Here is a 57,421-nt window from a genome sequence, read left to right as displayed (position 1 = left end):
AATTAAATCTTTGTTCCGTTAATTTATCTCTACTATCAATAACTGGATTAATAGATATATAACCGCTAACATGATCGGCGGAGCAAATTTTAACTGCACAGTCTAAAATGAACGATTTTTCCACTTTGATATTCCAATGTTAATTAAATGATTTTTTTGCATATTTCAATAATGCTTTCAGATAAATTTTTCATACGCCAGAATATCTGACCAATAGGCTCATCTTTTTCCGTTATCGCCATCAAGCACAATATATGCTTAGCAACGATAATCCGGTTAAAGAGGATCATACTGTCGTCACTCTCCATAAAGACCGTGTTCTGCTCCCCTGAACCGACTTCTTTTAGCATCGCTGAGCTGATTCCAAGCAACGAACTTGCTAAAGCAGATACTTTTCTCACGTGAAGTTCATTACCTGCAGTGAGCAGTGAAGCCACTTCAAATCCATCCTCTGTTGATACTATAATATTTTGTAGTAAAGTATTTTGTTTATAGAACTCTTTTAACTCGATATTTAATGCAGCAATCAATGCTTCTGGCACCTCACGTATTTCAACACCTTCAATCCCAGCATCTTCAATCCCAGCATCTTCAATCCCAGCATCTTCAATCTCAGCACCTTCAATCTCAGCACCTTCAATCTCAGCACCTTCAATCTCAGCACCTTCAATCTCAGCACCTTCAATCTCAGCACCTTCAACCTCAGCACCTTTAGTCGCTATACAAGGTTCATTCCGAGTCTCTAAAGATGGCTTCATCAACGGTTCATCTTCATCTGATTTTGTGGCATATATATCGAAAGGTAACTTATGTAGACCCATCACAATTCTCCAAAATAAGCTAGTGATATTAATCATTAATTCTTACCGCTAAAAGAAAACCCTCTATATTTTATAGCCGCACAGGAACACTCAAATGAATAGATAAACACTCATTTAACTTCAATCTAATCAAAGCTATATTTGAATTTTTAGCGATACCGATGTAAAGAAAACAATTGTTCATGCAAGTAAAAGGCGTTAATAAATGAATTTCATTATCGTAAGAAATTAATATATCCTCAAAACAACTCTTTAACGATGACAACCGTGTGTATTTTATGTTAGTTCTAACAATATCGCTCATAGCCTGAACTAAAGGCCCACTGTTATCATCGATATTAAACCCACACTCAATCTCTTTTTTTATCATATTAAGTAGTGCTACTTTTTCAATTCCATTTATTTTTAATAACTCAAGTAACAATTCCTCGAAATTGATATCCATTAACAACTCCAAAATGTAATTCTATCTCAATGTATTTAAATTAAGCCAGAAGAATACATTTTGATGCAAATTATTATTGCACAAAATTAATAAAACTAACGCTAAAAATAAATACAATCATTAATATGTGAAATCTATTAGTATTTTTTCTTTAATCCTTCCAGTTGCAGTCGATCTTTTTATCAACTTCGATTTGACACAGCGCGTTGTAACAACTCTTAAAATAGTGTTCCCATCACCTTTATTAATAAACTCAACTTTTTTAACATTAGGATGTTTATTAATTATGGCTAACTGAGCGTTGAATAGTGATTTTAGTGGTTGTGCACCAAATAATTCTAACTCAATCTGATTGTCATATAACTTCGGCAACAGCATAAAATTAATAGGATATGAAGAATATAATGCCAACCGGTCACCATTGGTGATATGTGCCGATGTTAACATTGATATAGATTTTGCGTTAGCAATTCGCCCCTTGAACGGCAATACTTTTTCATTCGGATTGTCAACAAACTCACATTTATCTGATAATGGCGTTGCTTCCTTCTTAATTACTGGAGCATCTGAAGTTGGTTTGGTGATATTAACTGGCAATGAGGTTTTCTGTTTTATATCTTTTCCTTTATTTATAAAGTTATCTTTTTGTGCCAGAGTAGAACCAGGACTATTTTGAATATTTATTTGGACTTGCTCACGCGGTGATAATTTCGCTAGTGAATTGATAAGTTCTTCTGAATCGGTCGTGATCATTTTTTCACTAGCAATAATTTTCCTTGCGCTGTTATAGTCCCCGATTTTAATAAGTGAATAAACAAGATTATATACCGTCTGTGAGCGATATTTTTTCCTCACATACAGCGATAGCAGATGATCACGAGCTTTTACATAATCCTGCTGTAAGATCTCCATCATCGCGATATTATTAATGACAATTTCTTCATTATAAAACAGGCCCCTGGCCTTCTCAAATGAGTGCAATGCGTCGGTGTAGTACCCCTGTTGAGCTAACATAATACCGCGTAAATTCCACAATTCACCATTTGCCCCCTCTTTTAAAATTAGTTTGTCAATAATGACTCTCGCGTCATTTTCCTGCCCTAGTTCAATAAGGTTCTTAGCTTGCAGTAAAAAATACTTGCTGTCGCCATTACCATCCGCCAATGGCTTGAGGTATATATTTGATGAGTTGTAATCGCCAATTTTGTTATAGAGTAATGAGAGATGATAACGATCCTCAGCATTATCCTTAAGACTTAGTTTTTTCCGGTATATCTCTATCAAACCCTGATAGTCATTCAACTGTGTTAATATATATTCCTTTTGATCATCTTCTGATGCATTTGATAAACCACCTGAACAACCACTAAGAACCGCAAGCATTAATATAGGTAATAATTTTTTTACCATGTTGAGCTCATCTTAATCAGACCCGGACCAGCAACCAGTGCTATTAGGGGAAAAAGAATAAAAGCAATCATTGGGAATGTCATTTTCGCGGAAAGCGCGGCCACTTTTTCTTCCATACTCAATAACTGCATTTGTCTAATGTCTTTAGATAATTCAATTAATACATTATAAATAGACGAACCAAATTTTGTACTTTGTAATAAAGTTGAACAAAGCATCCGTACTTCTTCGTTATTTACTTCATTAGAAAGTTGCTCCAGAGCGGTGTTAATACCACTAACTTCAGATCTCAGCACCGTACGAACAAGTAAAGCAGACAAATCTTTATTGATACTTTCGATTTTATAAGCAATATAAGATAACGCAGCTTCAACCGTCATACCTGATTGGATACAAACCGCTAAAAGGTCAATAAGGTAAGGGATATCATTGGAAATTCGGTTAAATCTTCTCTGCGTTACTGATTTTTGAATACGAGCCGGAACAATGATAATAAAAGAAAGAATACCAAGAACCACAATCATAAACGTCTGCGAATCTAATTCCCACCAACCTGCATACTTCATCAAGGTAACAGGCAGCGCCATTACTATAAATAAAACAGCCTTTATTTTTATGTTTTGGTCCAATGCCGAAGAGGCAGAAATGATTTTACTATTCTTTTTAAATGTTTTATCTAATTGCGATTCAATTAAATTGCTACCATAGGAAAGAATATTTTTCGGGTCATCTTTTCTAGCGGAAAAGTTAATTAACTTTTCTACTTTTTTCATCCTCCGCTGCCGATAGATAAGTAACAATATACTTCTCATTCCAATTGCAAATAAAACACAGAAAAAAGCATATATCATTAGTTTATCCCACCTTATTCATCATCATCCATACCAACCATATTCCGGTTAATATACTACCTACAGCGTAATACAGTATGAATCGTCCTGAATCTGTCCCTATTAATATGTCAAAGTTATCTGGTGAAACAAATTTTATAAAGAAGAAAAAGAAGACTGGTATAATCACAAGCACTTTTACCGACATCCTGGCCTCAGACGTCATGGCGATTTTTTTTCTTTCCAAGGCTTTGCTTGCAGAGATCAACATAGTTAATCGAGTCATCACTTCGCTAACTTGCCCACCACCTTTTAAATTTATTAATACCGTTATTACAAATGAAAAGTACTCACTGTAGGGGTAGCGATAATAGGAGTCCATAAATACACGTTCTGGTTCATCGCCAATATCAAGTCTCATTAATACTCGCTTAAATTCCTGTCCAAAATCGCTATTGATTACTCGTGCACATTCTTCGAACCCTTGTAATACCGGTCGCCCTACTCTCACGGAACTATTAATAATATTTAATGCCTCTGCAAAATCACGTTCAAATTCAGTTCGACTTTTTTTTACCTGCTTAACATAGGGAATATACGGTATGATAATCATCACGATTATTGCAATAGTAAGGTTACCAAACTGTAAGAACTCGGCATTGATATATAAAGCTCCCGTCACACCCGCAAATGTAATAGCTGCAGTTTTAACAAGTAGCTCGCTATTTTTACCAATAAGGTTCCTACGAACTTTTCCTAAAACCAATTTTGCATTGTTAGCTAGATTGGAAATTATGATGTTTTTCTGTGTATCCTCGTGGCTGGCAATGATATTCGTTGATAATATTTTACTCTTTATATTTTTTGAGTTTTTTGCAGAAAAGTATATTTGTGCAATACCTATTAAGAGAAAAATGGTTGAAACAAATACTATAATCATGACACTTTGCTCCCGAATAGTTGCCGTAAAGGTTCAAGATAGCCATGTACTAACGCTTGCCTATAAACTGCAGAACGTTGAAGAAGACCATTGCAGGTGAATGTACCTGTAATCATTCCATTAGCATCTCTTTCAGGATTGGCAGTGAAATTAAAGATATCCTGTAGAATAATATTTTCGCCTTCCATCCCCATTAATTCAGATATATTTGTTACCTTTCTTGAACCATCGGGTAAACGTGATGCCTGCACGACAATATTTACCGCCGTCGAGATATTACGACGAATAGCGATTAGTGGAAGCGCGGCATTAGCCATCATGACCATACTCTCTAATCGAGCTATCGCATCCCTTGGATTGTTTGCGTGCAGCGTTGACATGGAACCATCGTGCCCAGTATTCATCGCCTGCAGCATTTCAAAAGCTTCCGCACCGCGGCACTCACCGATGATAATGCGATCGGGCCGCATACGCAGGGAGTTAATTACCAGATTTCTCATATTAATCTGACCCTGATTTTCTGACCCAGCAAGCCTTGTCTCTAGCCTCAACACGTGTGTTTGTTGCAGTCTTAATTCTGCCGCATCCTCAAGCGTTAATACACGTTCACTTTCTTCAATATATTGTGACATCGCGTTCAACAAGGTTGTTTTTCCTGATCCTGTCCCTCCCGATACAATAATATTGACCCGGCAACGGCTGGCAATAACCAAAAAATTTGCCATTATTTCATTCATGCTTCCGAACTTTATTAACTCTCCCAGCGTTATATTTCCTTTACCGAATTTTCGTATCGACATTGACGTGCCATCAATAGATATCGGTGAAATAACAACGTTCAAGCGACTTCCATCAGGCATACGCGCATCAACCAATGGTTGTGAATCATCGATGCGCCGCCCCACCTTACCGACAAGTCTCCTTGCGATATCTGTTAACTGTTCATTATTGATAAACTGTTTTTCAGATAACTCCAGACGCCCCTTTTTTTCAACGAAAATACGGTTAGGTCCATTGACGAGAATATCACTGATCGAATCATCTTCCATCAGTTCTCGTAACGGTCCATATCCCGTTATTTCATCAACGACCAGTTCACACAACTCTTGCCGCTCAGGGGCAGAGAGATAATTTTCTGTACGGTTGCCATTAATCACCGAGCGAATAACAGAATTCACTTCATTAAGAAGTTCTGATCTATTTTCTTTTATACTGTCAATCTGCTCAAGATCAATACTTTTAAGAACTTCCTGTCTAAAATAGACAAATGAACTCGATTTATTCATAAGAAATCATCCATGAGTGATTTTCTGAACTAATACTAAAATGTCATTTTTTCTTAAAGAGGGACAAAAATCGTAGGCCACTCTTTTTGCTACCAGAATTATCTCTATCATTGATACCAAGCATTTTTACCGCAAAGTTTTGAATTGCGTTATTTTTATTTGTTTGTTTCATGTCTTTGAGATACGAATGAATAATATCGATTTTTTTACCAAGATAGTTTTCAATATCCTCATTTGATAACTCATCCGGCCTTGCAAGATGGTTTTCATTCAATATAATAATATTTTTTGACAACTCCTTCACATTTTCTGGAGTAGGTGAAATACGCTCGAACTCATCAATAATCAGACGTGCATTACGTACCGAAGCTAGCTCTCTGGTAACTACAATAAACATAAAATCCGAGCCAGGGACAATTACTGTTAATTTATCCCTGACCTGGGTCGTAACATTATGATCAAAAATAACAATATTATAATTTCGATAATCAGGAGCATCGAATTGCCATAACTCCTCTTCTGTGGCGATTTTAATTCCCTGATGATTGTTAAGATGAGTGATAACACCATCGCGTGCTAACGATGTATCTGCGATTAAATCCAGATCTGGCGTTCCAGTGTGGCCCTGAACCAAAAGTATGGGGAAATTACTCAGCTCACTAAAAGCTTTAAATAGCTTCCAGGCCAACAGTGAAGTACCACTCCCTCCCTTACACCCAATGACGCTAATTTTTTGCGTATAGCTCGAAGTTTCAGAAACCTCATTGACCTTTTTTAGCGCATTCCCAACCATCAGTATTTGTGATTCAAGGTGTAAATAGACAGTACCAATACGCGTCATTTCATCACAGAAACGAATAGAATCAGTATCACCGACAAATATTTTTTTGGTTGTTATTGGAAATAAAAATTTCATTTTTTGTTCAATAATTGATATGTCATTAAAACCTTCAAGGTCTATAACAATATAATTACATGATGGTATAATCTTCCCATCAGTTATATCACAGAAATAAGCATTAACGCGTGTTACTTCCATCCCTGTACTCATTCTTATTTGAGTTGCCAGGCCTGATGCTATATTTTCCCGCGTTGTAATAATTGCAATATTTTCCGTTCCTGATGAGCCGGCACTGCTTTCGACATTTTTCTTATTAATTTTAGTTAAATCTAACATAGCGGTAACCTACCTATCTAATAAATCCACCGTGTGAAATAAACCCTCGGCCATCATTATTCTCCAGCCTATCTTTGTGTTCTTCAGCAACACCAACGTTAAAGAAAAGCTTATCAACAGAGGTTCTATGGAATTGAGGGACTGGCAGTTTATAGCTTTCGGATGCAGATACAGGTTTAACTAATTTTACGGTGGCAAAAACGACTAATTCACTTTTTTCCCGCTCGGATTGACTGCTGCGAGCAAACGCGCCCAAAATAGGAATATCGCCAACATAAGGAACTTTGGATAAAGATTCTCGGTCGGTTTCACTTAATAAACCGCCGATGACAAAACTATCGCCGTCAGCAAGTTCTATCGTTGACTGTGTTCTTCGCGTATTGATTGTTGGAATGGAATAAGAGTTATAGGTATAGCTTCCCGTAACGTTACTAAGTTCATTAGAAATAAATAGGCGGATTTTGTCGCTACGATTTACCTTTGCACCAATGTTAAGTCGGATACCGTATTCTTTATACTCCACAGAAGTAGAACTATCGCCACCGCTATCCACTACAATTGGAATTTCGCCACCAACCAGGAAGCTAGCGTATTCTCCCGAAAGTACGGTTAAATTTGGCTGTGCGAGTACCCTAGCGATACTATCATTTTTAACGGCATTGATTACTGTACTAATGTTTCCAGCATCAAAGCCACCTTTAAAACCAATCAAACTGAAAACACCTGCGGCATTTGCCGCACTACCACCATTGATAATACTATCAAGCGTCAAGCTGCTCCACTCGATACCCAGTGCATCCGTAAAGTTCTTCGTGACCTCAACCACAGTCAGTTTTACGTTAACCTGTTGCGACGTTGAGAGCACGGTCATGCGATCGATAACATTTCCCCACTGTCTTTTAGTCAGGTGGTCAATCTTATTATCCCCTCCATCCTGTGAACTCCAACTGACCTCTCTATCTTTTTTATCATCACCAACCAAACTTCCGACGGTATAATATATCTCATCCCTGATTTCTTCAGTCGCGACATCACCTTTTATGATATATGTCAGTTTTTCCCCGCTCATATATCTTTCAATTTTTATATTTGTTCCTGGATACTGTTTATTTATCCTCGCCGTTAACGTTCCCCCAACAGAATCTACAGTTACGGTGATAAACCTTAAAACCTTACCTTTTGCGCCATAAATCGTAAGGTCGGTATTTCCTGATTTTTTAGCATATAGAACAACTTTTTTACCATCAATGACTTTGTAATCTGCAATATCTGGGTTAGATATAAATACCGTATCGATTTTTTGCCCTGATGTGATATTTTTTGCTTGCCCTTCCTTCAAAATCATATCTTCTGCAAATGATGAGCTAATCGCGAAGGGTAATAACAGCTAAAGTATAAATACTTTAAGTATTTTAAACATACTACATCCTCTCGTTATTGTATGGGTTTAAAATCCATTTAGATATGCCTTTAATCTACGTAAGAGTAATACTCCGGGATGCTACCTATAGATTTAATTATTTCATTTTTTATTTTCAATCTCGGTGCTAGCAGCACTAGTCCCGCGATATTCTCTTATAGAATCTATTGTATTCTGAGGTTCTTGTACTATATTTTCTACCACTATAGGAGCCGGTGCTGGTGAATTTGTAAATAGAATATCCCGGTTATCGACCGGCCACTGCCCCTCACTTCCAACTAATACTGAATGTTCAAGACTCATATCGCCGCGATTTTTGTTCGTAGGGAACAGATAGATAGACTTATTTTCAAGACCTTTTAAAGTCATGACTTCAGCTGGTGACAATTCGACTAAAATATATCCCTCATTATCTATAGGACTGCTTTGGTCAACGATCTTCGTCATTTTTGACGCCTGCGACGTAATCGATAGTATTTTTTTATCTTTCATTATTAACTTAAAATGTTTATTATTGATACTATCCGTCGTATCGGCAGTTGGTATCGATTCTTTCTGCCCATCATCCTCCCTACTTTCTCTCAATATGTAGGCAAGATAGATATCGACTCCTTCTCCAGCACGAACATTAGTAAAAAGATAGCTGTCTGATTTTTGAATAGCAAAACCATAAACAATAGTTCCAGGTTTAGCCGACATTTGAATATATTCATCACTTCCCGGTGCGACTAATACTGCGGTTGGTATTTTCCCCCCCGTTGCAACATCATTCTTAACCATCCAGTTATCAATATCGTTAACCGAAAGTTTCTTTACCTCTTCGCTATCTTTCTCTACCTGCACCGTCTCTAACCTGAAATCCTCAGAGGTTAAACGCATCCCTTTTTTTAGCTCTTTCCGGGCTACGGCAACCGTTATACTTTCCTTTGGTTTTTCATTTGCTTTAACCAGCGCTGATTCATCAGTGTTAGGTTGCACTGCTTTATTGTTATTTGCGGTATAATAAACAACCATTCCAATAATGCCGATGATTACCATGGCAATATTAATTATTAATTTGTATTTTTTGCTCATTGATATCCTCAGAATTAACGTTTGTAACAATTCATTCCCTAGTTAATGAATCTGGAATCATGAATAACTACTGGTTATTAAATTTATAGTTTGAAATAATAGATAGAAGTGGATAACTTGCGAGCGCATATTCACTATGTGAATAATAAATATAGCGATGCATAGCTACCGCACGAACTGTACTGTGATACAGCCCCTTTGGCATATGTATAAAACTTATGTTTAAAAGTATAATTCCATTGTAAAAATACAGACGGCATATGACGCCGCCTGTATTTTTACTTGCAGCAACTTAGCGTTTAAACACCATGCTTACTTGATATTAGTACTCACCACAGTTGTTGCTTTGGTGAATAAGCTATTTATCATCGTTTGAACCTGACCATTGCTACCAAACACAACGGCTACAACTGCAGCTACACCCGCCAGCACAATGGCGTATTCAACCGCAGTAACACCATTTTGGTCTTTACAAAAATCACGCATTTTCTTCAGGCCAGCATTACCCAGAAGATAGGTTTTGATCATTAAATCATTCATTTCATTTATTCCTTTATTAAACATCCCAATAATATTTATTGATTCTATTGTTCCAGCCACATATATAAGGCATGTCTGGAACGTCAAATATTATATTCTTACACTTGGCTAAAAGCTTAACAGAGGTTTTTTTTTAGGATATTATTTATATAGCAAGAGTGAATTAGTGATTTAGGTATAATTATTAGGCGCAAAAATATATTAGCCAACTAGCTTGTTGATAAGAATATGTATTTTATTTTTTTGCAAAACATGAATGTGGATAGATAATTGTTCATATCATTTTTTTTGACTGTTTGTGCTATTCATCTTATGCACACAATATAATAATTCAACACCACCTGCTTTTTTGCTGCAAACATAAGCGCATATCGCGAAGACAAAAAACCCCGCAAGCATTCGTTACTTGCGGGGCTTTACAGTATGTCATCTATAACCTGGACAATTATCTCAAAGACATTACCGTGTACCTTTCTGGAACAGTGAGTCCCACATTGACTTAACCAGCGCCTGGTCTCGAGGCGTGAGTTCACCCGCCCCAATAGCCTTTTCCAGACTCCCTGCTACGGTGCGATAGACGGCCTCTGCGGAGCGATCGTCGCCCTCTTCTAACTCCGCTACCGCGAGCGTTAAATGGCCGCGCAGATAACCGCTGGCAAACAGCTCATCATCACTGGCGTGCTCCACCATGTCATCAATTAACGCCAGAATGCGTGCTTCAAACTCCGCGATCATCTTCTTTCCTCTTTCGGTAACATGGCTTTTAGAGATCTTCCGGCCATGGGAATTGTTCCGCCGTTAGGGACGGCGTATGGTAATAATCCTGTAGTGCTTTGATAAACGTCGCTGGGCGCGGCGGAATGCCTTGCGTCAGATAGGTCATCACCTGCGCGTGTACACGCCGCTGGAAGACGATACGGTCCGGTTCAAAGTCACCTTCCAGGTTGTCGCAGCTAACGTTGAACGGGAAGCCCGCCGCCACGCAGAACAACCAGTCAAACGCCTGCGGCTTCACCTCAACGTCTTCAAACTGCCCCTGGGTTTTGGCATCGCGCCCGTCCGGGCAGTACCAGTAACCAAAATCAACCTGTTCACGTCTTGCTTTACCGGCAATACACCAGTGTGAGATTTCATGCAGCGCGCTGGCGAAAAAGCCGTGCGCGAAGACGATACGGTTATAGGGCACCTCGGCGTCCGCTGGAAGATAAATAGGTTCGTCGTCACCTTTAATCAGACGAGTATTAAACTCATCGGCAAAGCAGCCATCGAAAATCGTCACCAGCTGCTGGTAATTGTGTGTGTTCGTCATTAATTCATCCCTAACCAATGCATAATCTGCTGTCCATGGCTGTCATACAGCAGCTTCGCGCTCATCACTGCGGAAACCACCACGATCATCGGGCGAATCAGCGTCTGCCCTTTACTTAGCACCAGACGGGAACCCATACGAGCACCGAAAAACTGCCCAACCATCATCACAAAGCCGGTTGCCCAGATCACCTTGCCACCAATAATGAATAGCAGCAGCCCCCCCACGTTAGAGGTAGCGTTAAGAACCTTGGCGTGTGCGGTAGATTTAGCGAGGTTGAAACCCATCAGCGTGACGAATGCTAACGCGTAGAAAGACCCTGCGCCGGGGCCAAAAAAGCCGTCGTAGAAACCGACGCAGCCGCCGGCCACTAGCGCGAACGGCAGACCATAGAGGCGCTGTTGGCGGTCAGCTTCGCCAAGCTTCGGCATCAGCAGGAAATAAAGACCGATACCTATCACCAGCAGCGGCAGAATTTGGCGCAATATTTCCGACTGCACGTATTGCACCAGCAGCGCACCGGTCATCGAGCCGATAAAGGTCATCAGGATATTGAGCTTTTGGTCCGCTAGATTTACCACTTTGCGGCGAACAAAATAGAGTGAGGCGGATAGCGAACCGCCACAGGCCTGCAGCTTGTTGGTTGCCAACGCCTGCGCGGGCGGCATGCCTGCTGCCATCAGTGCCGGTACGGTCAGTAAACCACCGCCGCCCGCCAGTGAATCAATAAAACCCGCCAGAATCGCAGTAAAGAAAAGGACCACCAGCATCAGTGGTTCAACCATAAATAGTGCGGAGAAGCTGTCCATTAGAGTACGTGTTCGTCCAGTAGCGCCTGGCAGGAAGGCGGCAACGGAGGAGGCGTCTTCTTCACAGGCTTAGTGGCGCCAGGTTTTGGCGGTTCAAACCAGCTTTGCAGTTCAGCGCCGCAGCCGTCTCCAGCCGGGGGCAGTGCCTGCTCTTCACACTCAAGGCTGTTCGCCGGGCACTTCAGGCGGACGTGCATATGCGCACGATGCTGGAACCACGGGCGAACTTTACGCAGCCAGTCGCGGTCGTTACCCGCGTCGAGGCAAAGCTGTTGTTTAATAGCTGGGTTAACAAAAATGCGTGTCACTTCACGGTCTTCGGCAGCGAGCTTAATGAGTTGGCCGATTTCCGGTTTCCACAGCATCGGGACAACGTGTTTACCATCCGCGCTGACTAAATCCAGCGCCTGGGGTTTCAGCAGTTGGGCTGAACTCCAGCGCGCCTTCGGTAGCTGCAGGAAAATATCGACATCCAGCCCGCTCTGGTGGCTGGCGTGTCCGCCGTTAAAGCGCCCACCGGCAGGCATCCCCATATCACCAATCAGCATCGTGCCCATCCCATGCTGCTGTACCTGGTTGCCCAGACGCTGGATAAACTGCACCAGATCCGGGTGACCAAAGTAGCGGCGCTGGTCGGTACGCATCACCTGATAGGTGTCTGATTGCAGCGGTAGCGCCTGTGCACCCACGATACAACCGTTGGCAAACGCGCCAATAGACTGAGCGCTGCCGCTGATAGGCTGGGTGATTTTCTGCCACGGCGTTGCCGCCAGCGCCGTGCCGCTGGCCACCAGAGCCAGCAGCGCAATAACGGTTTTTTTCATGTTTACCAGCGTGGAATCGACGTTGTCACATCGGCGTTCTGCGCGCGTTGGCGCATAAAGTGATCCATCAACACAATTGCCAGCATCGCTTCAGCAATGGGCACCGCACGGATGCCCACGCAAGGGTCGTGACGACCTTTGGTGATCATCTCCACTTCTTCACCAAAGCGGTTGAGCGTTTTGCCCGGAACGGTAATGCTGGAAGTCGGCTTCAGCGCAATATTCGCCACGATCTGCTGACCGCTGCTGATACCGCCCAGAATGCCGCCCGCGTGGTTGCTCTGGAAACCGGCTTTGGTGATTTCGTCGCGGTTTTCGCTGCCGCGCAGTTTCACCACCTCAAAGCCATCGCCAATCTCCACGCCTTTCACCGCGTTGATGCTCATCATCGCGTGGGCGATGTCCGCATCCAGACGGTCAAACACCGGTTCGCCAAGGCCTGCTGGCACGCCATCCGCCACTACGGTCACCTTAGCACCAATAGAGTCGCCCTCTTTTTTGAGGCCGCGCATCAGTTCGTCCAGCGCTTCAATCTTATCCGGATCCGGGCAGAAGAACGGGTTTTGTTCTACCTGATCCCAATCTTTGATCGCCAGCGGAATGTCGCCCATCTGGGTTAAACAGCCGCGAATAACGATACCGAATTTCGCCGCAAGAAATTTCTTGGCAATCGCCCCTGCCGCTACGCGCATCGCCGTTTCACGGGCAGAAGAACGGCCGCCGCCGCGATAGTCGCGCAGGCCGTATTTCTGTTCGTAGGTGTAGTCTGCGTGCCCCGGACGGAAGACGTCTTTAATGGCGCCGTAGTCCTGCGAACGTTGATCGGTGTTTTCAATCAGCAGACCAATGCTGGTACCGGTGGTCACGCCTTCGAACACGCCGGAGAGGATTTTCACCTGATCCGGTTCGCGACGCTGGGTGGTGTAACGCGACGTGCCCGGGCGGCGACGGTCAAGGTCGTGCTGCAGGTCAGCTTCGGTTAACGGGATGCCCGGAGGCACACCGTCAACGATGCAGCCCAGCGCGATGCCGTGCGACTCGCCAAAGGTCGTTACACGAAAGAGTTGTCCAATTGTATTTCCTGCCATCACGACTCCGTTATCGTTGTTCTGTTGTTGCGTGCTGGATTAATCAGTCTTTGTACTGGGCGAAATGATCCTGCGCGGCAATCAGCTGCGCTTTGGTCAGCATAAAGACGCCGTCACCGCCGTTATCAAACTCGAGCCAGGTGAACGGAACATCCGGGTATTGGTCCATCAGATGTACCATGCTGTTACCCACTTCACAAATCAGAATACCGTCGTCGGTGAGGTAATCCGGCGCGCAGCCGAGAATACGACGGGTCAGGTGCAGGCCATCTGCGCCGGAAGCCAGACCCAGCTCCGGTTCGTGGCGATATTCTGACGGCAGGTCAGACATATCTTCTTCATCCACGTACGGTGGGTTGGTGACGATCAAATCGTATTGCAGCTGCGGCGCATCACGGAACAGATCGGAACGGATCGGCGTGACGTTATGGATCATGCCGTGTTCTTCAATGTTGAATTCGGTGACGGCCAGGGCTTCAGGGGAGACGTCAATGGCGTCCACTTCCGCTTCCGGGAAAGCGTAGGCGCAGGCAATCGCGATGCAGCCGCTGCCGGTACACATATCAAGAATATGATCAGGACGATGGTTAATCAGGCCCGCAAAGCGGTTGTTAATCAGCTCACCAATGGGAGAGCGCGGCACCAGCACGCGATCGTCAACGTAAAATTCGTGACCGCAGAACCAGGCTTTGTTGGTCAGGTATGCCACCGGAATACGCTCGTTCACGCGACGGATCACGCGTTCAACGATCAGCTGTTTTTCCGTAGTGGTCAGGCGCGCGCTGCGCATATCTTCTGGAATATCCAGCGGCAGGTAGAGCGTCGGCAGCACCAGTTGCACCGCTTCATCCCACGGGTTATCGGTGCCGTGACCGTACCAGATCTCGGCCGCGCTGAAGCGGCTTACCGCCCAGCGGAGCATGTCCTGAATGGTATGCAGCTCATTGACTGCTTCATCAACAAAAATCTTATCCACATTGTCCTCCAGGGGCATGCGTCGGGGTAAATTCGGCGGCTAGTTTGCCATGAAGGCGGCGATAAATCAGCATTCTTGCGTAGGGTGCGGGGAAAAAAGCGTTTTCGCTGCAGGGAGCAGCGTGAAAAGGTAAACTAAGGGAAAAGGCGAATTGAGAAGAATCAATAATGAAGAACAAAAATTCACTGAGCGAGGAGGATCAGGCACTCTTCCAGCAGCTAATGACGGGCACCCGCAAAATTAAGCAGGACACCATCGTGCATCGCCCGATACGTAAAAAGATAAGCGAAGTGCCGCCAAAGCGCCTGTTACAAGAGCAAGCAGACAACAGCCACTACTTTTCCGACGAATTCCAGCCGCTGCTCAATACCAACGGCCCGGTCAAATACGTGCGCGAAGATGTCAGCCACTTTGAGTTGAAAAAGCTGCGCCGAGGTGACTATTCACCGGAGCTGTTTCTCGACCTGCACGGGTTAACGCAGATGCAGGCCAAGCAGGAACTGGGCGCGCTGATTGCCGCCTGTCGCCGGGAACATGTGTTCTGCGCCTGCGTGATGCACGGCCACGGCAAGCATATTCTGAAGCAGCAAACGCCGCTGTGGTTGGCTCAGCATCCGCACGTGATGGCGTTTCATCAGGCATCGAAAGAGTACGGTGGAGATGCCGCGCTGCTGGTGCTGATTGAAGTGGAAGAGTGGCTGCCGCCAGAACTCCCCTGACAGATTCCCGGAGTCGGCGTAAACGCCTCGTCCGGGCTACAGGGAAAATTGACATTACCCAGCCATCAAGCTGGGTAAAAAACGATTAAATCGCTTTCGCCATTTTCAGATTGCACGGGCTCATTTGCCAGTTCAGGACACCTTGTCCGTTAGCGTCAAGGGTGACGCTGGCAATGGCGGAGGTGGTAAACATCGGCGGAACTTCGCCTGGGCACAGTTCAGCAACCAGATAACCCACCAGCGGCAGGTGAGAAATCACCAGCACCGATGAGGTCCCTTCATTGGCTAACGCCTGAAGATAGGCGCTGACCAGGCCGATATCGCCGCATGGCGTGAGCTCAGTCAGAACATCCACCTCTTTTGGCAGGTTAACGCACTCCCCTACCACTTCGAGCGTCTGCTCCGCACGCAGGAAAGGGCTCACCAGAACACGATCGATATTCACATTTTGGTCTTTCAACCAGGTTGCCATCTGACGAGATTCATCACAACCACAACCGGTGAGAGGACGAACCGAGTCACTAGCTGCATCGAGGGCAGCGTCGCCGTGACGCATAATAAAAACTTGCATATTGCACCGCTTTTGTTGACCAGAAGCACCAACGTCACCATAACGGTGACGCGGTAGCCGGGCATTGTGCCTTATCCATTCACTGAATGAAACGCTGATTTTTACCTTACCGGTGTAAGTATAGTCAACATCCGTTTACAAAATAGCCAAAAACCATGCATTTCATCTGGGTTCAATACCTTTGACCTCAGCTCAGTGAATCTGTTTCATCACCTGGCCAAAAGGTATCGCCGCGCTCCGCCCGCTGCACGAGTGCCTCGCATGGGGTAAATCGCGAACCATACTGTGTAGCCAATCGTTGCAACCGGGCAACTACCTCACCCGCGCCTAATGAATCCATATAGCGCAGCGGGCCACCGAGGAACGGTGGAAAACCAATGCCAAAGACCGCGCCGATATCGCCGTCACGGGCGCTACGGATCACGCCTTCATCACTACAACGCGCCGCTTCATTCAGCATCAGCATCACGCAGCGTTCAGCCACTTGCTCAGCCGAACACTGGCTACGCCGAGCCGACATCCCCGGAAGGGAATAGACCGCGCTATCGACCTGTTTCTTGCTTTTACGCCCTTTCGCACCATAAAGATAGAAACCGCGACCATTTTTTCTACCTTTGCGATCGTCATTCAAAATTGCCTGAATCAACGTTGCAGGCGCGCTAAAACGCTCGCCGTAGGCGGCTTCAAGAATAGGCAGAATTTTGGTGCCGGTGTCGATACCTACTTCGTCGAGCAACTGAATAGGTCCAACCGGGAAACCAAATTTAACCAGTGCATTATCAATATGTTCGATACTTTCGCCGTCCACCAACATGCGCATGGCCTCGGCGATATAGGGCGCAAGAATGCGGTTAACGTAGAATCCCGCTTTATCTGCGACCACAATCGGCGTTTTGCCCTGTTTCTTGGCAAGCTTCACGGTGGTCGCAATGGTCTGCTCTGAGGTTCCAGCATGGGGAATCACCTCGACCAACGGCATTTTTTCAACCGGGCTGAAAAAATGCAGGCCGATAACCTGTTCAGGCCGTTGGGCCAAGGCAGCAATATCGCCAATCGGTAAAGATGAGGTATTCGAAGCAAAAATAGTGTGTGGCGCGCAATACTGTTCAATCTCACCCACCATCTTCTGCTTGAGCGCTAAATCTTCAAATACCGCCTCTATCACCAGATCGCGATGGGCAAAACCCCGGTAGTCGGTGCTGCCGGAGATCAGCGCCAGTTGTGCGTCACGCTCCGCTGCTTTCATATGGCGACGGCGCACTTTTTGTTCAAGCTGATCCCAGCTGTACTTCAACGCATGGTTAATCCCGTTGGTGTTAATATCTTTAATGCGTACTGGCAATTTGCCTTTTACCGCTGTGACATAGGCTATGCCGCCACCCATTAATCCACCGCCCAGCACGCCTACCGAACGCAGCGGGCCAGGAGCAACAACGGCACCGGGATCTTTTTTAATATCGGTACTGGCAAAGAAAATGCTACGCAGCGCTTTAGACTGCGGCGTCATTGCCAGCTCACCAAACGCGCGCGCTTCCGCCTCGTAGCCGCTGTTCACGCCGTGCGCCAGGCCGGTTTCAATAACCTGCAGAATTTTATCGGTCGCCGGGTAGTTACCCTGGGTTTTTTGTGCCGTCTTTTTGGCGGCCATGCTAAACAGCAGATTGCGCCCCAGCGGCCCCGCCAGAATGCGCTCGCGTACCGGCAAACGACGATGTTCGTGGTGCGGTTTACGGGCGTACTCCGCTGCAGCCTCCAGCAGAATTGAGTGCGGCACAACCTCATCCACCAACCCGGCTTTCAGCGCCTGACGAGCACGAAGCTGCTTGCCAGTGAGAATCATATCCAGCGCCGTGCTGACGCCAATCAAACGCGGTAAACGCTGGGTGCCGCCGGATCCCGGCAGCAGACCAAGCTGTACTTCCGGCAATCCCAAAACGGTTCGCCCATCGTCTGAGCAAATACGCGCATGGCAGGCTAACGCCAGCTCCAGCCCACCTCCCAGACAGGCACCGTGGATTGCGGCGACCACAGGGATCGACAGGCTGTGAATTTCAGCCATCACCTGCTGCCCCTGACGGGCGAGGGATTCCGCTTCCTGTGCGCTTTTGCAGCGGCCAATCATATTAATATCCGCTCCGGCGATAAAGTTATCTGCCTTCGCGGAGATCAGCACCACGCCCTGAAGCGCTTTGTTTTCTCTGATTTGCTTGAGGATCGCGCGCACCTGGCCGCCAAACTCGGCCTTCAGGGTGTTCATCTTTTCGTCAGGCACGTCAATCGTCACTACCGCCACGTTGTCTGGGCGCACGGTGAGCGTAAATGCGGATTTCATTTCCATTATTCAGCCTCCAGAACCATTGCCGCACCTAACCCGCCCGCCGCACACGCCGTCACCAGCCCGAACCCACCGCCACGGCGGCGCAGTTCGTTCAGGGTTTGGGTGATCATACGTGCGCCGGTCGCCGCAAACGGGTGACCGTAGGCAATTGAACCGCCCAGGACGTTGAATTTACTTTCATCAACCTCACCGGTAGCGTGGCTGCGCCCGAGCACTTCGCGGGCAAATTTTTCGCTCGCCAGGCACTGAATATTCGCCAGCGTCTGAGCGGCAAAGGCTTCATGCATATCGATAAGCGTGAGGTCGGCAAAGGTCAACCCTGCGCGATCCAGAGCCAGCGGCGTGGACCACGCCGGCCCCAGCAGCATATCCTGCCAGACATCGATCGCCGTAAAAGCGTAGCTACGCAGATAACCCAACGGCACCAGCCCCAACTCTTTGGCACGGGATTCGGTCATCAGGATAACCGCCGCCGCACCGTCGGTTAACGGCGTACTGTTGGCCGCCGTCACCGTACCGTGTTGACGGTCAAACGCTGGACGCAGTTTGGCGTAATCAGCAAGCGTGGAGTTTGCACGGATGTTGTTGTCCTGCTCCAGCGGATTGCGGTACGGCGGCGAGTAGGCCGTCATGACCTCATCATTCAATTTTCCAGCAGCCCAGGCCTGCGCCGCCAGTTGATGCGAGCGGTTAGCCAGCGCATCCTGCTGCTCACGGGTGATGCCGTAGGTTTTCGCCATTTGCTCTGCGGTGTCGCCCATCCGCAGGCCGGTCGAGTATTCTGCCACCGCCGGAGGCACCGGCATCAGGTCACGCAGGCGCAGTCGAGAGAAGAATTTGAGTTTCTGGCCCAGGGTACGGGCTTTGTTGGCATCCACCAGCGTACGCGCCAGTTTTTTGCTCACGCCGATAGGCAGCACCGAGGAAGAGTCGGCCCCGCCCGCAATCCCGGCGCGGATGGTGCCTGCCATCAGGCTTTCCGCAACGTTTGCCACCGCCTGGAAGCTGGTGGCGCAGGCACGGCTGACGCTGTAGGCATCGGTATGCACATTCATTCCGGTACCCAGCACAATTTCACGAGCGATATTCGGCGCGGCGGGCATCTGCACTACCTGGCCAAAGACCAGTTGTTCGATAACGTCAGGGGAGATTTCGCTACGGGCCAGCATTTCACCCACGACCATTTTACCGAGGTCGACGGCGGGAACGCCGTGAAAAGCGGTCGCCTGTCGGGCAAACGGGGTACGTAATCCACTGACTATAGCAATGCGATCGCCCTGACGGGTGATAAGCGGTAACGCCTGACTCATAACTCTCCCCTGTTAACGGAATAAAACCAAGTGGTCTGACCTGATAACAGTTTTAACTAATTTATTACACTTAGCCAATCGGGGAGAGAAAAAATTGGGAGCTAAAACACACTGAGAACAAAAGAAAACGCCCCTGTTACCAGCGTAACAGGGGCGTTATTTAACGTCGTTGTGCAGGGGCGCGATTAACGCAGGCCCAGCTGGAAGATCAGCGTTTCAGCTTCGCAGGCGAAGACAAAATCGATATCCAGTTGCACGCCGCCTTCGACTTCTTTGAAGTCAGCGGTAATTTTGCAGGGTTCAGATTCTACGCTACGGGCTTTTTCTGACAGCGCGGCCAGCGTTGCTTCTGCGTCGGCACGGTTGGCGAATACACGGCTATAGGAAGCGGTGCAGTCGGAGTTGTCCATAATGGTACCCACGTCCATGCAGCAGCAAACCGGGGTTTCATCAGCACTACATTTGCTCATTGTAGATTTCCTCTGTTTTGTGCACTCAAGGTGCCAGATAAACGATGAGCATATTTTACGTCCACCCGCTTTTCGCCTCCAGTCGAGAATGTGATCTCTGACGTTAAGTGACCGAAATCACAATTAAAAATGATCTAAAACAAATTTAGTGTTTCTCCCCCTATGACAAGACCCGCAATTTTGCCAACCAGATCCCGTTTCAAACAACATCTCAGAAAAAATTAATAAACAATATTGCAACATACCAGCTGGTCAGACCTATACTCTCGTCACTGGTCTGATTTCTCTGTCGTAGTCCAGCCCCTACACTTCGCGCTTCTGTTACTACATGTAACATTGTTTGTATAAAAATAACTCAATGAGGTTATGGTCATGAGCCAGAAAACCCGTTATACGAAGTCTGCTCTTGCTGTCGCAGTGGCACTTGTTTCGACTCAAGCCTGGTCCGCAGGCTTCCAGCTTAATGAATTTTCATCCTCTGGTCTGGGCCGTGCCTATTCCGGCGAAGGTGCTATCGCAGATGATGCGGGTAATGCCAGCCGTAACCCGGCGCTGATAATGATGTTCGACCGTCCAACATTTTCTGCTGGTGCGGTGTTTATCGATCCGGATGTGAATATTTCGGGCAAGTCACCACTACCTTTCGGTAACCGCACTGATGCCGATAACATTGCGCCAACCGCATGGGTACCTAACTTGCACTATGTTGCGCCAATTAACGATCAATTCGGTTGGGGAGCGTCCGTCACCTCTAACTATGGCCTCGCTACCGAATTCAATAATAACTATGCTGCAGGTATATTCGGCGGTAAAACCGATCTACAAACGCTGAACCTGAACCTCAGCGGCGCATATCGTCTGAACAACAACTGGAGTTTCGGTTTAGGCTTTGACGCAGTTTATGCTAAAGCGAAGATCGAGCGTTATGCAGGTGAGGTCGGTCAAGTTATTGGGCAGCAACCAAACTCCCAGATTGCCTACCTTAAGGGTGATGAGTGGGGTTATGGCTGGAATGCTGGCATCCTGTACGAACTGGATAAAGACAACCGTTGGGGCTTCACCTATCGTTCTGAAGTGAAGGTTGATTTTGACGGCGACTACCGTAGCTCAATCCCAAGCCAACTTAATGGTGCTCTCCCTCCTGGTATACCTTTTGGCACCAACGGCAATACTATCGGCGGTTCCTTATCGCTGCATTTGCCTGAGATGTGGGAACTCTCTGGTTATAACCGCGTAGCGCCACAGTGGGCTATCCACTATAGCATTGCGTATACCAGTTGGAGTCAGTTCCAGGAGCTGAAAGCAACCGGTTCAAGCGGGCAAACGCTGTTCTATAAAGAAGAAGGCTTCAAAGATGCTTACCGCATCGCGCTGGGTACCACCTACTATTACGACAAAAACTGGACCTTCCGTACCGGTATCGCATTTGACGATAGCCCAGTTCCAGCAGATAACCGTTCAATCTCTATCCCAGACCAGGATCGTTTCTGGATCAGTGCCGGTACGACCTATGCATTTAATGATGATGCTTCCGTCGACCTGGGTGTTTCCTACATGCATGGACAGGATGTCACCATCAACGAAGGCAACGCTCCACTTAATTACACCTTCAAATCCGAAGGTAAAGCCTGGCTGTTCGGTACCAACTTTAACTATCGCTTCTGATAGCCTGCCGACATAAAAAAAGGGTGAACATCACGTTCACCCTTTTTTATTGCCATCAATCCGCTATTCGGAATCGATATCTTTCAGGTCACCCTGAATTGCCTGCGCGTTCGGGTTCTCTTCCGGCTTCAGCTTACCGCCGCTGGCGATAAAGTCATGCTGCTGGAAGTAGGCTTCACGCACCATAATGTACGGATCGGAAGACTGGCGCAGCAGGCCGTCGGAGTCGAGCAGCTGCGCACGCGTTTCTACCCCTTCAACCATCCACTTACCGATAGACATCGGCCAGGTCAGCCAGGAGAGAACTGGATAGGTGGTATCCGCGAAATCACCACCGTCTTCACGCAGCGTGAAGCTGCCGTAGAACGGCAGTTGCAGATACGGACCATAGCCTACGCCGTAATGGCCCAGCGTGCTGCCAAAGCGGTGCGGCTGGACGCGCTGCAGTTTCGGGTTAGCCATACCCGCCACGTCGATAAAGCCACCCATCCCCAGAATAGTGTTGAGGAAGAAGCGGGTAAAGTGCACCATCCCCTGGTACGGGTCGCCCTGTAAGAAGTAGTTCACCATCGTCGCTGGCTCTTCCAGGTTGCTGGTGAAGTTACTGAGGCCATTACGCGCAGGTTGCGGAACATAGTCACGCCAGGCGACGGCGACTGGACGAACGACATACGGGTCCAGCACGTTGAAGTTGAAGCTGTACATCGTGCGGTTAAAACCTTCGAAGGGGTCTGAACGCCCCTGCTGTTCTGTACCGGAACTCGCACAGCCCACCAGCAGTGTCGTCCCGAGCGCAAGCGCCGACAGGCGAAGCTTCATAAATGTCTCCCTGTTGATTATGGCTATCGCTGATTGCCATCCATGCGGCACGTTTACGTATCCGCCTGTTTAGATGTGAGCGATTGTAACAGCCCATCGGACGATGTCTATATAGCCAAGTTTTGTTGATTTTATCATAGCCTGGTAAAGCCGGGGCTGCGGCACGCCATGCCTGCCTGGCGCAATTAAATCTTTGCAATAACGTCAGTATTTCAGAATAGCGCCAAACCTGCATTGTCTGTAACCCGCTACGCTTAGGCTATATGTGCTTATTTCAGGGCCACCGCGATGGATGAACTCAAAAGAGAGACCATAGACCGCCACCATGACGAAATAGCCGTTGAAAGCGAAGAAAAACAGCAAGGGAAAAGCATTGAAGTGAATGAAGACCGGCTCCCCTCTCGCGCCATGGCGATTCATGAGCACATTCGCCAGGAGGGCGAAAAGGAGATGGAGCGTGATGCAATGGCACTGCTGTGGTCCGCCATCGCCGCCGGGCTATCGATGGGCGCATCGTTGCTCGCAAAAGGTATTTTTCACGTTCAGCTTGAGGGCCTGCCCGGCAGTTTTCTTCTTGAGAACCTTGGCTATACCTTCGGTTTTATCATCGTCATTATGGCCCGCCAGCAGCTCTTTACCGAAAATACCGTCACCGCCGTACTGCCCGTGATGCAAAAACCGACGTTGGGCAACGTTGGTTTACTGATGAGGCTGTGGGGGGTGGTGCTTCTCGGGAATATTATCGGAACGGGAATCGCAGCATGGGCGTTTGAATATATGCCTATTTTTGATGAACCGACGCGCGATGCCTTCACCAAAATCGGCATGGACGTGATGAAGAACAGCCCAATAGAGATGTTTTCAAACGCCATTATATCAGGGTGGCTGATTGCGACGATGGTCTGGATGTTCCCTTCCGCAGGGGCGGCAAAAATCGTGGTCATCATCCTGATGACCTGGCTTATCGCGCTGGGAGATACCACCCATATTGTCGTCGGCTCGGTCGAAATACTCTATCTGGTATTCAGCGGCATGCTCCACTGGGGGGATTTTATCTGGCCTTTCGCCCTGCCAACTCTCGCCGGCAATATCTGCGGTGGCACCTTTATTTTCGCCCTGATGAGCCATGCACAGATCCGTAATGATATGAGCAACGCACGTAAGGAAAAAGTGCGCTTAGCGTCTGAACAGGAAGGAAAGCGACAAAAAGATGAGAAGAATCAACTCTGAATGGCGAGTGTTTGAGCAGTCGAGCGGCCGAGCACTTACCCAGGCGCACAAAAAACGCTATACTCGGCCCGCTCTGTCCCCTTAGTTAAATGGATATAACGAGCCCCTCCTAAGGGCTAGTTGCAGGTTCGATTCCTGCAGGGGACAAATCCCTCCCTCTCCAGCCGTAAACGTCCCAACAACTGCAATTACACAGCCCTACGACTTTTATATTATTACTCACAATATAAATAGCCACCTAACATACAAAAAACAAATCCAAGTTTATCAACCTGCCAATAAGTCGATCCCACAAACACTTTTGAAACATTGTTCCAAATTCATGCTTTCGACATCATTTTTTGTGAACATCGTCAGCGAAATAATTGGTTACATTCATTAACCTGCACAACGAGCAGCATTAAGACCCTTTTTCACTGCCCTTTCCCAGGGGCGGTTCTTACTCTGTTTTTCTCTATTAATGGATATTAATACGTGTCTGGAGAAGGAAAATGAAATTGACAAAAACACTGTTAAGCTTGTGCATTGGTTCGACCTTAATATTGACTGCCCACACGGCTCTCGCGCAAACATTACGCGCCGCTGACGTCCATCCCGCCGATTATCCGAACGTAGTCGCCGTAAAACATATGGGGGAGAAACTCAGTACCGCGACCCAGGGCCGTCTTGATATTAAAACCTTCCCTGGCGGCGTTCTCGGCGATGAAAAGCAGATGATTGAGCAGGCGCAATTAGGTGCGATTGATATTATCCGTGTATCCATGGCCCCGGTTGCAGCGATTCTGCCTGAGATAAACGTCTTTACCCTGCCCTATATTTTCCGTGACGAAAACCATATGCATCAGGTACTTGATGGTATGATTGGACAGGAAATTGGCGATCGTCTGACCGGTAATAGCAAGTCTCGACTGGTGTTCCTCGGTTGGATGGATGCCGGTACTCGTAACCTCATCACCAAAGAACCGGTCGCCAAACCGGAAGACCTTAAAGGGATGAAAATTCGCGTACAGACCAGCCCGGTAGCGCTGGATACCTTAAAAGCGATGGGCGCTAACGCCGTTGCTATGGGAACCAGCGAAGTGTTCAGCGGCATGCAAACCGGCGTCATTGACGGCACGGAAAATAACCCGCCAACCTTTGTAGCCCATAACTATTTACCGGTAGCGAAAAACTATACCTGGAGTAAACACTTTATTATTCCTGAACTGTTCCTGTTTTCAAAACCAAAATGGGATAAGTTGAAAAAAGAGGACCAGCAGTTAATTCTCAATCTGGCGAAAGAGGCGCAGATGGAACAGCGTCAACTTTGGCAAGTCTATAACGAAAAATCCCTCGAAACGATGAAGGCCAACGGCGTTCAATTCCATAATATCGACACCGAATACTTTTATAACGCTACTCAATCCGTGCGCGATAAATACGGTAAAGACCATCAGGATTTAATTAAGAAAATTCAGGACGTGAAGTAATCGTTCGGGCGGGTGAACCTGTTCATCCGCCTCAGTTCCATTATGTCTTCGAGGTTATGATTATGGACGAACGCTATTCGTCATTGATGGATATTATCTATCGTATCTCCATGTGGATTGCCGGGCTCGCGCTGCTGGTCATGGTTGCCGTTATCCCCGTAGGTATTTTTGCCCGCTACGTGATGAACAGCGCCCTCTCCTGGCCTGAACCGGTTGCCATTTTATGTATGGTGACTTTTACCTTTATCGGTGCCGCCGTCAGCTATCGCGCGGGCTCCCATATTGCCGTCAGCATGGTCACCGACCGTCTGAGCGAAGGTGCGCGCCGCGTCTGCCTGATCCTGGCCGACCTGATGCTGATGGCCATCAGCCTGTTTATCCTCTGGTACGGCACCCTGCTGTGCTACGAGCTGTGGGAACAGCCGGTGGCGGAATTCCCGCTGCTCACCGCCGGAGAAAACTACCTGCCGCTGCCAATAGGTTCCGCCATCACCCTGCTTTTCATCATCGAAAAGCTCTGGCGTGGCCCACAGTATCAGCGCCCTGTCGTGATGCTGGGTTCCACCAGTTAAGCCCCGGTTATTGAGAAAAGGAATACAGATGGACGCATTTATTCTCGTCTTTACGCTCGGCATTATGCTGGCAATTGGGGTACCGGTGGCTTTCGCCGTGGGCATCAGCGCCATTATTGGCGCCTGGTATATTGATATCCCGCTGGAAGCGGTGATGATTCAGTTAACCAACGGGGTCAATAAATTCTCGCTGCTGGCGATTCCGTTCTTTATCCTCGCCGGGGCGATTATGGCCGAGGGCGGCATTGCCCGCCGACTGGTGAACTTCGCCTATATTTTCGTGGGCTTTATCCGCGGCGGCCTGTCGCTGGTGAATATCGTCGCCTCAACCTTCTTTGGCGCCATCTCCGGCTCATCCGTGGCGGACACCGCGTCGATTGGTTCGGTGATGATCCCGGAAATGGATAAAAAGGGCTATCCGCGCGATTTCGCCGCAGCGGTTACCGCCAGCGGTTCGGTGCAGGCCATCCTGACGCCGCCAAGCCACAACTCAGTGATCTACTCACTGGCAACCGGCGGCACGGTCTCCATTGCCGCGCTGTTTATTGCCGGTATTTTACCGGGGCTGCTGCTGAGTTTAAGCCTGATGGTGATGTGCGTATGCTTCGCCCGCAAGCGCGGCTACCCGAAAGGTGAACGTGTGCCGTTCCGCCAGGCGCTGAAGATTTTCGTCGATACCCTCTGGGGGCTGATGACCGTAGTCATCATTATGGGCGGGATCCTCTCCGGTATCTTTACCGCAACGGAATCCGCGGCCATCGCCTGTCTGTGGTCGTTCTTTGTGACGATGTTTATCTACCGCGACTACAAATGGTCCGAGCTGCCAAAACTGATGTACCGCACGGTAAAAACCGTCACTATCGTCATGATCCTGATTGGTTTTGCCGCCGCTTTTGGCGCCATCATGACCTATATGCAGCTGCCAATGCGTATCACCGAAGCCTTCACCAGCATCTCCGATAACAAGTATGTGATTCTGATGTGCATTAACATCATGCTGCTGCTAATCGGCACTTTGATGGATATGGCGCCGCTGATTCTGATCCTGACGCCGGTGCTGCTGCCGGTGACCAATGCGCTGGGCATCGACCCGGTTCACTTCGGGATGATTATGCTGGTTAACCTGGGAATTGGTCTGATTACGCCGCCGGTCGGCTCGGTGCTGTTCGTTGCCAGTGCGGTCAGTAAGCAAAAAATCGAGCAGGTGGTGAAAGCCATGCTGCCGTTCTACGGCGTCCTGTTCCTTATCCTGCTGCTGGTCACCTATATTCCAGAAATTTCGCTGTTCCTGCCTAAACTCTTCGGCGTGATGTAAAACCCAACAGAGGCGACGATTCCGTCGCCTCTCTCTTTTCCTGCTCGCTTATCAGAACGCGTAACGCACCTTCAGGCTAACGCTTTGGCTGGTAAAGGCGGTGCGCTGCCCCGCGTCGTACTGAACCGTGCCGTCCAGCACATCGCTGAACTTCGCCGTTACCCCAACGCCTGCCATTGCAATCCACGGGCTTTCGCTCATGCCACGATAGGTGAATGGCGTTGTCGTGCTGCCGATAAAGGCCGCCGTGGTGTCAGAGCGCCGGTTCATCGTGTCATAACCTGCACCGATATAGCCGTGAACATTCACAATATCAGAGAGTTGCAGCCCGGCCTTTAGCTTACTGGAGACAATTAACGCTTCGGTAGTGGCACCATCCACCTTCAGACCAACGTCATCAGCACCGGACTCCTGATAGCCATCATCCTTCACCCGATAGTAGTCGGTGCGCACCTCAGGCGTTAACGTCACCTCGTTCGTCGGATGGAATGCGCTTTGCAGCCCCAAACCCGCCTGGAAGGTATCGCTGTTATAGTCTGAGTGCGCCACGCCGTTAAACACCGAACTACCGTCCGCCGGGTTCTCAATATTCAGGTATCGATTACCTTTAGTGGTATTGCGCCCCAGCCCGGTTTGCCACGTCAGCCCAGTGTCCGGCGTAAAGTCATAGCCGCCATAGACCAGCATATTCCAGCTATCAACCCGCGCATCATGACGGATATCATCGGACGTATCGTTAACATCCGTACGGCTCATTCCCAGCGCTAAACCAAGCCGGGTACGGTCATAAACTAGCCCATCGGCCCCGATGGCAATGCCGCGCGTATCTGCGTTGTAGCCTGCGTAATCGCCACGAGTGGACTGGCTATCCCAACGCCCCACCGGGCGGATCCACAGATATTTCTCCGGATTAAACTCGCTGAGGTAGCCCTGCCCACGCACTGAATCCTGACGGCTGCTGACGATATCACCAAACGCACGCAAATTATTAAGCGCGATATACGGCATGCTGCCATCCATCAGCGGAGCAAGCTGAACCACGTTTTTGCGCACCTGCCCGGCATTAAACGATGAAGTAATGGCACAAACGGTACTGGCGAGCGCGCCTGTACAGGCTGTCGCCTGGGAAGCGTTATTGTTGTTGATAATCGTATCAACAACCGTCCCTACGCCCGTCAGCGAATCGTTGCTTTTGGTCGTCGCGATAGTATTGGATACCGTCGTCAGATTGGTATCGACTATTTTCAACGAGTAGGTGGTCCCGGTCAGTTCTTGCACAAACTGGTAACGGAGCGAGTCATCCAGCACCGCGGAAGGCGTGCCGGTAATACTGGCCGCCGTCACTACGTTCGTCAGTTCATCACCGTCGGTAAAGCTCGTACTGCCGCGCGTTGCGACCACCACCCGTCCGTTGAGCGTAGCATCACCCGTGGCCTGTAATTGGCCGTAGCTGGTCGAACTGTCGGCCTGTAGACCCAGCACGCCAGTAGCGGTCTGCGAGTAGTCTTTGACCACCGACGGCGCGCTGGTACTGAGCAGTTCAACGATGCCGTAGTTATGCAGATTAGTATTTGGGGCGTTGATCCTGCCGACAATCGCTCCCTGGTTTTTCACCCCATCGCTAATGACGGCTGCGCCATCGACGCGAATAGCATCGCCATCCAATGCGCCAATAATACCGGTATTCGTCAACTGTCCAAGGAAAGCGCTGTCCGTTACTACAATGGCGTCACCGGTACCCGCACCGATGATATAGCCATTATTCTTCAACGTGATAATCCGCGAGGTGCCACCCAGCGAGATACCAGCAACGCCCGCATCAATAATGCCATCGTTGATGATCGAATTGACCGTTGCGCCATCGCGCGTAGTGATGCCGTTGCCCGCCGATGAATAGATAACGCCATTCGCCGCATTCTGCAGAGTGTAGTTAGTGACCTGGTCGCCCAGATAAATGCCGTTACTTCCGGCCCCGCTGGCCGTAATATTCCCCTGGTTAACTATCGTACCGTCATTGCTATACAGCACATTAATACCGTTCGCGGTGTCTCCGGTCGTCACGATATTACCGCTATTGTTCAGCGATGGCTGACGAGTGTCAGCGCCAATATTGATACCGTGGCTGTTCGCCCCCGTCGTTGCCAGCGTACCGCTATTGTTTAGCGAGCTGTTTCTAACTTCGCTTATATCAATGGCATCAGACCAATCACCAGAGGTGGTTATCGTCCCCGCATTTCCGAGCGTCGCCCCACCGGTGGTGTGATATTGAACCGCATCGCCATCGGTCGAGATGATGCTGCCGTTGTTTTGAAGAGTGCCCCCCATGCTTGAGAAGTACGCGGCATACAGTTGACCAGAGGTGGTTATCGTCGTTCCTTGCGTAATATTGATATTTTGTCCCGCAGAATCAAAACGCTGAGATGACGTGATGGTGCCGGAGCACGTCACAGAGGTAGCGCTTGAAGTAGAGCAATCCGCAAACGCGGTTGGAACCGTAAAGAGACCGGCGCTGCCGGTAAAACCCGCGACGAGCAAACGCATTGATTTTTTATTCATTTCCCTCTCCCCAGGAAAAGAAACACAATTGCATCACATATATATCAAGATCGTTACATCGCTTAATAAATCACTAAAAAATTAAGAAATATATAAATTTTACTTATGATTTAAAACATCCCTCTTATGCCTGATAGAGACATCAAAAATCGGCATGACGTGCGGGCAGTAACACCAGGTAGCGACGCGAAAACAGAGGGGAATAGACTGGGGATTAACCGTCAGAAGACGTTCTCCTGACGGTTTCAGGGAGTGAGGGTAAAAGCAGTACGATGGCGAAACCGACCGTTTACTGGGCGGCTTTCCACATCTCGACGCAGTTCCTACCACGTTTTTTGGCGATATAAAGCGCTTCATCCGCCAGTTGGATCAGCCGTTCATAGTCCGGGTGACCGTTAAACATCGCCGCCCCGATCGACAGCGACAGCGGGATATCATTACCGTCCGGTGCCTTCACTTTGGTTTTCTCAACCCGACTGCGGATACGTTCGGCGGTGCGCAGTGTATCAACCGGGGAAGCTTCGGTGAGGACGATAATAAATTCATCACCGCCGTAGCGGAACACGTAATCGCTGCTGCGCACGTTGTCATAAAAGACCTGAGACACCCGACGCAAAATATCATCGCCGGTGTTATGACCCCAGGTATCATTAATTTTCTTAAACTTATCGACATCAATCACCAGAATAGACAGCGGCGTGCCAACCCGGTTAGCGTGGGCGATTTCACGTTTAAAAATGGTTGGCAGAAAACGGCGGTTGAGCAGTTTCGTCAGCACGTCCATCCCTACCTCATGGCGAGAAACCTCTTCAAACAGCTCACGGAGCAGAGTCAGGATCTGCGACACCGTACTTCTAAGCTGGATCAGAAACTTATTACGCTGGGCTTTGTTGCCGAGCGATTTATCTCCCGCGCTCTGGACGTGGATAACACCATCGAAATCCTGCATCAGTCGGGAAATATGGCCCACTTCGGCAATACCGCTGAAGTAATGACGTCCCTTATGGTTAAACCACAGGCCAAAGTCCGACTGGCTGAGCGGCATGCTGTTGCCGAGATCCGAATCCAGCACGACTTTATAGATAATATCGAGCTCCCAGGTCAGCAACGTGGCGATTTGCCGCTCTTTCTCCTCTTCGGCATTCTCCAGCAGCGAGAAGATTCGGTAGTTCTCATCCTCTTTCGATAGGCTGCTTTCACTGAAGGAAAATGCCCGCGACATGACCTCCATCGCCAGGTCAATACTGTTGATAGCGAAGTGGTAGATCTGCAGCTTATCGGCCGCCTCCTGCGAGCTGTAAATAATGGCGGGATAGAGGATTTTCTTCAGTACCCGAAATCCCATCTCCACCAGTTCAACCGGAATACCGATCCGCGCGTGCACTTCCGCAACGGTATGCTGGGCTTCAATCAGGCGGTCGATGTCCTCCTCTTTGCAGGAGAGAATATCGATAATCCACTTCTCCAGCGCGCTCTTGAGCTGTTTTTCCACCTGCTCATTGCTAAGGAACTCTTCAGCGTGAGGGTCGGCCAGCACCACTTTATAAAATTCAGCGCACAGCGCATGCGCATTTGCGGCGGCAATCTCTGCGGCCAGCGTCCGTATGTGAGGTTCGGTCTGCTTAAGCAGCAACAGCCACTCGCCTTTCATCTTCTTCAGGTATGTCTCCATGGGCGACTCTCTCACATAACAATCATTCATAAATTAAATAACAACTATGCAACTATGACCTTTAGCGGCATAAGACACAAGCCACAGGCTTCACTTGCCCGGTAAGTTCTGGCAATCTGGCGACCACATTTTCCCGTATAAACAAGGCCGTCAGGATGAAACAGATCACCTGTAACGATATGCAACAGCAGAGCGCCGCTGCCGCTCAATCTCCACGACTGCGCGCGCACCGTAATTTCCATCCTGAGCTAAGCGATCCGGTTCAGCGTCTGGCGATTGCGATGGAGCCAGGTACCTACGTGCGCCCACACCGCCATCCGCATACCTTTGAGCTACTGCTGCCACTCAGCGGACGTTTTGTGGTGCTGAATTTTGACGAACAGGGAACGGTAACTCACCGGGCGGTACTGGGAGAAAGCTGCACCGTACTGGAAATGGCGGCGGGCACCTGGCATGCCGTGCTGTCGCTGGACAACGGCGGCGTGATTTTTGAAGTGAAACAGGGCGCGTATCAGCCTGTCGCTGAAGAAGACTACGCGCCGTGGTCTCAGGCTGAAGGAGAAGCGGGAACCGCTGAATTGATGGCGTGGTATGCCATGGCTCAGGTTGGTGACAGCGCGCCAGCCCGCTGAGTGTCCTCAATGCCCCGCCATCCTGCGCGGGGCGTTTTTAACCACTGACGCTAAAGCCCTTGGGTAACGATTTTTGCCGCAGCGGCCAGTACATCGCGGCGACTTTCCGCCTTCTGCTCAGGCTGGGTAAAGTAGGTCACCAGAATCAGCGGCGCATGGTCTTCCGGCCAGATAACGGCGATATCGTTGGTCGTACCATAATCCCCGCTGCCGGTTTTATCTCCCACCACCCATGATGTTGGCAGGCCCGCCTGAATGCTCGCGCTGCCGGTAGTGTTGCCCTTAAGCCACGTCACCAGTTGCGCCCGCTGGGTTTCCGCCAGCGCTTTACCCAGCGTCAGATTACGCAGCGTCTGCGCCATCGCCAACGGCGTGGTGGTATCGCGCGGGTCGCCAGGGATAGCAGTATTGAGCGTTGGTTCGGTTCGGTCGAGACGGAAGGTTTCATCCCCCAGCGAACGGGCAAAGGCAGTGACTTTATCCGGGCCGCCAAGATGCGCAATCAGCTTATTCATGGCGGTATTGTCGCTGTACTGCAGCGCCGCCGCGCTAAGTTCCGCCAGCGTCATGGTGCCGTTAACGTGCTTTTCGGCTATCGGATTGTAGTTAATCAGATCGCTCTTCTTAATTTCAACACGCTGATTTAAAAGCGTCTTATCACTTTCGCTCTGCTTGAGCACCGCCGCTGCCGCCATCACCTTACTGGTGCTGCACATCGCAAAGCGCTCGTCTGCGCGATAGACAATTTGCGAATCATCAGCGGTGTTAATCAGCGCCACACCCAGCCGTCCGCCCGTGCTTTTCTCCAACGCTTCCAGCTTTTGCTGCACGCTGCTGGTCCCGGCGTACAGTGCCGTACTGCCAAGCAGTAGCGGAAGAGTGGCCATCATCATTAACATTGTCCGGCGAACGCCCAGGGTCATCATAGAAAATCCTCTGTCAGTATTATCCCTCGTCCATTCAGTATTCATTGAAAAAACAAAAAGTAAAAACAAAACGGCCCGTTTTTTGCCGATCCGTAGCCGCATGTTCAATATCCGCGTCAGAGGGCACATTCTATTTCGCCATCCTGCCAATAAAGGGCTCAGGCGAAGAACGATGATTATCCGACATTCGTCACAAAATTAGCCTTTAAATCAATGGGGTTTAAGCGAGCAGAAAGCGGTAAACGAAACGTCGCCAGAATGGAATTTATTACCGTATGAAATTAAAGTGTCGCCGAATCACGACACTCGTAAGTAACTAAAAATTAATAAAAAAATCCCTCTTGTTTCCCCTCATCTTTAGGCGTACATTAGCGCCATCTGGAGCACAAATGCACAGAATTCTGAGGTGATGCCAGTCGCGAAAAGTCAGTCAGATTTTTCTGTCGGTTGATATCAACTCGCAGTACCACCCGGTCATAAGTGCGTAGAAAAAATTACGCGGAGAGATGAGTCGTGAAATATTTCTTTATGGGCATTTCCTTTATGGTCATCGTTTTTGCCGGCACGTTCGCCCTGATGATCTAGCCAATAAAAAGCAAAAAAAACAGGAGCCAATTGGCTCCTGTTTGCTTTTCTGGGGATGAAGCGATCAGCCCGCTGATTTACCCTCTGACGGCAGCAGGCCGTCGGCGCGGAACATCGCTTTGATGCCGCGAATGGCCTGGCGAATACGGTCACGGTTTTCAATCAGCGCAAAGCGCACATGGGTATCGCCATAGTCACCAAAGCCGATGCCCGGCGACACGCAAACCTTCGCATCCTGCAGCATCTTCTTGGCGAACTCCAGCGAGCCCATATGGGCGTACTGCTCGGGTATTTTAGCCCACACGTACATCGATGCTTTCGGCATGTCGACCATCCAGCCCGCCTCATGCAGCCCTTTCACCAGCACGTCGCGGCGGCGCTTGTACTGCGCGGCGATATCGTGCACGCACTGTTGATCCCCTTCCAGCGCGGCAATCGCTGCAACCTGTAGCGGAGTGAAGGTACCGTAGTCGTGGTAGCTCTTAATACGCGCCAGGGCATTGACCAGGGTTTTATTACCCACCATAAAGCCAATACGCCAGCCCGCCATGTTGTAGCTTTTCGACAGCGTGAAGAACTCGACCGCCACGTCGCGAGCACCGGGAACTTCCATAATCGACGGCGCTTTCCAACCATCGTAGACGATATCGGCATAGGCCAGGTCATGCACCACCAGCACGTCGTAACGTTTAGCCAGCGCGACCACTTTTTCAAAGAATTCCAGCTCGACGCACTGCGCGGTCGGGTTAGACGGGAAACCTAAGATCATCATCTTCGGCTTCGGATAGCTTTCGCGAATCGCCCGCTCCAGCTCGTTAAAGAAATCGACCCCTTCCACCAGCGGTACGGAGCGTACCTGGGCTCCGGCAATTACCGCGCCGTAAATGTGGATCGGGTAACTCGGGTTCGGCACCAGTACGGTATCGCCGTGATCGAGCGTCGCCAGCATCAGGTGCGCCAGCCCCTCTTTTGAACCAATGGTCACAATCGCTTCGCTTTCCGGGTCAATCTCGACGTTGTAGCGATCCTGATACCAGCGAGAGATCGCCCGGCGCAGGCGTGGGATACCGCGTGAGGTAGAGTAGCCGTGAGTGTCCGGGCGTTGAGCCACGGTACAGAGTTTTTCGACGATGTGCGGCGGCGTCGCGCCGTCCGGGTTCCCCATGCTGAAATCGATAATATCTTCGCCGCGCCGACGCGCAGCCATTTTCAGTTCAGCGGTAATGTTAAAAACATAAGGGGGTAAGCGATCGATACGCGTAAAACGGCGTTCAGGACTGGAGTCAGCCATAGGTTCCTCAGATTTACGTTAGCGCCCGAACCGTTCGAGCGACGCTGCCACCGATGTGGCATGACTAGAAAATAACCTGAAAAAATTGGCGCTGTCGAGGGGGCAGGTAAAAAAATATTTCCGCAGCGAAAAGGGGAAGGCCTACGAATGGAAATTAATCACTAGTGGTCAAAACCAGTAAAATTAAAACACAGATATAACAATATATTATCTAGTTATTTTCATTGGAGTTGTACTGATCGGTCGAAAATTTATGATCTCACCTCGGTGATTCGTTTTCTCTATCAATCCCCTTTTAAAAACAGGGTTTATCCCTATTCATGCGTACCGCTGGTCATCCGCCGCCGGGTTTCTTATCATAAGCGCTTTCCTGAAAACATTCGGCGCTCCCCCATGCACGAAATACTCAATATGCTGCTCGCGGTCTATGACCGGGCCGCATTAATGCTGATCTGTCTTTTTTTCCTGATTCGCATCCGTCTGTTCCGCGAACTGCTGCACAAATCAGCGCATACCCCGAAAGAGCTGCTGGCGGTCACGGTCATTTTCTCGATGTTCGCTATCTTCAGTACCTGGTCCGGCGTGCCGGTGGAAGGGTCGCTGGTGAACGTGCGGATCATCGCAGTGATGTCGGGCGGGATCCTGTTTGGCCCTTGGGTAGGCGGTATTGTGGGGATTATCGCTGGGATCCACCGCTACCTGATTGATGCCGGTGGCGTCACCGCGGTGCCATGTTTTATTACCAGCATTATTGCCGGGATCCTCTCCGGCCTGATTAACCGCCGGGTGCCAAAAGAGCTACACTGGAAAATCGGTATTCTTGGCGGGATGCTGTGCGAAACGCTGACCATGATTCTGGTAATCGTCTGGGCGCCGAATATCGCACTGGGCGTGGATATCGTGTCAAAAATAGGTATCCCAATGATTGCCGGCAGCGTCTGCATCGGCTTTATCGTTCTGCTGGTACAGAGCGTTGAGGGGGAAAAAGAGGCCAGCGCCGCGCGCCAGGCCAAGCTGGCGCTGGATATCGCCAACAAAACGCTGCCGCTGTTTCGCCAGATAAACAGCGATACGCTACGTCAAATTTGCGACATCATTCGTCAGGATATTCACGCCGATGCGGTAGCGATCACCAATACCGACCGGGTACTGGCCTACGTCGGCGTGGGAGAAGATAACTACCACAATAACGATGACGCCATCAGCCCCACCACCAAACAGGCGATCAACAACAACGAAATCATCATTAAAAACAATGATGAAGCCTATCGTACCCCAGAAATTCACTCGATGCTGGTGATCCCACTTTCCGAGAAAGGGGTCGTCACCGGCACGCTAAAAATTTACTACTGCCACGCGCACCAGATCACCTCCTCGCTGCAGGAGATGGCGATAGGGTTATCGCAAATCATCTCTACCCAACTGGAAGTGTCTCGCGCCGAACAGCTGCGGGAAATGGCAAATAAGGCAGAGCTGCGCGCGTTACAAAGTAAGATCAATCCCCATTTCCTGTTTAACGCCCTGAATGCGATTTCTTCATCGATTCGCATGAACCCGGATACCGCCCGGCAGCTGATTTTCAATCTCTCGCGCTACCTGCGCTATAACATTGAATTAAAAGATGATGAGCAGATTGATATTCGCAAAGAGCTGTACCAGATTAAAGACTATATCGCCATCGAACAGGCGCGTTTCGGCGATAAGCTCACGGTCATTTATGATATTGACGATGAGGTGAACTGCCTGATCCCTAGCCTACTGATCCAGCCGTTGGTGGAAAACGCCATCGTGCACGGCATTCAGCGCAGCAAGGGGAAAGGCGTGGTTACCATCAGCGTAACGGAGTCTGGTAACCGCGTGCGCATTGGCGTGCGCGATACCGGGCCGGGTATCGACCCGCTGGTCATTGCGCGGGTTGAAGCCAACGAAATGCCGGGGAATAAGATAGGCCTGCTCAACGTGCACCACCGCGTCAAACTGCTGTACGGCGAAGGGTTGCATATTCGCCGTCTGGAGCCAGGCACGGAAATGTCGTTCTATATTCCTAACCAGCGTACGCCCGTGCCGGTCGCCGCCACGTTATTGCCCTAACCCGGAGTTTACATGAAAGTCATCATTGTCGAAGATGAATTCCTGGCACAGCAGGAGCTGACCTGGCTGATTCAGCAGCATAGCCAGATGGAGATTGTCGGAACGTTTGACGACGGGCTCGACGTGCTGAAATTTTTGCAGCACAACAAAGTGGATGCCATTTTCCTCGACATCAACATTCCATCTCTGGACGGCGTACTGCTGGCGCAGAACATCAGCCAGTTTGCCCATAAGCCGTTTATCGTCTTTATCACCGCATGGAAAGAGCATGCGGTGGAAGCCTTTGAGCTGGAAGCATTCGACTACATTCTGAAGCCGTATCAGGAATCACGCATCGTCACCATGCTGCAAAAGCTGGAAGCCAGCTGGCAACAGCAGCAGGCAGGTAGCGTCAGCGTGGCCAGCAGCGCGCCGCGCGAAAATGACACCATCAACCTGATTAAAGACGAACGCATCATTGTGACGCCGGTAAACGACATCTACTACGCCGAAGCGCACGAGAAGATGACGTTTGTCTATACCCGCCGCGAGTCGTACGTGATGCCGATGAACATCACCGAGTTTTGCGCCAGGCTGCCGGCCAGCCAGTTTTTCCGCTGCCACCGCTCCTTTTGCGTCAACCTGAATAAAATTCGCGAGATAGAGCCATGGTTTAATAACACCTACATTCTGCGCCTGCGCGACCTGGAGTTTCAGGTGCCGGTGAGCCGCAGCAAGGTGAAAGAGTTTCGCCAGATCATGCATCTCTAGCTCGGGGACGGGCGACATTAAACGGATATTCTGTAGATGAAAGCGATGCCCTACCAGGAGACCTTACAGAGACTTTTGCTTGCCGACCCTGGCAGAATGCAGGCGCTTCATGCTGTGCAAACCCTAGGGCTCAGGGACGGCTGGATCGGCGCCGGATTTGTGCGGGAAGCAGTGTGGGATCACCTTCATGGGTTTAGCCCACGCCCCGTAGCAGGCGATGTGGATGTGGTATTCTTCGATGAAAATCAGTGCAGCCCGGATGAGGATCGACGCCTGGAAGAAAAGCTTCGGCAACTGACATCAGCATTTGACTGGTCAGTGAAGAATCAGGCCAGAATGCATCACCATAACGGCAACTCCCCCTATGACTCAACGGAGCATGCGCTGAGCTTCTGGCCCGAAACCGCGACGGCGGTGGCCGTCAGAATCGCATCTTCAGGTCTTATTGAGAGTATCGCCCCTTATGGGCTTCACGACCTCTTTGGACTCCGTCTCAGGCCGACGCCCCCGTTTGAGCGGGATAAGCTCGCCGTTTTCAGAGAGCGGGTTGCGATAAAAAGATGGCTGGAACGCTATCCTCAGCTACAGCTTGTAAAGGCAGCATAGTAGCGGTTTCTCCCAGGTCACTTTCTCGCCTTTAAGCCTCCCGCACACGCGCATGCCTCCTTATCCGGCTGACGTAAATAATGGTATCAACGCCGAGCAGTTTACCCTTAGCGATATAAAGCGAGACGTCGACGAAAACGAGAATGGCGCTACCAGATAAATAATAATGAATAGAGTCCGATAAACATGATGATGTTGAGGATGACCTGAGCCAGAAGCACCAGAAAAGCCAGGCTCCCGAACACCGTTATTTTTCTACGCAGAATAAACGTCACGCCGGACAGTACGGCACAAAACAGAACGATTTTTAAAAGGTAAGACAACGGAACCAGCGCGGCATGGGTGGTATGAATGCCCGCAAGGCCAATCAGGCCCAAAACCAGCCCGCCACAAAATCCCCATCCCCAAAACGTCATTGGCAAACTCAGTTGCCCGGTGACCAACTTTTTCAACACAGCACTATCCCTTTTTAATTATCTCTGTACGTTAATGCTTTTATCATCCGTTATCCTGGACGGTATAGCGAATTTTACCTGTGCCTCATGGGTTTAAAAAACTACCCTAAATGAGGTGTCGGGCTCCTGTCAGGTTGGTGTCGCCTGCCTGTCGTGCCGCTATGAGAAAAGATGTGCAAGACTGTTCCTATCCCATATCTACGAGGCAACAGCAATGAGTACGAGTGAAAAAATTAAAGCCTACCGGCTCAAAAATGCATGGTCACAGGAGCAGTTGGCGCAGCTGGCCTCTCTGTCGGTGAGAACGATACAGCGCATTGAAAATGGGCACACGCCGGGGCTGGAAACCATCAGCGCATTGGCCTCGGTATTTAACGTTACGGTCTCGGCGCTTTCGGAAGAGACGGAGGCGGCAAGTGAGGCGCTGGATACGCGAATCCACGATGCCAGACAGCGCGTACAAGAGGAGACACGCTTCTACCGCACTTTGACCATTGCCACACTGGTCTGCGCCGGGCTGATGGCGGTGAACTACTTTTACTCGCCTGGCAGCTATTGGTCACTGATAGTGACCCTAATCTGGGGTTCACTTATCGCCTTTCGCGGACTGAGAACCTTTGTCCTCCGGGAGCGCATTGCCCAATGGCAGCACAACCGGATGCAGCGGCTGTTACGTGAAAAAAATGCCACATCGACGCCGGATAAACCACATGCCGATAGCGACGCTAATTCATGATGTCATGAGCGATGGCCGGATAAAGTGTTTACGCAACCGTCCGGCAATTCGCCTCAGAAGCGCTATGCCAATTGATAGGGAAAGAGATGAACAACATTGCTGGCTAGCGGGAAGAGCCCCAGGCTTTCGGTTCGTTTTCGAGCCTCTTCCAGCGGCAGCCCGGCAATCGGTTCGCGCCCACCCCAGATAAGCAGGCCTTTGTTGGCATAGTCAGCCATGACTTCCACCGTTTTGCCGTTGTTAAGTGCGATCAGTAGCTTGTTCTCTTTCACCTGGTGCAGGGCACCATCAGCGCCGGCAATAAACAGCACAATACCGACGCCCGAAGTGGAATTATTTTCATGATGCGGGGAGATAATCACGCCATTCGATGCCACCGGCATGACGTTCAGCGTTGAAAACGCGGTCTCCGTCGAGGAGGCAGAGGGCATCCGCCCGCCCCAGATATGGATACCATCTGGAATTTCCGCCGGTAACGGCTGCTGGCTTTCTGCCAGTTCAAGCGTCTTGCCGTTATCGAACTCAACCACAACGCTGACGCCTTGCTGCAGCGTTAAACCGCCCTTCTGGTCAATGAGATAGAGGTTCATACCCCTCCCTTATTCAGCAGCAGATACACCGCGATCATCGCCGCGATGTTCACTATCACACTGATAATAAAATAGGTTTTAAACGGCTGTTTTTGCGTTTTATGGCGAAAAACCTGCTGCCCCACCAGCGCGCCAGGCCAACCGCCCACCACGCCAAACGTTAGCAGCGTGGCCTCCGGCACTCTACGCCAGCCCTGACGAGCCGCCAGTTTATCGGCACCGTAAATCACCAGCGTCAGAACATTAGCCAGCAGGAACCACGCCACAACCGGATAGGGGGTAAAAATGCTGGCAATAGCCACCAGCACCAGCAGTAAATAACAAAAGCGATTGAGATTCATCGTCGTCAGTACAAGGTTATTTAACGTATCAAACGCGTATTATACCCAAAAGGCCAGGGTTACTTGTTCTGATAAAGATCCCAGCGGTTACCGTAGAGGTCTTCGAAGACAACCACCGTGCCGTATTCTTCTTCTCGCGGTTCCTCGCAGAACGTGACACCTTTCGCCTTCATGGCGTGGTAATCACGCCAGAAATCATCGGTTTGCAGGAACAGAAACACCCGCCCACCGCACTGGTTACCGATAAAGCTCTCCTGCCGCTCGTTCGAGGCACGCGCCAGCAGCAAATTACAGTCGCTTTCCGGGTTTGGCGAGACCACCACCCACCGTTTTCCCGGCTGCGGCGTATCTTCAACCAGCGTAAAGCCCAGTTTGTCGGTGTAGTACTCAATGGCGCGGTCGTAATCATCGACCACAATAGCCACGTGCCCCATGCATCGTTTCTGCGTTCTCATTTTTGCTCCATCAGAGTGTCGTTACCCTTTTATCATAAATGAATTTTATTCACCTTCTCAGCATCCCCTGCTTCAGCACTATGAACTTCTCTCATGTTGCAATGAAATTAAGTCGCTTTCCCTCTTCCACCGCCTCTGGCATAAATTATCAACATTAACTTATCGGCAACATTAAGACTGCTGAATGAGCAAACCAGAGCACAAACTCTGGGTACCAGGACGTGATTTTAATTTTCATTTCAGCACTCGGGATGCAAGACGCGATGAACAAAGACTTTACCTTTACGATTAAAAGCAGCCGTTTCGACGAGAACTATAACCCGGCGGAAAATACGCGTATTACCACCAACTTCGCGAACCTGGCGCGTGGGGAAAATCGTCAGGAGAACCTGCGCAATACGCTGAAGATGATTGATAACCGCTTCAATACCTTAGCGCATTGGGATAACCCGAAAGGCGATCGCTATGCCGTTGAGCTGGAAATTATTTCCGTCGAAATGAATATCGATGCGGACGGGAAAACAAACGCCTTCCCGGCCATCGAAATTTTGAAAACGCATATTGTTGATAAGCAGACCAACGAGCGTATCGAAGGGATTGTCGGCAATAACTTCTCGTCCTACGTGCGGGATTATGACTTCAGCGTGCTGCTGTTAGAACATAATAAAAACCGTACAGAATTTAACATCCCGGATACCTTCGGCGACCTGCACGGCAATATCTTTAAGCTGTTTGCCCACTCCGCAGAGTACAAAGCGAACTTTAAAAAAGCGCCGGTCATCTGCCTGAGCGTGTCCAGCAAAGACATCTACCGCCGTACCGGTAACGAACATCCGGTGCTGGGGATTGAATATCAGCCGAGCAGCGCGTCGCTGACCGAGCAGTACTTCGGCAAGATGGGCCTGAAGGTGCGCTATTTCATGCCGAAAAACAGCGTCGCACCGCTGGCCTTCTTCTTCTCCGGTGACCTGCTGGCGGATTACACCAGCCTGGAGCTTATCAGCACCATCAGCACCATGGAGACGTTCCAGAAGATTTATCGCCCGGAAATTTACAATGCCAACTCAGCGGCAGGCCTGTGCTATCAGCCAGATCTGAACCAGCAGGATCACTCATTAACCAAAATTGTTTACGACCGCGAAGAGCGTAGCCGGTTAGCGATTGAGCAGGGCAAATTTACCGAAGAGCACTTTATTAAGCCTTACCAGAACATTCTTGAGCAATGGTCCGCAAGCTACGCTCTTTGATTAACGAAAAAACCAGGTTATCGACTATGAAAACATTGCTCCCTACCTCCACCGCCGGCAGCCTGCCAAAACCTTCTTGGCTGGCGCAGCCCGAGACGCTATGGTCTCCGTGGAAACTGCAGAACGACGAGTTAATTGAAGGGAAGAAGGATGCGCTGCGTCTTTCCCTGCAGGAACAGCTGCTGGCCGGTATCGATATCGTCAGCGACGGCGAGCAGACCCGCCAGCACTTCGTTACTACCTTTATTGAGCACCTGAGCGGCGTCGATTTTGAAAAACGCGAGATCGTGAAAATTCGTAATCGCTACGATGCCAGCGTACCGACGGTGGTGGGTGAAGTGGCGCGTCAGAAACCGGTCTTTGTTGAAGACGCACGCTACCTGCGTCAGCTCACTAAGCAGCCTATCAAGTGGGCGCTGCCGGGGCCAATGACCATGATTGATACGCTGTACGACAACCACTATAAAAGCCGCGAAAAGCTGGCGTGGGAATTTGCCAAAATCCTTAACCAGGAAGCCCGTGAATTAGAAGCCGCTGGTGTGGATATCATTCAGTTCGATGAACCGGCGTTTAACGTCTTCTTTGATGAGGTCAACGACTGGGGCATCGCCGCCTTAGAGCGCGCCGTTGAAGGGCTGAAATGCGAAACTGCGGTACATATCTGCTACGGCTACGGCATTAAAGCCAACACCGACTGGAAAAAGACGCTGGGTTCAGAGTGGCGTCAGTACGAAGAAGCGTTCCCGAAACTGCAGTCGTCGAATATCGATATTATCTCGCTGGAGTGCCATAACTCTCGCGTACCGATGGATCTGCTGGAGCTGATTCGCGGTAAAAAGGTAATGGTTGGGGCCATTGACGTGGCAAACCATGCGATTGAAACGCCTGAAGAAGTAGCCAACACGCTGCGAAAAGCCCTGCAGTTTGTCGATGCAGAGAACCTCTACCCGTCAACCAACTGCGGCATGGCGCCACTGCCTCGCCAGGTAGCACGTGGCAAGCTCAAGGCATTGAACGCGGGGGCCGAGATCATCCGTAAAGAGATTCTGGGCCGAAAACCGCCTCTGGCATAGAAATAAAAAAACCGCGATTAACGCGGTTTTTGGTCTTATAGGGCCGGGGATTACAGTACCTGGCCCAGCGTTTGACGCAGGTGCGCACCGGAACCCAGCAGCCCCGGATTGTCGTGGACAATCAGGTAGACCGGGATTGGGTGAACGTAATCTTTAAAGCGGCCCTTATCTTCAAACCCGCCGCGGAAGCCGGAGGCTTTGAAGAACTCGAGGAAGCGCGGCACGATGCCACCAGCGATATAGACGCCGCCAAAGGTGCCCAGGGTTAACGCCAGGTCGCCGCCAAAGCGGCCCATGATGACGCAGAACAGTGACAGCGCGCGGCGGCAGTCGGTGCAGGTATCAGCCAGCGCGCGTTCGGTAATATCCTTCGGCTTGTAGTTTTCCGGCACGCGGTTGTCGGACTTCACAATGGCCCGATAGAGGTTGATAAGGCCAGGGCCGGAGAGCACGCGCTCGGCGGAAACGTGGCCAATTTCTTCGCGCAGCACTTCAAGGATAATCCCCTCTTCTTCGCTGTTCGGCGCGAAGTCAACGTGGCCGCCTTCGCCCGGCAGGCTGACCCAGCGCTTGTCGACGTGAACCAGATGCGCCACGCCAAGGCCGGTGCCCGCGCCGTAAACGGCGATCGGTTTGCCTTCAACCGGCTCGGTGCCGCCGAACTGGATCAGATGTTCTTTTTTCAGCATCGGAATCGCCATGGAGACCGCGGTGAAGTCGTTGATAATTTCCAGATGCGAGAAACCGAGGTTTTTCTTCATTTCCGCAATGGAGAACTGCCAGGTGTGGTTGGTCATCGCCACCCAGTCACCGGTAATCGGGCAGGCAATCGCGATACAGCCGTCTTCGACCGACACGTTATGCTCGTCGAGATAGACGCGGACAACGGCTTCCAGGCTTGGATAATCCAGGCCGGAATAGGTTTTCGCCTGCGAAATTTCACCGCTGGCTAAATCGCACAATGCCAGACGCGCATTGGTGCCCCCAACATCACCCACTAAAGCAAACTTTGTCATTCCGTTACGGCTCCGCTAAAGTCAGAATAAATCTTTGTCACACTGTAAATTCAAGGCGCTTTCACGACAATGACGTTTGTGTGAGCACCCCAGGATTATCGATCCCGGTCACATTTTTTGCCTCATTCTTATCAGATGCAAAGGCCGGATGCGCTATCGCGCCGTATCGTTTCAGCATCATTTGCGCTGAACGTAAACGCCGGAAAATGCAAAGTAACCTCAGCATTCAGTCAAAAGGATAAAAACATGCTCCACCCGCGAGCCAGAACGATGTTGTTGCTCTCTATTCCCGCGGTGCTGATCGGTATCGCCTCGAGCCTGCTTTTAATTGTGGTGATGAAAATTGCCGCCGTGCTGCAACATCTGCTGTGGCGCAATCTGCCCGCGACGTTCGGCGTGGCCTTTGACTCCCCTTTTTGGATAATCCTGATGCTGACCCTGACCGGCATCGCCGTCGGTCTGGTCATTCGCTATAGCCCCGGTCATGCCGGGCCGGATCCGGCCAGCGAACCGTTAATTGGCGCGGCAGTTCCCCCTTCACATCTACCGGGGCTGGTCATTGCGTTAATTATCGGCCTGGCGGGCGGCGTTAGCCTCGGCCCTGAGCACCCGATTATGTCGGTGAACATCGCGCTGGCGGTTGCGCTGGGCGCACGCTTCTTCCCGCGTGTCAGCTCGCTGGACTGGACCATTCTCGCCGCAGCGGGCACCATCGGCGCACTGTTTGGCACTCCGGTTGCCGCCGCGCTGATTTTCACCCAGACGCTAACCAGCAATAACGAATCACCGCTGTGGGACCGCCTGTTTGCGCCGCTGCTGGCCGCCGCCGCCGGGGCATTAACCACCGGCGTATTCTTTCATCCGCAGTTTTCACTGCCGATTGAGCATTACCAGACGCTGCGCATCGTCGATATTTTCAGCGGGGCGATTGTCGCCGTCTTTGCTATCGCCGTCGGTATGGTCGCCGTCTGGTGCCTGCCGCATCTGCACGCGCTGATGCACCGATTAAAACATCCGGTCTTGATCCTCGGCGTCGGCGGTTTTGCGCTGGGGATTATCGGCACCGTTGGCGGGCCAATCACCCTGTTTAAAGGGCTGGATGAGATGCAGCGGCTAACAGTCGGGCAGAGTTTCGGTGCCGGTGACTATATGCTGTTTGCACTCAGCAAGCTGGCGGCGCTGGTCGTGGCTGCCGCCTGCGGCTTTCGAGGAGGGCGCATCTTCCCGGCGGTATTTGTCGCGGTGGCGCTGGGGCTGATGCTGCACGCGCACGTGGATGCCGTTCCGGCGGCGATTACCGTCTCCTGCGCTATTCTGGGGCTGGTGTTAGTGGTCACTCGCGATGCCTGGCTGAGCCTATTTATGGCTGCCGTGGTGGTGCCTGATACCACGCTGCTGCCGCTGCTTTGCATCGTGATGCTCCCCGCCTGGCTCCTGCTGGCGGGGAAACCCACAATGATGGTGCCGCGCAAACGTAAGGATTAATGGCTGTTGTTACGCGCCTCTAGCGCCTGGGTGACCGCTTTTAACAGCGGCGGAATATCCATTTTCGGCAGCATCACCTCAAGCAGGGTCAGCCTGTCCCGGTGGGCGGCGCGCGCCAGCGCGTCGCTAAGCTGCGAGACGTTGCTCACTTTCCAGCATTCGGCCTGGCAATCCAGGTTGAGTGCCTGCGGCAGCTGGGTCCAGTTCCATAGGCTGATATCGTTATAGCGCTCTTCCGGGCCATGAATCGCCCGTTCGACCGTGTAGCCTTCATTATTCAGCAGCAGAATCAACGGCTTCAGCCCATCGCGCAGCATTGAGCTGAGCTCCTGAATCGTCAGCTGCGCGGCCCCGTCACCCACCACCAGCACCACGCGCCGCTCCGGCTGCGAGGTTTGCGCGCCAAACGCGGCTGGCAGCGTGTAGCCAATCGATCCCCACAGCGGCTGCACGATCAGGCTGGCCCCCTGCGGGAGCGTCAGGTCAGCAAGCCCGAATGCCGCCGTCCCCTGGTCACCCAGTATAATATCGTGCGGCATCAGATATTTATCCAGAGTTTGCCAGAAATGGCGCTGGGTTAGCTGACCGGTATCCGCCGCCGTCGTTTTCTGCGCCCGAGGGGGCTGAATTTGCCACTGCGCGGAAAAGTCACGGCTCAGCGCAATAAGCGCATTCACCGCCTCCTGCATGCCTATCCCGCTAAACCAGCGTTTCCCTACCCGCGCGGCAAAAGGCTGGATTTCAATCGATTTTTCTGCCGGAATCTGGTGGGTAAAGCCCGCCGTGATCGTGTCGGTAAAACAGGTGCCGATGCAAAAAATAACCTCCGCATCTTCTATTGCGGCTCGCGTTTCCGGCTGGCTGGCTCCACCGCTGTAAGTGCCCACAAACCCAGCATGCGTCTCATTAAATAGCCCTTTGCCCATCAGCATGGTCGCGTGAGGGATCGGTAGCGCATCCATCCATTTGTTTAGCGTCGATTGCAGACCAAAGCGTAGGGCAAGCACATCGGCCAGCAGCGAGACACGGCTGCGGTCATTCAACAACGCGCGGGCGTGCGAAACAAAATCGGTCAGTTCAGTCGAGTCAACCGGCGTAGGTTTTGCCGTGAGAGCGTTTACAGGAGGAGAGGTTGGCAGCGCGGCGACATCCGCAGGCAACAGCAGATAGCCAGGACGGCTGTAGTGCAGAATATCGCGCAGCACGCGGTCAATTTCATCGCGGGCGTTAGCGGCATCCAGCACGCCCTGCGCTACCGAGATAGGCGCGCTCATCTGGCGAAAACGATCGAAATTGCCATCACCCAACGTGTGGTGTAAACACTCACGTCGCTGCTGAGCACCGGTACAGGGGGCACCGACAATATGCAGCACCGGAACGTGTTCAGCAAAGCTCCCTGCAACCCCGTTCAGCGCACTCAGTTCACCGACGCCGAAGGTGGTGAGCAGCGCGCCGCAGCCCTGCATCCGCGCGTAACCATCGGCGGCATAGGCGGCGTTGAGTTCGTTCGCGCAGCCGACCCAGCGAATCTGTCGGTGCGCGATAACATGGTCGAGGAACTGGAGGTTGTAGTCTCCGGGGACGCCAAACAGGTGGTCAACACCACAGTCGGCGAGGCGGTCAAGCAGATAATCTGCCACGGTATAGGACGTTGTCATCATGCACCTCCTCCAGTCAGTATTCTTTGAGTATTGAGGAAGTGTTAAGGCTGTCCAGATTTCGTCAAAAAGTCCCCTGGAAAGCAATTTTTACAGATTTCAGGAGTGTACGAGTCGGTGGACATTCGCTAGTGTAAGCGTATACACAACCGGATAATCTGGAGGACACAATGGTTTACAAGGCAAGCCCGACGCGTTACGAGACCATGACGTTTCAGCGCTGCGGCAATAGCGGCCTCAAGCTGCCGGCCGTTTCGCTGGGGCTGTGGCACAACTTTGGCGATGAAACGCGAGTAGAAAACAGCCGCCAACTGCTGCAACACGCGTTCGACCTTGGGATCACCCATTTCGACTTAGCTAACAACTACGGGCCGCCTCCAGGCTCTGCTGAAAGCAACTTTGGCCGCATCCTGCGGGAAAATTTCCTGCCTTACCGCGATGAGCTGATTATCTCCAGCAAAGCCGGTTATACCATGTGGGACGGGCCGTATGGCGACTGGGGTTCACGTAAATATCTGATTTCAAGCCTCGATCAGAGTCTGAAGCGGATGGGGCTTGAGTACGTCGATATTTTCTATCACCACCGCCCGGACCCGGAAACGCCGCTGCAGGAAACCATGCGTGCGTTGGATCATATCGTTCGTCAGGGAAAGGCACTGTACATCGGGCTTTCCAACTACCCAGCCGAACTGGCAAGTCAGGCTATTGCGATGCTGAACGACCTCGGTACACCGTGTCTTATTCACCAGCCGAAGTATTCAATGCTTGAGCGAAGCCCTGAAAATGGCCTGCTTCAGGTACTCCAGCAGGAAGGCGTCGGCTGTATCGCCTTTTCACCGTTAGCGGGCGGGCAACTGACCGATCGTTACCTGCACGGCATTCCGGCAGACTCCCGTGCCGCTAGCGGCAGCATCTTCCTGAAGCCAGAGCAGTTGACCGACGGCAAGCTGGAAGCCGTACGCCAACTTAACGCTATCGCAGAGCAGCGTGGTCAGAAGCTATCACAGATGGCGCTGGCGTGGGTTTTACGCCAACAGGCGGTGACGTCGGTGTTGATTGGTGCCAGCAAAACCGCGCAGCTTGATGATGCAGTGGGCATGCTGAGCAATCGGCATTTCAGCGCTGAGGAAAGCGAAACCATCGATAGTATTCTGCGCAGTATAAAATAACGGCGACTTTAGCAAAAAGTGCTCTCTCCTGACGATTTAAGAGTTACCCCAATAATCGCGGTATTTACCGAATTGTAATATTGCGTTAACAGGCCTTACAGGCCACGATCGTATAGGAGAGAAGTATGTTCAGGTCACTGATTCTGGCGGCAGTGTTGATGGCATCGGCCCCGATGTTCGCGAATGCTGGTGAAATCACCCTGCTGCCATCCGTAAAATTACAAATTGGCGATCGCGATAATTACGGTAATTACTGGGACGGCGGTCGCTGGCGCGATCGTGATTACTGGCATCGTAACTGGTATCACCGCGATAACGGCTGGCACCGCGGTTGGGATAACCGCAAAGCCTATGAGCGCGGCTATCGTGAAGGCTGGAGCGACCGCGACGATCATCGTGGGCGCGGTCGTGGCCATGGACACGGGCATCATCACTGATACTTTCCCGGAGTCGCTGCGCTCGTCCGGGCTACACATCAAAAGTAGCCCGGACAAGCGGGTTTATTACATCAACGTTCCCAGCAGCAGCCACCCATTCAGCGCTACCACAATCGCCACAATCACCCAGCCAATCCGTTTAATCCACAGCGTGTTGACCAGTTCGCCCATCAACTGACGATTGCTGGTGAAAATCAGCAACGGCACCAGCGCCAGCGCGATGCCGAAGCTTAGCAGCACCTGGCTCATCACCAGAATACGCGTTGGGTCGAGCCCCATCAGAATCACAATAAATGACGGCAGCATCGTCACCGCACGACGGAACCACAGCGGAATGTGGAAGCGAATAAAGCCCTGCATCACCACCTGACCTGCCAGCGTTCCAACCACCGTGGAGGAGAGCCCCGCCGCCACCAGACTCAGGCCGAAGATAGTTGCTGCCGCATGGCTCAGCAACGGTTCGAGGGTGAGATACGCCTCATCAAGGTCGGCAATGCCGGTGTGACCGTGGAAGTGGAACGCCGCTGCCGCCGTCGCCATCATCGCCAGGTTAACAAAACCGGCAATGGTCATGGCGATCGCCACATCCCAGCGCGTGGCGTGATAGCGCTCTTTGGCGCTACCGCCATGCAGATGCTGAGTCAGAGATGAGTGCAGATAAATAACGTGCGGCATGATAGTCGCACCCAGCACGCCCGCCGCGAGGAACACCGCCTCGGAGTTAGGCAGCGACGGAATAATCATCCCTTTCGCGAGCGGTGCCATCTGTGGCTGGGAAAAAACCAGCTCAACGATATAGGCCGCCGCCACAAATAGCAGCAGGCCGCCAATCACCTTTTCCAGCGGCTTTTGCCCACGGCGCTGCAGCATCAGAATCAGGTAGGTGGCAACCCCCGTCAGCACCGCACCTTGCAGCAGCGAAACGCCGAGAATCAGCTTAAAGCCGATTGCTGCACCGATAAATTCTGCCAGATCGGTTGCCATAGCGATGATTTCCGCCTGCACCCAGTAAAACCAGACCACCGGGCGCGGATAATGGTCGCGAATCTGCTCCGCCAGGTTTTTCCCCGTGGCAATGCCGAGCTTCGCGGACAGCACCTGAATCAGCATCGCCATCAGGTTCGCCCAGACGACAACCCACAACAACTGATAGCCGAAGCTCGCCCCTGCCTGAATGTTGGTGGCAAAGTTGCCGGGATCGATATAGCCGATGGCAGCAATAAATGCGGGCCCCATCAGCGCTAGCCGCATACGGCGCGCTGCACGACCGGTGTTACTCTCAACGCGACTGTTTGTCATGGTCTGCCTCAAAAACATAGCCTTTGCTATGTTTCAGGCTAACAGAATGCGAATGATTATCAAGTTCATTTGTAAAAGATGATAATGATTGCTCTGATAGCCGGAATCAATCGCCAGACTGGAGGTTGCGGGGGTTTGGTGTACGCTTAAGATGAGAGTAGTACAACAAGGGAACTTTTCATACATTTACTTAACATCACAAAAATGTATCTTTGATCACTAATTTTGAGTTTGCTCACAGGAACTAAATATAGTGGGATGGAGATCTCGTTTTATTTAATGATGTTACATAGAATGTGCAAGAAAATTTAACCCGTCTCATGTTTGGAGCAAATATGGACCGCGTCTTGCATTTTGTTCTCGCGCTCGTTGTGGTAGGGATCCTGGCCTTGCTGGTCAGCACCAACCGCAAACAGATTCGCATTCGTTATGTTATTCAATTACTTGTCATTGAAGTTTTACTGGCATGGTTCTTCCTGAACTCTGACATTGGTCTGGGCTTCGTACGCGGCTTTGCCGAAATGTTCGAAAAACTGCTTGGTTTTGCGAACAACGGGACCGACTTCGTCTTCGGCAGCATGAACGATAAAGGTCTGGCCTTCTTCTTCCTGAAGGTGCTCTGCCCTATCGTCTTCATCTCCGCGCTGATCGGTATTCTGCAGCATATCCGTATTCTGCCGATTATCATTCGTGCGATTGGTACTGTGCTGTCTAAAATCAACGGCATGGGTAAACTGGAATCTTTCAACGCCGTCAGCTCCCTGATTCTGGGCCAGTCTGAAAACTTCATCGCTTATAAAGATATCCTCGGCAAAATGTCCCGTAACCGCATGTACACCATGTCGGCCACGGCGATGTCTACCGTTTCCATGTCTATCGTGGGCGCCTACATGACCATGCTGGAGCCGAAGTTCGTTGTTGCGGCGCTGGTACTGAACATGTTCAGCACCTTTATCGTTCTGTCGCTGATCAACCCGTACCGCGTGGATGCTAGCGAAGAGAACATTCAGATGTCTAACCTGCACGAAGGACAGAGCTTCTTCGAAATGCTGGGTGAATACATTCTGGCAGGCTTCAAAGTTGCGATTATCGTTGCGGCAATGCTGATTGGCTTTATCGCCCTGATCGCCGCGCTGAACGCCCTGTTCGCGACCGTTACCGGTTGGTTCGGCTACAGCATCTCCTTCCAGGGCATTCTGGGTTATATCTTCTATCCTGTTGCATGGGTTATGGGTGTACCGGCAAGCGAATCCCTGCAGGTGGGTAGTATCATGGCGACCAAACTGGTTTCTAACGAATTCGTTGCCATGATGGATCTGCAGAAAGTCGCCGCTGAACTCTCCCCGCGTGCGGTCGGCATCATCTCCGTATTCCTGGTTTCCTTCGCTAACTTCTCTTCTATCGGTATCATCGCTGGCGCGATTAAAGGCCTGAACGAAGAGCAGGGTAACGTGGTTTCCCGCTTCGGTCTGAAGCTGGTGTACGGTTCTACGCTGGTGAGCGTCCTGTCCGCTTCTATCGCGGCACTGGTTCTGTAATCTACCCGCATTAAAAAAGGGCCTGTAACGTTGTTACAGGCCCTTTTTATTTATGACTCGGTCTGGTAGCCAATATCGCAAAGCGGTCTTGGCTTATCAATGAGATACCCCTGCATATAGTCCACACCTAGCTCCATTAGCAGCGCCTGCTGCGCCTCGGTCTCGACATATTCCGCCACAACCTCCAGATCCTGCATCTCCGCCAGTTCGCAGATGGAACGAATAATCATCGCATCCATTGGGTTAGTGAGCACGTCACGCACAAACGCGCCGTCAATCTTGATGATATCGGCCTCAAGACGCTTCAGGCGCTCATAGTTGGCGTAGCCGGTGCCGAAGTCATCAATCGCAATCTGGCAGCCGAACTCCCGTAATCTATTGAGATTCTGAATGCTGATATCCGAGTTCGAAAACGCCTGCTCTTCGGTAATTTCAATAATGATGCGCTGAACCTTAACCCGATAGCGTCGGAACAGCGCGATGATTTCGGCAGCACTCTCTTTGTGCATCAACGTATAGGGCATCAGGTTGACGGAAAAACGCTGCCCTGGAAACGCCGGCAGCGAGCGGAACAGGTTTTCCAACACCTGCATGTCGAAGCGTTTGCTCAGGTTGAACTGCGTCAGGATGGGGATAAATTTATCCGGCATCACCATGCCGTTAGCATCCACCAATCGGCTGAGGATTTCATAGTACCCTTCACCCGATGGCTTCCTGATAGGCTGCGCGTAGAGGACAAAGTTTCCCCACTCCAGCGCGCTTTTAATGCGGTTGAGGAGCACAACGCGGTCGCCGGTTTCGTCAAAAGCCTCCACCTGACCGTTATCCAATTGCAAGATCTGGCTCTCTTCACCTGCCTGCTCTGCCAACCAACTGAGCTGCCCAAGCGTATGGTAGAGATTATCGTCCTGCGTACGCACCCTGCCCCACGAGATGCCATATTCCAGCGTTAAGAGCGTGTTGTTCCAGCGAATATCCTGGCGCAGCAGGAAATCCACCAGATGGTTGAGCCGCCCTTCGGTGTCTGGTCCATTTAACACCAGCAGCAGTTCATTGCCCGGCAACTGGAACAGCTTCTCATTGCTGTCGAGCTTAGGCTGCAGCACCTGGGTGATGCTGCGCTTGCACTGGATACGCATCATCATGCCGTAGTGACGGCTTAGGAAGTCCAGGTTCTTAATGTGCAGGCAACAGACGCTGGTTACGCCAGGCACTTTCATATAATCCTCTAGCGCGCGCAGGTTAGGCAGCCCGGTCAACGGGTCAATCAATGCTTGCTCGTGCCACTTCTGCTTGAGATGTTTACTGCGATGGTAAATTTGCAGCATGTATTGCAGACAGACGGTAAACGAGATCAGCGCCGACAGGATAAATGAGAGCGAGTATTGGGTTTGGATACCGTGCAGGAAGTTTTTGTTGTACATCACCAGCATAAAGGCGGACAGCGTCCAGCTCATAACGATCAACGGATACGACAGCTGGCTGATACCGAAGGCGAAAAAGATAAAGATAATGGGGACGAGATAACCAGCAAAATAGCGCTCACCGAACGGTGCACAGAGGAAAAACAGCATGCAAATCAACGCGAGGAACCAGGAGATAACGAAGCATTTTCCCCTTAGCCCCGTATAGCCCGCAATGTTTTTACGCCAGAATACTCTTGCATAGTGGGTATTCAGGCACATCCGTATTGGATAATAGAATAGTTTAGTAAATATTAAGGATGCACAAACCAGCCCCTGAATATCAACAATCGCATAAATAACGGAGGTTATATTAAAATAGCTAAACATTACGGCGGGAACAATAGTCACCTCGCCCACTAAATACATCATAACCTTAGCTAATATCGGCGTCGCAAAACCAAACCAAAAAATACGTAAGCCAATATGATGAATAGCTAATCCATGACGCCAACGCCGCCCCAAAATGGAATATAGAATAAGGCTGGAAATACAGACTGCGGTTAACTGACAGAACAACAATATTAATGAATCAAAAGGTGAAAGGTGCAGCTGCCAGTAGTTGGTGGCGATAAAGCCTAGCGCCAGAGGCAGCACAGCATGGCGGCCAAACAGCATCATCAGCGCAATCATTACACTCAGCGGCAACCATGCCAGATATACAGAGTGACCATCATAAAATGCGGTCGGAGAGATATATCGAGAAACAGGAATCATCACCAGGCTAATAACCAATGCCAGGATGAATTTCCTTATAGGGGTACTCCGTTGCACAGTCATGCGTATCTGCCGATATCCTTTATCGTACGTAGAGTGACTGCTCAAATATTATTGGTAGTTATTATTCGAAGCAAACCGAGTTGAGTAAATCCTGATCTACGCATGCCTTTTATAATATAAACGCTGTTTTTTTGTTCACATCCACAAAGCAAAAAACCCCCGCCATAGGCGGGGGTTTCGAATTTTGGTGGAGCTAAGCGGGATCGAACCGCTGACCTCTTGCATGCCATGCAAGCGCTCTCCCAGCTGAGCTATAGCCCCACATTTTCTTTACGTTCCAAACCTGATGGGAGCAGGATTTGGTGGAGCTAAGCGGGATCGAACCGCTGACCTCTTGCATGCCATGCAAGCGCTCTCCCAGCTGAGCTATAGCCCCAACGTAAAGCTGTCGTGTTGACGGGCGGCATAATATGAATTCCCTAACACAGTGTCAACGGCAAAATAGGCGAAATAGTTCTAATCGCTGAAAAAGCAGGCAAACGCGCCATATTGCTCGCCTCCTCGCAGGTTGGAGTTAAACCTGTCACGTTTTCTCATAAAACGATGCTATAACATGGACATGTAATTCCCACACTGCGACTCAGGAAATTGTATGCTCAAGGAACGAATGACGCCGGAGGAGATTGCTCATCTGACGGGATACAGCCGACAAACCATCAACAAATGGGTGCGTAAAGAGGGCTGGAAAACGTCACCCCGTCCCGGCGTTCAGGGAGGAAAAGCCCGTCTGGTACACGTTAACGACGAAGTCATGGAATTCATCCATAGCGCCCAGCGCGCCTCTGAGTCTTCGGCTCCCTATGCGGTGAACGGTAGCGACAATCCTTTCCACACGCTGCTGCTGACACTGGTTGATGAAATGACCGAGGCCGAGCAGAAACAGCTCACGTCACTGCTGCTACGCGAAGGCATTAGCGGTTTATTGCAACGTTTAGGAATTCGCGGTTAAGCACGGTCTATGAAAAAACTTCCCGCAAAAATGTCCACGGAAGAGCTGGCTGAGATGCTGGGGATGACCCGGCAGACCATCAACCGTTGGATTCGTGAAAAAAACTGGCACACCGAACCGATGCCGGGCATTAAAGGCGGCCGCGCACGGCTTATCTTTATTACCGATGAGGTGATGGATTTTCTGGTGAATACGCCGGCTTTCCGCCAGTTGCCAAACGACAATCAAATTGATGAACCCGCAGGCAGCTACACCGCACATGCTTCAGATGCGGTCTGGCGGCAAATTAGCGACGTATTGCAGAACAACATGACGCCGCTGGAACAAGAGCGCTTATGTCGGCTTTTGGCCCGTGAAGGTATTTGCGGTTTTCTGGCGCGACTTGGGCTGGGCGACCAGAACGATAAGGTATAAAAAAAGCGGGTTTCCCCGCTTTTTTCACATCTGAACGCCGATTACTGCTGGCTCTCACGCTCAGCGATAAACGCCAGCGCCTTGTTGATGCGCTCGATGCTACGGGATTTACCGATCGCATGAACGGTCACGTCCAGGCCAGGTGACTGCCCTGCTCCGGTCACCGCAACGCGCAGCGGCATACCCACTTTGCCCATGCCCACTTCCAGCTCATCGGCGGTTGCCTGAATCGCGTGGTGAACATTTTCAGCGGTCCAGTCGGTGATGGCGGAGATTTTGTCACGTACCACTTCCAGCGGCTGACGCGCAACCGGACGCAGGTGTTTCTTCGCAGCGTCCGCATCGAATTCAGCGAAATCTTCGTAGAAGTAACGGCAGCTCTGCGCCATCTCTTTCAGCGTTTTGCAGCGCTCGCCCAGCAGTTTCACCAGCTCGCTCAACTGCGGACCCACGCGAGTATCAATATTTTCCTGCTCAATGTGCCACTGCAGGTGCGTCGCCACGTATTCCGGCGCCATCGTATTGATATAGTGGTGGTTCAGCCACTGCAGTTTGTCAGTGTTGAACGCACTAGCGGACTTGCTGACCGCACCCAGAGAGAAGAACTCGATCATCTCTTCACGGGTGAAGATCTCCTGGTCGCCGTGGGACCAGCCCAGACGCACCAGATAGTTCAGCAGCGCTTCCGGCAGGTAGCCATCATCGCGATACTGCATGACGCTGACCGCACCGTGACGTTTGGACAGCTTTTTGCCGTCGTCGCCGTTGATCATCGACACGTGCGCGTAAACCGGCACCGGCGCGTTCAGCGCTTTCAGGATGTTAATCTGACGCGGGGTGTTGTTGATATGGTCTTCACCGCGAACAACGTGGGTGATTTCCATATCCCAGTCATCAACAACCACGCAGAAGTTGTAGGTTGGGGAACCGTCGGTACGGCGGATGATCAGATCGTCCAGTTCCTGGTTGCTGAATTCAATTGGCCCACGGATCTGGTCGTCAAAAATAACGGAACCTTCCTGCGGGTTAGCAAAACGCACTACGCACGGCTCATCGTCAGCATGATGTTCGTGACCGTGGCGGCAGCGACCGTCGTAACGCGGCTTCTCACCGTTGGCCATCTGCTCTTCGCGCAGCGCTTCCAGACGCTCTTTGGAGCAGTAGCATTTATATGCCGTACCTGCTTCCAGCATTTCATCAATTACCGCGTTGTAGCGATCGAAACGTTTGGTCTGATAGTACGGGCCTTCATCCCACTCCAGATTCAGCCAGTTCATACCATCCATGATGGCTTCAATGGCTTCCGGCGTTGAGCGCTCGAGATCGGTGTCTTCAATACGCAGCACAAACTCACCTTTATGGTGACGTGCGAAAAGCCAGGAATAAAGAGCAGTACGAGCACCGCCGACGTGCAGATAGCCAGTCGGGCTAGGCGCGAAGCGAGTTTTGATTTTCATGAAATGGCCTTACGTTTATAAACATGCCGACAACCGGCAAATCCTGGAAATAGAAGTGGGCAATATTCTATCACTCCCACTCGGTTGTTCCCACCGCAAGCGTGTGGTTTGCATTTTTTGCATAGAATTCATACACCATAGCGTGTTTTGCGATCACATCGTCTAATTTTACGACGAACAGATAAATTATTTATAAAAGGCGTTGACTCATTTTCAACTCTCCCTATAATGCGACTCCACACAGCGGGGGTGATTAGCTCAGCTGGGAGAGCACCTCCCTTACAAGGAGGGGGTCGGCGGTTCGATCCCGTCATCACCCACCA

General features: G+C 50.5%; 55 protein-coding genes and 4 tRNA genes (1 of these 59 cut by a window edge). 22 read left to right on the top strand and 37 right to left on the bottom strand.

Annotated features, from left to right (window positions below):
* From HII27_RS21965 to prmB, 17 genes are all read right to left on the bottom strand, one after another.
* Positions 1–124, bottom strand: partial view of a hypothetical protein gene (locus HII27_RS21965; RefSeq protein WP_185669547.1) — the 5' end (the start) only. 368 nt of this gene lie to the left of the window's left edge; the window shows 124 of its 492 coding nt (coding positions 1–124); its start codon is at positions 122–124; its stop codon lies beyond the left edge, outside the window.
* A 19-nt stretch (positions 125–143) separates the two neighbouring features.
* Positions 144–857, bottom strand: a complete 714-nt coding sequence (locus HII27_RS21960; protein WP_185669546.1) for a roadblock/LC7 domain-containing protein — start codon at positions 855–857, stop codon at positions 144–146.
* Between the two features lie 34 nt (positions 858–891).
* On the bottom strand, positions 892–1,266 hold the full coding sequence (locus HII27_RS21955; RefSeq protein WP_185669545.1) for a hypothetical protein: 375 nt from the start codon (positions 1,264–1,266) through the stop codon (positions 892–894).
* A 120-nt stretch (positions 1,267–1,386) separates the two neighbouring features.
* Complete coding sequence (locus HII27_RS21950) at positions 1,387–2,676, bottom strand: tetratricopeptide repeat protein (protein WP_185669544.1); 1,290 nt, start codon at positions 2,674–2,676, stop codon at positions 1,387–1,389.
* The gene (locus HII27_RS21945; RefSeq protein WP_185669543.1) at positions 2,670–3,449 is read right to left on the bottom strand and encodes a type II secretion system F family protein; all 780 of its coding nucleotides are present in this window, start codon (positions 3,447–3,449) and stop codon (positions 2,670–2,672) included. Before HII27_RS21945 ends, HII27_RS21950 begins: the two co-directional genes overlap by 7 nt.
* An 82-nt stretch (positions 3,450–3,531) precedes the next feature.
* Complete coding sequence (locus HII27_RS21940; RefSeq protein ID WP_185669542.1) at positions 3,532–4,446, bottom strand: type II secretion system F family protein; 915 nt, start codon at positions 4,444–4,446, stop codon at positions 3,532–3,534.
* Positions 4,443–5,732 (bottom strand): CpaF family protein, encoded by a 1,290-nt coding sequence (locus HII27_RS21935; protein WP_185669541.1) that lies wholly within the window; start codon positions 5,730–5,732, stop codon positions 4,443–4,445. Before HII27_RS21935 ends, HII27_RS21940 begins: the two co-directional genes overlap by 4 nt.
* Before the next feature lie 43 nt (positions 5,733–5,775).
* A complete protein-coding gene (locus HII27_RS21930; RefSeq protein ID WP_185669540.1) occupies positions 5,776–6,909 on the bottom strand; it encodes a P-loop NTPase family protein in 1,134 nt (377 codons plus the stop codon).
* A gap of 13 nt (positions 6,910–6,922) precedes the next feature.
* Positions 6,923–8,254 carry a type II and III secretion system protein family protein gene (locus tag HII27_RS21925; protein ID WP_223883276.1) on the bottom strand — a complete coding sequence of 444 codons (1,332 nt, stop codon included), beginning with the start codon at positions 8,252–8,254 and terminating at the stop codon, positions 6,923–6,925.
* A 177-nt stretch (positions 8,255–8,431) separates the two neighbouring features.
* Positions 8,432–9,403, bottom strand: coding sequence for a hypothetical protein (locus HII27_RS21920; protein WP_185669538.1), 972 nt, complete (start codon positions 9,401–9,403; stop codon positions 8,432–8,434).
* A gap of 312 nt (positions 9,404–9,715) precedes the next feature.
* On the bottom strand, positions 9,716–9,943 hold the full coding sequence (locus HII27_RS21915; protein WP_223883275.1) for a Flp family type IVb pilin: 228 nt from the start codon (positions 9,941–9,943) through the stop codon (positions 9,716–9,718).
* Positions 9,944–10,402: 459 nt separating this feature from the next.
* The gene (locus tag HII27_RS21910; RefSeq protein ID WP_185669537.1) at positions 10,403–10,678 is read right to left on the bottom strand and encodes a YfcL family protein; all 276 of its coding nucleotides are present in this window, start codon (positions 10,676–10,678) and stop codon (positions 10,403–10,405) included.
* 28 nt (positions 10,679–10,706) lie between these two features.
* Positions 10,707–11,252 (bottom strand): elongation factor P hydroxylase, encoded by a 546-nt coding sequence (locus tag HII27_RS21905; RefSeq protein WP_185669536.1) that lies wholly within the window; start codon positions 11,250–11,252, stop codon positions 10,707–10,709.
* Positions 11,252–12,061, bottom strand: coding sequence for a sulfite exporter TauE/SafE family protein (locus HII27_RS21900; RefSeq protein WP_185669535.1), 810 nt, complete (start codon positions 12,059–12,061; stop codon positions 11,252–11,254). Before HII27_RS21900 ends, HII27_RS21905 begins: the two co-directional genes overlap by 1 nt.
* Positions 12,061–12,885 (bottom strand): penicillin-insensitive murein endopeptidase, encoded by an 825-nt coding sequence (gene mepA / locus HII27_RS21895; protein ID WP_185669534.1) that lies wholly within the window; start codon positions 12,883–12,885, stop codon positions 12,061–12,063. The genes HII27_RS21900 and mepA overlap by 1 nt, the downstream gene beginning before the upstream one ends.
* A 2-nt stretch (positions 12,886–12,887) precedes the next feature.
* Positions 12,888–13,973, bottom strand: a complete 1,086-nt coding sequence (aroC, locus tag HII27_RS21890) for a chorismate synthase (protein WP_185669533.1) — start codon at positions 13,971–13,973, stop codon at positions 12,888–12,890.
* Positions 13,974–14,016: 43 nt separating this feature from the next.
* Positions 14,017–14,949, bottom strand: a complete 933-nt coding sequence (gene prmB / locus HII27_RS21885) for a 50S ribosomal protein L3 N(5)-glutamine methyltransferase (RefSeq protein ID WP_185669532.1) — start codon at positions 14,947–14,949, stop codon at positions 14,017–14,019.
* A gap of 167 nt (positions 14,950–15,116) precedes the next feature.
* On the opposite strand from prmB, the gene smrB reads away from it, so the two are divergent.
* On the top strand, positions 15,117–15,668 hold the full coding sequence (gene smrB / locus HII27_RS21880) for an endonuclease SmrB (RefSeq protein WP_185669531.1): 552 nt from the start codon (positions 15,117–15,119) through the stop codon (positions 15,666–15,668).
* An 85-nt stretch (positions 15,669–15,753) separates the two neighbouring features.
* Here smrB and sixA read toward each other — a convergent pair whose 3' ends face one another.
* The 4 genes from sixA to HII27_RS21860 form a co-directional block, all read right to left on the bottom strand.
* Positions 15,754–16,239: a phosphohistidine phosphatase SixA gene (sixA, locus tag HII27_RS21875; protein ID WP_185669530.1), complete on the bottom strand. Its 486-nt coding sequence runs from the start codon at positions 16,237–16,239 to the stop codon at positions 15,754–15,756.
* Between the two features lie 187 nt (positions 16,240–16,426).
* Positions 16,427–18,577 carry a fatty acid oxidation complex subunit alpha FadJ gene (gene fadJ / locus HII27_RS21870; protein WP_185669529.1) on the bottom strand — a complete coding sequence of 717 codons (2,151 nt, stop codon included), beginning with the start codon at positions 18,575–18,577 and terminating at the stop codon, positions 16,427–16,429.
* Positions 18,577–19,887, bottom strand: a complete 1,311-nt coding sequence (gene fadI / locus HII27_RS21865; RefSeq protein ID WP_185669528.1) for an acetyl-CoA C-acyltransferase FadI — start codon at positions 19,885–19,887, stop codon at positions 18,577–18,579. Before fadI ends, fadJ begins: the two co-directional genes overlap by 1 nt.
* A gap of 185 nt (positions 19,888–20,072) precedes the next feature.
* Complete coding sequence (locus tag HII27_RS21860) at positions 20,073–20,357, bottom strand: YfcZ/YiiS family protein (protein WP_185669527.1); 285 nt, start codon at positions 20,355–20,357, stop codon at positions 20,073–20,075.
* 372 nt (positions 20,358–20,729) lie between these two features.
* Here HII27_RS21860 and fadL point away from each other — a divergent pair, with 372 nt between their 5' ends.
* A complete protein-coding gene (gene fadL, locus HII27_RS21855; protein WP_185669526.1) occupies positions 20,730–22,022 on the top strand; it encodes a long-chain fatty acid transporter FadL in 1,293 nt (430 codons plus the stop codon).
* A gap of 63 nt (positions 22,023–22,085) precedes the next feature.
* Here the strand turns inward: fadL and mlaA are convergent, their stop codons facing one another.
* Entirely contained in the window at positions 22,086–22,841 is a 756-nt protein-coding gene (gene mlaA / locus HII27_RS21850; RefSeq protein WP_185669525.1) for a phospholipid-binding lipoprotein MlaA, read from the bottom strand.
* Positions 22,842–23,129: 288 nt separating this feature from the next.
* Here mlaA and HII27_RS21845 point away from each other — a divergent pair, with 288 nt between their 5' ends.
* The 5 genes from HII27_RS21845 to HII27_RS21825 all read left to right on the top strand — a co-directional run bounded on the left by HII27_RS21845 (position 23,130) and on the right by HII27_RS21825 (position 27,427).
* Positions 23,130–24,071, top strand: a complete 942-nt coding sequence (locus HII27_RS21845) for a formate/nitrite transporter family protein (RefSeq protein WP_185669524.1) — start codon at positions 23,130–23,132, stop codon at positions 24,069–24,071.
* 75 nt (positions 24,072–24,146) lie between these two features.
* A tRNA-Arg gene (locus HII27_RS21840) sits at positions 24,147–24,218 on the top strand.
* Between the two features lie 344 nt (positions 24,219–24,562).
* On the top strand, positions 24,563–25,540 hold the full coding sequence (locus HII27_RS21835) for a TRAP transporter substrate-binding protein (RefSeq protein ID WP_185669523.1): 978 nt from the start codon (positions 24,563–24,565) through the stop codon (positions 25,538–25,540).
* Between the two features lie 62 nt (positions 25,541–25,602).
* Positions 25,603–26,112, top strand: a complete 510-nt coding sequence (locus HII27_RS21830) for a TRAP transporter small permease (RefSeq protein WP_185669522.1) — start codon at positions 25,603–25,605, stop codon at positions 26,110–26,112.
* Positions 26,113–26,140: 28 nt separating this feature from the next.
* Entirely contained in the window at positions 26,141–27,427 is a 1,287-nt protein-coding gene (locus HII27_RS21825) for a TRAP transporter large permease (protein ID WP_185669521.1), read from the top strand.
* 51 nt (positions 27,428–27,478) lie between these two features.
* On the opposite strand, the gene HII27_RS21820 is transcribed toward HII27_RS21825, so the two are convergent.
* Together HII27_RS21820 and HII27_RS21815 are read right to left on the bottom strand one after the other, a co-directional pair.
* A complete protein-coding gene (locus HII27_RS21820) occupies positions 27,479–29,983 on the bottom strand; it encodes an autotransporter outer membrane beta-barrel domain-containing protein (RefSeq protein ID WP_185669520.1) in 2,505 nt (834 codons plus the stop codon).
* A 289-nt stretch (positions 29,984–30,272) separates the two neighbouring features.
* Entirely contained in the window at positions 30,273–31,655 is a 1,383-nt protein-coding gene (locus tag HII27_RS21815; RefSeq protein WP_185669519.1) for a diguanylate cyclase, read from the bottom strand.
* A gap of 155 nt (positions 31,656–31,810) precedes the next feature.
* On the opposite strand from HII27_RS21815, the gene HII27_RS21810 reads away from it, so the two are divergent.
* Positions 31,811–32,287, top strand: coding sequence for a WbuC family cupin fold metalloprotein (locus HII27_RS21810; RefSeq protein ID WP_185669518.1), 477 nt, complete (start codon positions 31,811–31,813; stop codon positions 32,285–32,287).
* A 50-nt stretch (positions 32,288–32,337) separates the two neighbouring features.
* On the opposite strand, the gene blaCTX-M is transcribed toward HII27_RS21810, so the two are convergent.
* Positions 32,338–33,213, bottom strand: a complete 876-nt coding sequence (blaCTX-M, locus tag HII27_RS21805) for a CTX-M family extended-spectrum class A beta-lactamase (protein ID WP_185669517.1) — start codon at positions 33,211–33,213, stop codon at positions 32,338–32,340.
* A 513-nt stretch (positions 33,214–33,726) separates the two neighbouring features.
* Between blaCTX-M and ypdK the strand changes: the two genes are divergently transcribed.
* Positions 33,727–33,798, top strand: a complete 72-nt coding sequence (gene ypdK / locus HII27_RS21800) for a membrane protein YpdK (protein WP_100249902.1) — start codon at positions 33,727–33,729, stop codon at positions 33,796–33,798.
* Between the two features lie 64 nt (positions 33,799–33,862).
* On the opposite strand, the gene alaC is transcribed toward ypdK, so the two are convergent.
* Positions 33,863–35,089: an alanine transaminase gene (gene alaC / locus HII27_RS21795; protein WP_185669516.1), complete on the bottom strand. Its 1,227-nt coding sequence runs from the start codon at positions 35,087–35,089 to the stop codon at positions 33,863–33,865.
* A 393-nt stretch (positions 35,090–35,482) separates the two neighbouring features.
* Here alaC and HII27_RS21790 point away from each other — a divergent pair, with 393 nt between their 5' ends.
* Genes HII27_RS21790 through HII27_RS21780 form a run of 3 tightly spaced genes read left to right on the top strand, consistent with a single transcriptional unit; the run spans position 35,483 to position 38,536 of the window.
* A complete protein-coding gene (locus HII27_RS21790; RefSeq protein WP_185669515.1) occupies positions 35,483–37,180 on the top strand; it encodes a sensor histidine kinase in 1,698 nt (565 codons plus the stop codon).
* A gap of 12 nt (positions 37,181–37,192) precedes the next feature.
* Entirely contained in the window at positions 37,193–37,930 is a 738-nt protein-coding gene (locus HII27_RS21785; protein ID WP_185669514.1) for a LytR/AlgR family response regulator transcription factor, read from the top strand.
* Between the two features lie 45 nt (positions 37,931–37,975).
* Positions 37,976–38,536 carry a nucleotidyltransferase family protein gene (locus HII27_RS21780; RefSeq protein ID WP_185669549.1) on the top strand — a complete coding sequence of 187 codons (561 nt, stop codon included), beginning with the start codon at positions 37,976–37,978 and terminating at the stop codon, positions 38,534–38,536.
* A 149-nt stretch (positions 38,537–38,685) separates the two neighbouring features.
* On the opposite strand, the gene HII27_RS21775 is transcribed toward HII27_RS21780, so the two are convergent.
* Entirely contained in the window at positions 38,686–38,991 is a 306-nt protein-coding gene (locus HII27_RS21775) for a hypothetical protein (protein WP_185669513.1), read from the bottom strand.
* A 214-nt stretch (positions 38,992–39,205) separates the two neighbouring features.
* On the opposite strand from HII27_RS21775, the gene HII27_RS21770 reads away from it, so the two are divergent.
* Complete coding sequence (locus HII27_RS21770; protein ID WP_185669512.1) at positions 39,206–39,727, top strand: helix-turn-helix domain-containing protein; 522 nt, start codon at positions 39,206–39,208, stop codon at positions 39,725–39,727.
* A 62-nt stretch (positions 39,728–39,789) separates the two neighbouring features.
* Here the strand turns inward: HII27_RS21770 and HII27_RS21765 are convergent, their stop codons facing one another.
* Genes HII27_RS21765 through HII27_RS21755 form a run of 3 tightly spaced genes read right to left on the bottom strand, consistent with a single transcriptional unit; the run spans position 39,790 to position 41,113 of the window.
* On the bottom strand, positions 39,790–40,317 hold the full coding sequence (locus tag HII27_RS21765) for a hypothetical protein (protein ID WP_185669511.1): 528 nt from the start codon (positions 40,315–40,317) through the stop codon (positions 39,790–39,792).
* Entirely contained in the window at positions 40,314–40,658 is a 345-nt protein-coding gene (locus tag HII27_RS21760) for a DUF1294 domain-containing protein (RefSeq protein ID WP_185669510.1), read from the bottom strand. Before HII27_RS21760 ends, HII27_RS21765 begins: the two co-directional genes overlap by 4 nt.
* 59 nt (positions 40,659–40,717) lie before the next feature.
* Positions 40,718–41,113: a VOC family protein gene (locus HII27_RS21755; RefSeq protein ID WP_185669509.1), complete on the bottom strand. Its 396-nt coding sequence runs from the start codon at positions 41,111–41,113 to the stop codon at positions 40,718–40,720.
* 263 nt (positions 41,114–41,376) lie between these two features.
* Here HII27_RS21755 and HII27_RS21750 point away from each other — a divergent pair, with 263 nt between their 5' ends.
* Positions 41,377–42,360: a DUF1852 domain-containing protein gene (locus HII27_RS21750; RefSeq protein WP_185669508.1), complete on the top strand. Its 984-nt coding sequence runs from the start codon at positions 41,377–41,379 to the stop codon at positions 42,358–42,360.
* 26 nt (positions 42,361–42,386) lie between these two features.
* Positions 42,387–43,433: a methionine synthase gene (locus HII27_RS21745; RefSeq protein ID WP_185669507.1), complete on the top strand. Its 1,047-nt coding sequence runs from the start codon at positions 42,387–42,389 to the stop codon at positions 43,431–43,433.
* 50 nt (positions 43,434–43,483) lie between these two features.
* Here HII27_RS21745 and glk read toward each other — a convergent pair whose 3' ends face one another.
* Positions 43,484–44,449, bottom strand: coding sequence for a glucokinase (gene glk / locus HII27_RS21740; RefSeq protein WP_185669506.1), 966 nt, complete (start codon positions 44,447–44,449; stop codon positions 43,484–43,486).
* Between the two features lie 246 nt (positions 44,450–44,695).
* Between glk and HII27_RS21735 the strand changes: the two genes are divergently transcribed.
* Positions 44,696–45,934, top strand: coding sequence for an ion channel protein (locus tag HII27_RS21735; protein WP_185669505.1), 1,239 nt, complete (start codon positions 44,696–44,698; stop codon positions 45,932–45,934).
* On the opposite strand, the gene HII27_RS21730 is transcribed toward HII27_RS21735, so the two are convergent.
* Positions 45,931–47,592 (bottom strand): alpha-keto acid decarboxylase family protein, encoded by a 1,662-nt coding sequence (locus HII27_RS21730; protein WP_185669548.1) that lies wholly within the window; start codon positions 47,590–47,592, stop codon positions 45,931–45,933. The genes HII27_RS21735 and HII27_RS21730 overlap by 4 nt on opposite strands.
* 170 nt (positions 47,593–47,762) lie before the next feature.
* On the opposite strand from HII27_RS21730, the gene mgrA reads away from it, so the two are divergent.
* Positions 47,763–48,761, top strand: a complete 999-nt coding sequence (mgrA, locus tag HII27_RS21725) for an L-glyceraldehyde 3-phosphate reductase (protein WP_185669504.1) — start codon at positions 47,763–47,765, stop codon at positions 48,759–48,761.
* Positions 48,762–48,886: 125 nt separating this feature from the next.
* Entirely contained in the window at positions 48,887–49,198 is a 312-nt protein-coding gene (locus tag HII27_RS21720) for a DUF2502 domain-containing protein (protein WP_185669503.1), read from the top strand.
* Between the two features lie 66 nt (positions 49,199–49,264).
* Here HII27_RS21720 and HII27_RS21715 read toward each other — a convergent pair whose 3' ends face one another.
* Positions 49,265–50,497: an Nramp family divalent metal transporter gene (locus HII27_RS21715; protein WP_185669502.1), complete on the bottom strand. Its 1,233-nt coding sequence runs from the start codon at positions 50,495–50,497 to the stop codon at positions 49,265–49,267.
* A 335-nt stretch (positions 50,498–50,832) separates the two neighbouring features.
* Between HII27_RS21715 and HII27_RS21710 the strand changes: the two genes are divergently transcribed.
* The gene (locus HII27_RS21710) at positions 50,833–52,035 is read left to right on the top strand and encodes a NupC/NupG family nucleoside CNT transporter (RefSeq protein WP_185669501.1); all 1,203 of its coding nucleotides are present in this window, start codon (positions 50,833–50,835) and stop codon (positions 52,033–52,035) included.
* Positions 52,036–52,085: 50 nt separating this feature from the next.
* Here the strand turns inward: HII27_RS21710 and HII27_RS21705 are convergent, their stop codons facing one another.
* The 3 genes from HII27_RS21705 to HII27_RS21695 form a co-directional block, all read right to left on the bottom strand.
* Positions 52,086–54,278 carry a bifunctional diguanylate cyclase/phosphodiesterase gene (locus tag HII27_RS21705; protein WP_185669500.1) on the bottom strand — a complete coding sequence of 731 codons (2,193 nt, stop codon included), beginning with the start codon at positions 54,276–54,278 and terminating at the stop codon, positions 52,086–52,088.
* 185 nt (positions 54,279–54,463) lie between these two features.
* Positions 54,464–54,539, bottom strand: a tRNA-Ala gene (locus HII27_RS21700).
* Positions 54,540–54,578: 39 nt separating this feature from the next.
* Positions 54,579–54,654: transfer RNA gene (locus HII27_RS21695), tRNA-Ala, on the bottom strand.
* Between the two features lie 216 nt (positions 54,655–54,870).
* Here HII27_RS21695 and HII27_RS21690 point away from each other — a divergent pair.
* Both HII27_RS21690 and HII27_RS21685 read left to right on the top strand, forming a co-directional pair.
* On the top strand, positions 54,871–55,227 hold the full coding sequence (locus tag HII27_RS21690) for a YfeC-like transcriptional regulator (protein WP_185669499.1): 357 nt from the start codon (positions 54,871–54,873) through the stop codon (positions 55,225–55,227).
* 9 nt (positions 55,228–55,236) lie between these two features.
* Complete coding sequence (locus tag HII27_RS21685; protein WP_185669498.1) at positions 55,237–55,641, top strand: YfeC-like transcriptional regulator; 405 nt, start codon at positions 55,237–55,239, stop codon at positions 55,639–55,641.
* 41 nt (positions 55,642–55,682) lie between these two features.
* On the opposite strand, the gene gltX is transcribed toward HII27_RS21685, so the two are convergent.
* Positions 55,683–57,098, bottom strand: coding sequence for a glutamate--tRNA ligase (gene gltX, locus HII27_RS21680; RefSeq protein WP_185669497.1), 1,416 nt, complete (start codon positions 57,096–57,098; stop codon positions 55,683–55,685).
* Between the two features lie 247 nt (positions 57,099–57,345).
* Here gltX and HII27_RS21675 point away from each other — a divergent pair.
* A tRNA-Val gene (locus tag HII27_RS21675) sits at positions 57,346–57,421 on the top strand.

The organism is Kluyvera sichuanensis (assembly GCF_014218705.1).
In the GTDB taxonomy this organism is placed as follows: Bacteria; Pseudomonadota; Gammaproteobacteria; order Enterobacterales; family Enterobacteriaceae; genus Kluyvera; species Kluyvera sichuanensis.
The sequence above is the reverse complement of the archived record's forward strand: the minus strand, read 5'-3'. Positions and strand labels throughout refer to the sequence as shown.

Excerpts from the sequence above, each read along its gene's own strand:
- HII27_RS21960 (WP_185669546.1), bottom strand. The coding sequence starts at position 857 with ATGATTAATATCACTAGCTTATTTTGGAGAATTGTGATGGGTCTACAT.
- HII27_RS21955 (WP_185669545.1), bottom strand. The coding sequence starts at position 1,266 with ATGGATATCAATTTCGAGGAATTGTTACTTGAGTTATTAAAAATAAAT.
- HII27_RS21950 (WP_185669544.1), bottom strand. The coding sequence starts at position 2,676 with ATGGTAAAAAAATTATTACCTATATTAATGCTTGCGGTTCTTAGTGGT.
- HII27_RS21945 (WP_185669543.1), bottom strand. The coding sequence starts at position 3,449 with ATGAAAAAAGTAGAAAAGTTAATTAACTTTTCCGCTAGAAAAGATGAC.
- HII27_RS21940 (WP_185669542.1), bottom strand. The coding sequence starts at position 4,446 with ATGATTATAGTATTTGTTTCAACCATTTTTCTCTTAATAGGTATTGCA.
- HII27_RS21935 (WP_185669541.1), bottom strand. The coding sequence starts at position 5,732 with ATGAATAAATCGAGTTCATTTGTCTATTTTAGACAGGAAGTTCTTAAA.
- HII27_RS21930 (WP_185669540.1), bottom strand. The coding sequence starts at position 6,909 with ATGTTAGATTTAACTAAAATTAATAAGAAAAATGTCGAAAGCAGTGCC.
- HII27_RS21925 (WP_223883276.1), bottom strand. The coding sequence starts at position 8,254 with ATGATTTTGAAGGAAGGGCAAGCAAAAAATATCACATCAGGGCAAAAA.
- HII27_RS21920 (WP_185669538.1), bottom strand. The coding sequence starts at position 9,403 with ATGAGCAAAAAATACAAATTAATAATTAATATTGCCATGGTAATCATC.
- HII27_RS21915 (WP_223883275.1), bottom strand. The coding sequence starts at position 9,943 with ATGAATGATTTAATGATCAAAACCTATCTTCTGGGTAATGCTGGCCTG.
- HII27_RS21910 (WP_185669537.1), bottom strand. The coding sequence starts at position 10,678 with ATGATCGCGGAGTTTGAAGCACGCATTCTGGCGTTAATTGATGACATG.
- HII27_RS21905 (WP_185669536.1), bottom strand. The coding sequence starts at position 11,252 with ATGACGAACACACACAATTACCAGCAGCTGGTGACGATTTTCGATGGC.
- HII27_RS21900 (WP_185669535.1), bottom strand. The coding sequence starts at position 12,061 with ATGGACAGCTTCTCCGCACTATTTATGGTTGAACCACTGATGCTGGTG.
- mepA (WP_185669534.1), bottom strand. The coding sequence starts at position 12,885 with ATGAAAAAAACCGTTATTGCGCTGCTGGCTCTGGTGGCCAGCGGCACG.
- aroC (WP_185669533.1), bottom strand. The coding sequence starts at position 13,973 with ATGGCAGGAAATACAATTGGACAACTCTTTCGTGTAACGACCTTTGGC.
- smrB (WP_185669531.1), top strand. The coding sequence starts at position 15,117 with ATGAAGAACAAAAATTCACTGAGCGAGGAGGATCAGGCACTCTTCCAG.
- sixA (WP_185669530.1), bottom strand. The coding sequence starts at position 16,239 with ATGCAAGTTTTTATTATGCGTCACGGCGACGCTGCCCTCGATGCAGCT.
- fadJ (WP_185669529.1), bottom strand. The coding sequence starts at position 18,577 with ATGGAAATGAAATCCGCATTTACGCTCACCGTGCGCCCAGACAACGTG.
- fadI (WP_185669528.1), bottom strand. The coding sequence starts at position 19,887 with ATGAGTCAGGCGTTACCGCTTATCACCCGTCAGGGCGATCGCATTGCT.
- HII27_RS21860 (WP_185669527.1), bottom strand. The coding sequence starts at position 20,357 with ATGAGCAAATGTAGTGCTGATGAAACCCCGGTTTGCTGCTGCATGGAC.
- fadL (WP_185669526.1), top strand. The coding sequence starts at position 20,730 with ATGAGCCAGAAAACCCGTTATACGAAGTCTGCTCTTGCTGTCGCAGTG.
- mlaA (WP_185669525.1), bottom strand. The coding sequence starts at position 22,841 with ATGAAGCTTCGCCTGTCGGCGCTTGCGCTCGGGACGACACTGCTGGTG.
- HII27_RS21845 (WP_185669524.1), top strand. The coding sequence starts at position 23,130 with ATGGATGAACTCAAAAGAGAGACCATAGACCGCCACCATGACGAAATA.
- HII27_RS21835 (WP_185669523.1), top strand. The coding sequence starts at position 24,563 with ATGAAATTGACAAAAACACTGTTAAGCTTGTGCATTGGTTCGACCTTA.
- HII27_RS21830 (WP_185669522.1), top strand. The coding sequence starts at position 25,603 with ATGGACGAACGCTATTCGTCATTGATGGATATTATCTATCGTATCTCC.
- HII27_RS21825 (WP_185669521.1), top strand. The coding sequence starts at position 26,141 with ATGGACGCATTTATTCTCGTCTTTACGCTCGGCATTATGCTGGCAATT.
- HII27_RS21820 (WP_185669520.1), bottom strand. The coding sequence starts at position 29,983 with ATGAATAAAAAATCAATGCGTTTGCTCGTCGCGGGTTTTACCGGCAGC.
- HII27_RS21815 (WP_185669519.1), bottom strand. The coding sequence starts at position 31,655 with ATGGAGACATACCTGAAGAAGATGAAAGGCGAGTGGCTGTTGCTGCTT.
- HII27_RS21810 (WP_185669518.1), top strand. The coding sequence starts at position 31,811 with ATGAAACAGATCACCTGTAACGATATGCAACAGCAGAGCGCCGCTGCC.
- blaCTX-M (WP_185669517.1), bottom strand. The coding sequence starts at position 33,213 with ATGATGACCCTGGGCGTTCGCCGGACAATGTTAATGATGATGGCCACT.
- alaC (WP_185669516.1), bottom strand. The coding sequence starts at position 35,089 with ATGGCTGACTCCAGTCCTGAACGCCGTTTTACGCGTATCGATCGCTTA.
- HII27_RS21790 (WP_185669515.1), top strand. The coding sequence starts at position 35,483 with ATGCACGAAATACTCAATATGCTGCTCGCGGTCTATGACCGGGCCGCA.
- HII27_RS21785 (WP_185669514.1), top strand. The coding sequence starts at position 37,193 with ATGAAAGTCATCATTGTCGAAGATGAATTCCTGGCACAGCAGGAGCTG.
- HII27_RS21780 (WP_185669549.1), top strand. The coding sequence starts at position 37,976 with ATGCCCTACCAGGAGACCTTACAGAGACTTTTGCTTGCCGACCCTGGC.
- HII27_RS21770 (WP_185669512.1), top strand. The coding sequence starts at position 39,206 with ATGAGTACGAGTGAAAAAATTAAAGCCTACCGGCTCAAAAATGCATGG.
- HII27_RS21765 (WP_185669511.1), bottom strand. The coding sequence starts at position 40,317 with ATGAACCTCTATCTCATTGACCAGAAGGGCGGTTTAACGCTGCAGCAA.
- HII27_RS21760 (WP_185669510.1), bottom strand. The coding sequence starts at position 40,658 with ATGAATCTCAATCGCTTTTGTTATTTACTGCTGGTGCTGGTGGCTATT.
- HII27_RS21755 (WP_185669509.1), bottom strand. The coding sequence starts at position 41,113 with ATGAGAACGCAGAAACGATGCATGGGGCACGTGGCTATTGTGGTCGAT.
- HII27_RS21750 (WP_185669508.1), top strand. The coding sequence starts at position 41,377 with ATGAACAAAGACTTTACCTTTACGATTAAAAGCAGCCGTTTCGACGAG.
- HII27_RS21745 (WP_185669507.1), top strand. The coding sequence starts at position 42,387 with ATGAAAACATTGCTCCCTACCTCCACCGCCGGCAGCCTGCCAAAACCT.
- glk (WP_185669506.1), bottom strand. The coding sequence starts at position 44,449 with ATGACAAAGTTTGCTTTAGTGGGTGATGTTGGGGGCACCAATGCGCGT.
- HII27_RS21735 (WP_185669505.1), top strand. The coding sequence starts at position 44,696 with ATGCTCCACCCGCGAGCCAGAACGATGTTGTTGCTCTCTATTCCCGCG.
- HII27_RS21730 (WP_185669548.1), bottom strand. The coding sequence starts at position 47,592 with ATGACAACGTCCTATACCGTGGCAGATTATCTGCTTGACCGCCTCGCC.
- mgrA (WP_185669504.1), top strand. The coding sequence starts at position 47,763 with ATGGTTTACAAGGCAAGCCCGACGCGTTACGAGACCATGACGTTTCAG.
- HII27_RS21720 (WP_185669503.1), top strand. The coding sequence starts at position 48,887 with ATGTTCAGGTCACTGATTCTGGCGGCAGTGTTGATGGCATCGGCCCCG.
- HII27_RS21715 (WP_185669502.1), bottom strand. The coding sequence starts at position 50,497 with ATGACAAACAGTCGCGTTGAGAGTAACACCGGTCGTGCAGCGCGCCGT.
- HII27_RS21710 (WP_185669501.1), top strand. The coding sequence starts at position 50,833 with ATGGACCGCGTCTTGCATTTTGTTCTCGCGCTCGTTGTGGTAGGGATC.
- HII27_RS21705 (WP_185669500.1), bottom strand. The coding sequence starts at position 54,278 with ATGACTGTGCAACGGAGTACCCCTATAAGGAAATTCATCCTGGCATTG.
- HII27_RS21690 (WP_185669499.1), top strand. The coding sequence starts at position 54,871 with ATGCTCAAGGAACGAATGACGCCGGAGGAGATTGCTCATCTGACGGGA.
- HII27_RS21685 (WP_185669498.1), top strand. The coding sequence starts at position 55,237 with ATGAAAAAACTTCCCGCAAAAATGTCCACGGAAGAGCTGGCTGAGATG.
- gltX (WP_185669497.1), bottom strand. The coding sequence starts at position 57,098 with ATGAAAATCAAAACTCGCTTCGCGCCTAGCCCGACTGGCTATCTGCAC.